The following is a 56,758-nucleotide window of genomic DNA, read 5'->3' on the forward strand; positions in this document are numbered from 1 at the left end:
GCGCGATTGTGCTGGCGCTGGTGCTGGCGTTGTCGCTAGGCATCTGGCTCGCGCGGCCGTTCAAGCGGTTGGAGGGTGCGATCCGGCAGCTGGGCGAAAACCAGCTGGACGAGCCGGTGCTGATCTCCGGCCCGGACGACGTTCGCCGGCTGGGCCAGCAACTGGAATGGCTGAGGCTGCGGCTGCTGGAGCTGGACGCCGACAAGGCGCGTTTCCTGCGCCATGTGTCCCACGAACTCAAGACACCGCTGGCCGCGCTGCGCGAGGGCGTGGCGCTGCTGCAGGACGGCGTGACGGGCGAACTCACCGCAGGCCAGCGCGAGGTCGCGCAAATCCTGCATCACAACACGCTGCAGTTGCAGGGCGAGATCGAGGCCCTGCTGCGATTCAACGCCGCGGCCTTCGAAGCGCGCCAATTGCAGCGCCGCGACACCGACCTGCTGGCCCTGCTGGAGGCACAGGTCGAGGCCCAGCGGCTGCAGTGGCAAGCCAAGGGCCTGACCGTGCGGGTGGAGGGGCCGCCCGTGCGCATGCTCATCGACCCCGACAAAATCACCTCCGCCGTCAGCAATCTGCTGTCCAACGCCATCCGCTTTTCACCGCCCCAGGGCACGGTGCGGCTGGTGCTCTCGCAACCTCCCGGTCATGTGCGTCTGGACGTCTTTGACCAGGGCCCCGGCGTGGACCGGGTGGACCGTGACCGCGTGTTTGAACCCTTTTACCGGGGTGTTCGCCAACCGGACGATGCCGTGCGCGGCACTGGCATCGGTCTGTCTATCGTGCAGGAATATGTGCAGGCCCATGGCGGCAGCGTGCGCTTGGTGGACGAAGGCGCACACTCCTTCTTTCGCATCGAACTTCCCCATGCCGCCTAGCAGTCCCACCCTTCCGTCCCACGCCCTGCGATGGCCGCTGCTCGCACTGGGTGCCGTGCTGGCAGGCTGTGCCACCACCACGCCCCCAGCCGCCCCCGCACAGACGCCACCGGTCGCGATGATCATTGCCGTGCCCGTGGCCCCGACGGTGGAAGTGGGCCCTGCCGAAATGCGGGGCACCGACGCGGACACCAACCACACCCCTGTCGCGCTGCTGCTGGCCCAGGCGGACCGTGTGCTCAAGCTGCCCCCTGCCGAACTCGCCAAGGAAATCGCCCGGCTGGGCGAAGCGGAGGACGCCTCTCCCGACACGCTGCTGCTGCTGGCCACGGCCCTGACGCAAACCCGTCAGGCCGTGGACACCGCCCGCGCGCTGGGCCTGGTGCAGCGTGTGCTGGGCAACACCAGCCCCGCAGCGCAGCCCCTGCACCCCCTGGCCCGGCTGCTGGAGGCCCGGCTGCTGCAACAACGCCGGCTGGAGGACCAGCTCGACCGCCAGGCCCAGCAGCTGCGCGACAGCCAACGCCGCAATGACCAGCTCAGCGAACGCCTGGAGGCTGTGCGCGCCATCGAGCGCAGCCTGAGCACGCGCCCAGCACCGTCACCCTCCGCCCCCGCCGCGCCTGCAGCGAGCAATGGCGCGGCGCCACGGCCCGCCCCCTGACCGACCTACCCGCCATGCCCTCTTCCGCCCCCACCCGCGCCGCCCCACCCGCCCGCATCCTGGTGGTGGACGACGACGCCGACATGCTGCGGCTGCTGTCGCTGCGCCTGAAAGCCGCCGGGCACGACGTGGTGGCGGTGGGCTCGGCCGAAGCGGCACTGGCGCAGCTGGACATTGCGCGCCCGCAGTTGGTGCTCAGCGATGTGCGCCTGCCCGGGCGCGACGGCTTGGCCCTGTTTGACGAAGTGCGTGCCCGCCACCCCTCACTGCCCGTGATCCTGCTGACCGCACACGGCACCATTCCCGACGCCGTCGAGGCCACGTCGCGCGGGGTGTTCACCTACCTGACCAAGCCCTACGACGGCAAGGAGCTGCTCGAAAAGATCGCGCAGGCGCTGGCGCTCAGCGCCCCTGCCGTGGCGCAGCCGCATGCCAACGAGGACTGGCGGGCAGAGATCGTGAGCCGGTCGCACCGCATGACGGACCTGTTGTCCGAGGCGTACATGGTCGCCCAGTCCGACGCCAGCGTGCTGCTGCGCGGCGACAGCGGCTCGGGCAAGGAGCTGCTGGCGCGTGCCATCCACCGCGCGAGCCCGCGTGCTGCCCGTCCGTTTGTGGCCGTCAACTGCGGCGCTATCCCCGAGGCGTTGCTGGAGTCCGAGCTGTTCGGCCACGTCAAAGGCGCCTTCACCGATGCGGTGAGCAACCACAAGGGGCTGTTCCAGGCCGCAGACGGCGGCACCCTGCTGCTGGACGAGATTGGCGACATGCCCCCGGCCCTGCAGGTCAAGCTGCTGCGAGTGCTGCAGGAGCGCGCCGTGCGCCCCGTGGGCGCCAGCCAGGCCACGCCCATCGACGTGCGCATCATCTCGGCCACGCACCGGGACCTGGAAGCCGCCATGGCCAGCGCGCAGTTCCGCGAGGACCTGTACTACCGACTGAACGTGGTGTCGCTGGTGCTGCCCACCCTGGCCGAGCGGCGCGAGGACATTGCGCTGCTGGCCAACCACTTTCTGGACCGGCTGTCCCGCAAATACGACAAGCGCCTGTCTGGCTTTGCGCCAGAGGCGCTCAAGGCACTGACCACCGCCGCCTGGCCGGGCAACGTGCGCCAGCTCTACAACGTGGTCGAGCAGGTGTGTGCCCTGTCCACCACCCCCCTGGTGCCCCTGACGCTGGTGCAGCGCGCACTCCGCACCCCGTCCACCCAGGTGCTCAGCTTTGCGGAGGCCCGCCAGCGTTTCGAGCGCGAGTATCTGGTGGGCCTGCTCAAGATGACCGATGGCAATGTGGCCGATGCGGCGCGGCTGGCGCAACGCAACCGCACCGAGTTCTACCGCCTGCTGCAAAAGCACGCGCTGACGCCTGGACAGTTCAAGCAGGATGCAGGCGATGCGGACGATGTCGCGGATGAGCGACACGAGTAAGTCTTTGATTTACCGGGTGTTTTGATCCAACCACTCGCCCCCTGTCGCCATCCGGCGACAAAAAGCGGGGGCTGATCGGCGCCCACAGGCCATTGCACAACTGCTTACACGCAGAGCCCCCTCCAACCCGTTGATTTCACAGCGTTTTTTGCAGCTGGCACAGGGTTTGCCCTATGCCTGGCATGCACGCAGTTTTTCCCTCCTTTTTTCGCCAGATCGGACGGCACGCAGGGCCCGCAATGGCCCTGGCCACCGCCCTGCTGGCCGGCGGCGCGCAAGCACAAGGCTTTGACTTCGAGAGCGTGACCCGCCTCGCCCGCGAACGCGCCAGCCAACCCTACCAGCCCGTGAGCGACAAGCTCCCGGCCGACCTCGCAAAGCTCAACTACGACCAGGTGCGCGACATCCGCTGGCGCCCTGATCGCGCCTTGTGGCGGGCCGAGAAGCTGCCCTACGAGGCCATGTTCTTCCATCTGGGGCTGTACCAGAAAGAGCCGGTGCTGATCAACGAGGTGACGCCCCAGGGCGTGCGCCACATCCCCTACAGCCGCGCGGACTTCGACTACGGCAAGAACCAGCTGCGGCCCGAGGCCTGGGGGGACCTGGGCTTTGCAGGCTTTCGTCTGCACAACCACCTGAACTCCAGCGCCTACAAGGACGAGCTGGTGGTCTTCCAGGGTGCGAGCTATTTCCGCGCGCTGGGCCAAGGCCAGCAGTACGGCCTGTCGGCGCGCGGGCTGGCCATTGACACCGTGGGCGGCCGGGGCGAGGAATTCCCCCGCTTCACCGAGTTCTGGCTGGTGCGGCCCGACCCGCTGTCCACCCAGGTCACGGTGTATGCGCTGCTCGACTCGCCACGCGCCACGGGCGCCTACCGCTTCGACATTCAGCCCGGCGCGCAGACCACCACCACGGTGCGCAGCCGTATTTTTGTGCGCGCCGCCTCGGGCACCCCACCCATCGCCACGCTGGGTGTTGCGCCGCTGACCAGCATGTTCTTCTTCGGTGAGAACCAGCCGCGCAACGAGGACTTCCGCCCCGAAGTGCATGACTCCGACGGACTCATGGTGGCTACGGGCGAAGGCGAGTGGCTGTGGCGCCCGCTGCAGAACCCCCGGCAAACACTGGTCACCTCGTTCGCCACCAAAAACCCCAAGGGCTTTGGCCTGATGCAGCGCGACCGCCAGTGGACCAGCTACGAGGACGTGGAAGCCCGCTACGAGCGCCGCCCCAGCGCCTGGGTCCGTCCCCTGCACGACTGGGGCGCGGGCCGTGTGGAGCTGGTGCAGCTGAATACGCCCGACGAGACGCACGACAACATCGTGGCGTACTGGGTGCCCGCCCAGATGCCAGCCCCCGGCCAGCCACTGGAATTTGCCTATGAGCTGAGCTGGCAGGGCGACGAACAGCAGCGCCCGCCCAGCGCTTGGGCCACCCAGTCGCGCCGCGGCATGGGCTACACCAAGCTGTCGGCCCAGGCCCTGCGCCAGCAGGTGCAGTACGTGGTCGATTTCGAGGGCCCGGCTCTCAAGGCCCTGCCTGCGGAGGCCTCCCTCAAGGCCATTGTGACCAGCGATGCCAACGGCAAGGTGCTGGAAAACATTGCCTACCGCAACCCCGCCACCGGCGGGTGGCGCATGACCGTTCGCATCCAGCGCCTGCAGGCCGACCGGCCCATCGAGCTGCGCGCTTTTCTCCAACACGACAACCACGCTGTGAGTGAAACATGGACGCACATCAGTCTTCCCGAGTAAGCCCTCATGACCCCCACGGCACCCACGCATCCACCGGCCCTGCCGTGGTCGCGCGGCGCGGTGTGGCTTACCCCCGGCCAACCCTCAGCCGACGCAGCACCCTGCGCGAGCAGCGCCACCCCAATGCGGTGACGGCACCGCCCCTGCACCGTGGCTCCATGGTGCCCTTGCCCTGGCGCGGCTTCTGGAACAGCGTGGGCACTGCCGTGCTGCTGCGCCTCACGGGCCGTACATCCCCACAACCTGCACCGGCCACGGCGGCACAAGCCCCCGCTGAATCCACCGCCGCTTGGCAAGGCGCAGCGCAGCGCCGCCGCTGGACGTTTGCGCTGCTCACCCTGCTGACGACGGCCCTGGCCAGCACCCTGTTTGCCAGCGTGCAGCCCGACTACGAAAACGCGTGGCTGAGCTACGGCCAGATCGCGCTGTTTGCCCTGCTGTCCGCCTGGGTGGTGACCGGCTTTTTGACCGGGCTGATGGGCTTTTGGGTGATGCTGCGCGGCGACCGGCATGCGCTGTCGGCGCGCAGCGTAGCTGGGCACACCCTGGCGCCCGACGCCCGCACCGCCATCATCATGCCGATCTGCAACGAAGACGTGGCCACCGTGTTTGCCGGGCTGCGGGCCACCTGCGAGTCGGTGGCCGCCACCGGCCACGGCACCACGTTCGACGTGTTTGTGCTTTCCGACAGCAACGACCCCGCCATTGCCCGCGCCGAGCGCGCTGCCTGGGAAGAGCTGCGCAACGCCCTGGCGCAGCACAGCCAGCAGCCCCAGGTGCAGGTGTACTACCGCCTGCGCACGCGCCGCACGCACCGCAAGGCAGGCAACGTGGCCGACTTCTGCCGCCGCTGGGGCAAGGACTACCGCTACATGGTGGTGCTGGATGCCGACAGCGTGATGAGCGGCGACTGCATCGTTTCCATGGCCAAGCTGATGGAAGCCCACCCCACGGCCGGAATCATCCAGACCGCCACGCAGGCCATCGGCCATGTCACGCTGCACGCCCGCGCGCAGCAGTTCGCGTCGCGCGTCACCGGCCGCCTGTTCACGCTGGGCATGCAGTACTGGCAGCTGGGCGAATCGCACTACTGGGGCCACAACGCCATCCTCCGCGTGGCGCCGTTCATGCAACACTGTGCGCTCGCTCCCATCCCCGGCAAGGGGGGCCTGGCGGGCGGCATCATGAGCCACGATTTTGTCGAGGCCGCCCTGATGCGCCGCGCGGGCTACCACGTGTGGCTGGTGGCCGACCTGATCGGCAGCTACGAGCAGCAGCCGCCCGACCTGCTGGCCGAACTGCAGCGCGACCGCCGCTGGTGCCAGGGCAACTTGCAGAACGCGCGCTTGGTGGCCGAGCCCGGCATCCACCCCGTGCACCGCTCCATGTTCATCACCGGCGCCATGGCTTATCTGTCTGCGCCGCTGTGGCTGGCCTTCCTCACGCTGGGCACGGCCCTGTGGCTGTCGGGCGCCAAGCTGGTGGCCGACTGGCACATCCTGCCCGCCGAGCTGCTGGCGCTGTGGGCCTGGACCCTGTGCCTGCTGTTCCTACCCCGCATCCTGGGCGTGACGGCGGTGTTCATGCGCCGAGAACAGAAGCAGTACGGTGGCGCTTTCAGTCTGCTCAAGAGCGCTGTGCTGGAGAGCGTCATGGCCATCCTGCAGGCGCCCGTGCGCATGCTGGCGCATTCGCTGTTTGTGCTGATCGCGTTGACCGGACTGAAGCTGGAGTGGAAGTCGCCCCCGCGCGAGGCCCATGCCGTGCCCTGGCGCCACGCGGTGCGCCAACTGGCCCCTATGAGCGCGGTGATCGCCCTGCTTGCGGCGGGCGTGGCGCTGATCGACAGCAGCGCGCTGTTGTGGCTGATGCCCGTGGGCTTGCCGCTGGCGCTGGCCATTCCGCTGGCGGTGTGGACCAGCCAGATCGCGCTGGGCCGTGCGCTGCGCGCCCAGCGGCTGTTGCTGATTCCTGAGGAGTCGTGGTCGCCCCCGGTGCTGCGCCGCGCCTGGCTGCACGCCGGGCGCATGGGACGGCCCATGGCCTTGCAAACCGCCTGAGGTACCAGACCCCACCACCGCCCCCAGCCGGGCAAACCACAAAAAAGCCGACACGTGTCGGCTTTTTATTCACTCATATTTTTATAGCATCCCAGGCATATGGTTGTAGCGCCTAGTGCCAAAAAGGCTTGAAAACCTTTCAGAAAGGCATCTTGGGCATGCCTCCGCCGCCCATGCCCTTCATGCCGCCCATGCGCTTCATCATCTTCATCAGGCCGCCGCCCTTCATCTTCTTCATCATGCCCTGCATCTGCTCAAACTCCTTGAGCAGGCGGTTGACCTCCTGCACATGCACGCCCGCCCCGTTGGCGATGCGCTTCTTGCGCGTGGCCTTGATGAGTTCGGGCTTGCGGCGCTCCAGGGGGGTCATGCTCTGGATGATGCCTTCCTTGCGCTTGATGTCCTTTTCGGCCTTGTCCATGTCCAGCGAACCGGCCTTGGCGGTGAGCTGAGAGGGCAGCTTGTCCATCAGGCTCGAAAGCCCGCCCATCTGCTTCATCTGCTGGATCTGCGAGAGAAAGTCGTTCAGGTCGAACCCGTCACCGCTCTTGACCTTGGCCGCCAGCTTTTGTGCGGCCTCCATGTCCACCCCTGCCGTGACCTGCTCGACCAACGCCACGATGTCGCCCATGCCCAGGATGCGGCCCGCATGGCGCTCGGCGTCGAACACTTCCAGCCCGTCGATCTTCTCCGAGACACCCGCAAACTTGATGGGCGCCCCCGTGATCTGGCGCACGGAGAGCGCCGCACCACCGCGCGAGTCGCCGTCCAGCTTGGTGAGCACAATGCCGGTGAGGGGCAGCGCTTCCTTGAAGGCCTTGGCCGTGTTGATGGCGTCCTGGCCCTGCATGGCATCCACCACGAACAGGGTTTCGACAGGGTTGATCGCAGCGTGCAGGTCCTTGATTTCCTTCATCAAGGCTTCGTCGATGGCCAGGCGGCCGGCCGTATCGACCAACAGCACATCAAAGTAGTGCTTCTTGGCGTAGTCCAGGGCAGCGCGGGCGATGTCCAGCGGCTTCTGGTCGGGCGTGCTGGGGAACCATTCGGCACCGGCCTGCTTGGTCACGGTCTTGAGCTGCTCGATGGCCGCCGGGCGGTACACGTCGCCCGACACAGTCAGCACCTTCTTCTTGCGCTTTTCGATCAGGTGCTTGGCCAGCTTGGCCGTGGTGGTGGTCTTGCCCGCACCTTGCAGGCCGGCCATCAGGATCACGGCGGGCGGCTGGGCAGCCAGGTTGATGTCGGCCACGCCCTCGCCCATGGTGGCGGCCAGCTCGCGGTTGACGATGCTGACCAGCGTCTGCCCGGGCTTGAGCGAGCCCAGCACCTCCTGGCCCAGGGCCTTTTCCTTGACGCGGGCGATGAAGTCGCGCACCACGGGCAAGGCCACGTCGGCTTCGAGCAGCGCCATGCGCACTTCGCGCAGCATGTCCGTGACGTTGGATTCGGTGATGCGGGCCTGGCCACGCATCTCCTTGACGAGGCGCGTGAGTTTGTCAGTAAGGGCGGAGGCCATAGGGGTGTTTCCGGTATTGGCTGCGCGCCGTCAACAAGGGCGTTGCGTGCGCAGCCCCGCCAGGGCGCTGGCGGTGGGCGAAAGGCTAAACTGTGCCCATGATTTTAACGAGTAGCTCCCCCGTCAGTTGGCTGCTGGCCCTGGCCGCTGCCGTGGCCTATGCCGTGCCGGCTGCTGCAGCCTCCCGCCTGGGGGCTGCAGCAGCACGCAGTGCACTGCTGGTCGCGTGGTTGCTGCACGGCGCCGTGCTGGTCTGGGGCCTGTGGGGCGATGCGCCCCGGTTCGGTTTTGCGCCCGCGCTGTCGATGACTGCCTGGCTGGTGCTCACGGTCTATGCCGTGGAACGGCAGTTGTTTCCACAAATGCAGTCACGCTGGGTACTGGCAGGGCTGGGCGCGGCCGCCATCGTGCTGGCGATGCTGTTCCCGGGGCAGCCCCTGCACGTGACCGCATCCGCTTGGCTGCCTTTGCACTTGGCGCTGGGCATTGCTTGTTATGGCCTGTTTGCAGCGGCGGTGGTACACGCCTGGCTCATGACACGCGCCGAGCGCCACATCCGGCAGGCTGAAGACCCGCACAGCGGCATCCCACTGCTGACGCTGGAGCGACTGACCTTCCGGTTCGTGACGGCGGGGTTTGTACTGCTCACCGCCACCTTGCTGGCCGGGTGGCTGTTTGGCGAGACGCTGTATGGCCGGGCCTGGCGGTGGGACCACAAGGCCGTGTTTTCGATGCTCTCGTGGCTGACCTTTGCCACGCTGCTGCTGGGCCGTGCCCGCTTTGGCTGGCGGGGGCGCAATGCGGTGCGTGTGTTGTATGCGGGCTCGGCCCTGTTGCTGCTGGCCTATGTGGGCTCGCGTTTTGTATTGGAAGTTGTTCTGGGCCGCAGCGCATGAAGTACCTGGTCTTGTTGGTCGTCATCGCGGTGGCCGTAGGTATCTGGCGCAGCCGCCGCGCCCCTGATGCGGCGGCGCCCAAAGCGCCCCCTACACCGCCTGCCCTGCCCCAGGACATGCTAGCCTGCGCGCACTGCGGCGTCCACATCCCGCAGGCCGAAGCCCTGATGCTGGGCAGTCAGGCCTATTGCAGCGCCGAGCACCGGCGCATGGGCCCGGCCTGAGCGACGCCTTGCCGTTGTGACCATGCAAGCAGCGCCCGCAGGCCCACTGCCGCCTTCCGCAGACGCCCCCTTCGCACGGCTGTGGCTCGGTTTTCTGACGGGCCGCGTCATGGTGGCCCTGGCGCTCTTGGTGTTGCAGGGCGCCGGACAACTCATCAACCAAGTGGTTGGACCCACCCCGCTGGCGGTGTGCGTGGCCTACCTGGTGGCTACGGTGGTGGTGCGCGTGCTCTCGCGCCGTGGCCCGCCCTCGCCCGGCGCCGGACCGCAGTGGCTGCCCTCCATCGGCGTGGACCTGGCTGCCATCACCGCGCTGCAGTTGCTGCATGCGGGCACCATGAACTACACGCCCCTGTTCGGCCTGCCCATCCTGATCGCAGCGGTCATGGGCACGCTGACCCTGGCCCTGGGCACCACCGCCGCAGTCACCCTGCTGCTGCTGGGCTGGGCCTGGTGGGTGGGCCAGTACAGCACGGGAGATGAAGGGCAGCGCTACCTGCAAAGTGCACTGACCGGCACTGGTTACTTCATCGTGAGCTACCTGGTGCATCAGCTGGCGACCCGCCTGGCGCGCGAGCAAGAGGTGGCACAACAAAGCCAGGTAGCGGCCCGCGTGCAGACCCAGGTCAGTGCACTGGTCATCCAGAACCTGACCGATGGTGTGCTGGTGGTGGACGAAAGCGATGTGGTGCGCATTGCCAACCCGGCTGGAATGCAGCTGCTGGGGGGCATGGCGCTGACCGAGTTGCCGTTTGCCTTGACGTCCACCGCGGCGTGGCACCCGCTGGTGATCCTGGCGCGGCGTACCTTCCGGCACGAGCAGCCCCAGACGGCCGACGTCGATCTGCTGCACGAAGGCCAGAGCCCCACCGGACTGCATGTACGCACCTGGCTCACATCGTCCCGTAACGCAGCGTTGCAAACGCGCTCCGAGCGGCTGTGCGTGATGTTCTTGCACGACCTGCGGGAGATGGAAGCGCGGCTACGCACCGAAAAACTCGCGGCCATGGGCCGCATGTCTGCCGCCGTGGCCCACGAGATCCGCAACCCGCTGGCGGCCATCGTCCAGGCCAATGCCCTGCTGGAAGAAGACCTGCACGACCCGGCACAAAAGCGCCTCGCGCACATGGTGCAGCAGAACGCCGACCGCCTGGCCCGCATCGCCGAAGAGGTGCTGGACATTGCGCGCGTGCAGCACCAGATCAGCCATGCCCCTGCCTCGACCGTGACGCTGGATGAGACGGTCGCGCAGATCTGGAACGACTGGCAGGCTCAGGACCCAGCCCGGCGGCGCGCCGTGGTCTCTCTGGAAACAGGTGTCATCCAGGTGGAGTTTGACCCCGAGCATCTGCGTCGCGTTCTGGTCAACCTGCTGGACAACGCCCTGCGCTACATGGGCCCGGAGCCCGACTCACTGTCGGTGACCACGCGCAACACGCCCACTGGCCAGGTCAGCCTGCAGGTGTGGAGCGACGGAGCGCCCATGGACAAATCCGTGGAGCGGCATCTGTTCGAGCCTTTCTTCTCGTCCGAGAGCCGCTCCAGCGGTCTGGGCCTCTATATTTGTCGGGAGCTGTGCCAGCGACATGGCGCCTCCATCAGCTACCAGCGCCTGAGCCGCCCCACTGCACGCGGCGATGTCGGCGGCAATGCCTTCACTGTGGGCTTCCGCCGCACGACCCGCCCCGCCGACACTGCCACCTTGTTCGACACCATTGTGGTCTGACTGCCACTTCCATGAACGCCCCTGCCGCCTCCATCCTTGTCGTAGACGACGAACCCGATCTGCGCACCCTGTACGAGCTCACCCTGCTGCGCGAGGGATACCGCGTGGAGACCGCATCCAGCGTGCAGGAGGCCCGCGAGCATCTCAAGGCCCACCGTTTTGACGCTGTGATCACCGAAATGCGGCTGCCGGATGGGTTTGGCATGGAGCTGCTGCAGGACCTGCGCGACCAGCAGCGCCGCGAACGCTGCGTGGTCATGACCGCCTACGGCTCGGCAGAAAACGCGGTCGAGGCCCTGCGTGCGGGGGCGTTCGACTACCTCACCAAACCTGTGGACCTCAAGCAGTTCCGCTCGGTCGTGGCCTCGGCCATCCAGGGCACGGGCGGCGTTCCTGCGCCCCGCGCCGCACGCAGCAACGGGTCAAGCCGCTCGGCCAACCCGGCGCTGGGCGCCGAGTCCAGCAGCGCAAGTACCGCCCTGGACCGCCTGGTGGGCGAGTCCGAAGCCATCCGCAACGTCAAGCAGCGCGTGGCCAAGGTGTCCCGCGGCATGGCGCCCGTGCTCATCCATGGCGAGTCGGGCACCGGCAAGGAGCTGGTGGCCCAAGCCCTGCATGCAAGCAGCCAGCGCGCCGACGGCCCCCTGGTCGCCGTGAACTGCGGGGCCATCCCCGAGAACCTGCTGGAAGCCGAATTCTTTGGCGCCCGCAAGGGCTCCTACACCGGTGCGTCGCAAGACCGCGACGGCTATTTTCAGGCCGCGCGGGGGGGCACGCTGTTCCTCGACGAAATCGGCGACCTGCCGCTGGCCATGCAATCCAAGTTGCTGCGCGCCATCCAGGAGCGCAGCGTGCGGCCGCTGGGCTCCACCCAGGAAGAGACCGTGGACGTGCGCATCGTGAGCGCCACCCACCGCGACCTGGCGGCCGATGTGCAGGCGGGCCGGTTCCGCCAGGACTTGTATTACCGGCTCAATGTGATCGAGATCGTGATCCCCCCGCTGCGCGAGCGCCGCGAGGACCTGCCCGCCCTGTGTGCCGCGCTGCTCACCCGCATTGCGGGCGAGTCGGGCATGCCGGTACCTCAGCTCACCGACCGGGCACTGAACGCCATCGCCGCCCACCCCCTGACCGGCAATGTTCGCGAGCTGGAAAACCTCTTGCACCGCGCAGTGGCGCTGAGCGACGGCGACGAGCTGCATGTGGACGAGCCCACAAACGGCGCGGCAGAGACACTCACGACACGCCCTGCCCCGCCAGCACCTGCGCACGAAGGATCGGTCAGCACCGCCCCCACCTCATCGGGGATCTATGCATCGACTTCTGCTGACACGGGCCAGGGCCCACAGCTTCTGGCCAGCGGATGCACGGTGCCGCTGCCCAGCGACTTGCAGGCCTGGCTGGACCAGCAGGAGCGCGAGATCCTGATCCGCGCACTGAAGGAAGCAGGCTTCAACCGCACCGCCACGGCCGCACGCCTGGGCATCAGCCTGCGCCAGATTCGCTACCGCATCGCCCGTCTGAACATCACCGTGCCCAATGACCAGGACCCGCATGACGACTTGGGATGAGGCTACATCCTCGGCCGCCTCGCCCCCATGGGAGGGCGGTTGGCACCGGGCAGCCCGAGAGCTGGTGTCGCCCAACCACGGGCCGCGCCCGGTACCCGCCTCGCAGGTGGATCTGATCGTGGTGCATTCCATCAGCCTGCCTCCAGGCGAATATGGAGGTGGGGCCGTGCAGCAGCTGTTCACCAACACCCTGGACTGGGACGCCCACCCTTATTACCAAGGCATTCGCGGACTGCAGGTGTCCACGCATTTTTTCATCGAGCGCACCGGAGCGCTGTGGCAGTTTGTGGATTGCGACCTGCGCGCCTGGCATGCCGGGCAATCGTTCTACCGGGGTCGGAGCCAGTGCAACGACGACTCCATCGGCATCGAACTGGAGGGCCTGGAGGGTCTGCACTTCGAGCCCGCGCAGTACGAAACGCTGGCCAGGGTCTGCCAGGACGTTGCGCTGCGCTACCCCATCGAGCACATCGCAGGGCATGAGCACATTGCGCCCGGGCGCAAACAAGACCCCGGCCCGGGGTTTGACTGGCCGAGGCTTCAAGGGGTATTGAGCTGGCCTGTACAGCGATTCCCGCAAGGCATACGGACGAGCCTGTCGCAGCTGCCTCGCTGACGCTGCGTTTCACTGTCGCACGGGCGCATCAACGCACATTTTTCTTTGTGCGTTTGCACATCTTTTGTCATCCAAGCGCCACGCGGCCTGGCGCAGGAAATCCGTCGCCAACGTGCGCCGTTGCGCGGGTTTTCACCCCATGCGTCGCATCCACAGGGGCTGGCCGCCGACCTCAGCGGCCGCAGCACCGGGACCGGGAACACGCTGTTTCGGTTTTGGGGGCTTATTCAGGCGGTACACTACCGGTAGTGTCTTGAACCACCAGGACACACCATATATAGTGTGCGCCAGACTGAAGTCCGGCGCAGCACCCACACACTGCGGCGGCACTCCACGCCGCACGCCCACCCCAGACAGCCCACAGAAGAGGACACCCATGCAAGCTGCTTTGAACACGCCTTCCACTGCCCCTGCCGTTGCCACCGATGCCACAGCATCCCAGGCAACGCCTGCGGCCACGGCCTCCAACACGTTTGCGCACTATCAGATCATCCGCCGCAACGGCGCCGTAGTGCCGTTCGAACCGCAAAAGATCGCGGTGGCCATGATGAAGGCCTTCTTGGCAGTCCATGGCACGCAAGGCGCGGCATCGGCCAGCGTGCGCGAAGTAGTGGACACGCTGACCCACAACGTCGTGCGCGCCCTGATGCGCTCGCGTCCTGGCGGTGGTACGTTTCACATTGAAGACGTGCAAGATCAGGTCGAACTGGGTCTGATGCGTGGCGGCCACCACGAAATCGCCCGCGCCTACGTGCTGTACCGCGAGCGCCGCACGCAAGAGCGCGCCCACCACCAGGAACAGCTCGCGCCCGCCACCCCGGTGATGCACGTGATCGACAACGGCCAACGCGTGCAGCTGGACATCCTGCGGCTGCACGCGTTGATCGAATCGGCCTGCGCCAACCTGGGCGCCGACATCCAGGCAGCACCGATCGTCGCTGAGACCATGCGCAACCTGTATGACGGCGTTCCCATGGACGAGGTCTACAAGGCGTCCATTCTGGCCGCCCGCACCCTGATCGAAAAAGATCCCGACTACACCTACGCCACGGCCCGCCTGCTGCTGCACACCATCGTGCGCGAGGTGCTGGGGCGTGACGTGACGCAAAGCGACATGGGCCAGGCCTACAAGGACTATTTCCCTACCTTCATTCAGAAGGGGGTGGACAACGAGCTGCTGGACGAGCGCCTGCTCAAACAATATGACCTGAACCGCCTGGGCGCTGCGCTTAAAGCCGAGCGCGATCTGCAGTTCGACTACCTCGGCCTGCAGACGCTATACGACCGCTATTTCCTGCACGTCAAGAAGACCCGCATCGAACTGCCGCAAGCCTTCTTCATGCGCGTGGCCATGGGCCTGGCACTGAACGAAACCGACCGCGAAGCCCGCGCCATTGAGTTCTATGAAGTGCTCTCGTCGTTCGACTTCATGTCGTCCACCCCCACGCTGTTCAACAGCGGCACGCTGCGCTCGCAGCTGTCCTCATGCTACCTGACCACCGTGCCAGACGATCTGGACGGCATTTACGAGTCGATCAAGGAAAACGCCCTGCTGTCGAAGTTTGCCGGTGGCCTGGGCAATGACTGGACCCGCGTGCGTGCACTAGGCAGCCACATCAAGGGCACCAACGGCGAATCACAAGGCGTGGTGCCGTTCCTGAAGGTGGTGAACGACACCGCCGTAGCGGTGAACCAGGGCGGCAAGCGCAAGGGCGCTGTCTGCACGTACCTGGAAACGTGGCACCTGGACATCGAAGAGTTCCTGGAACTGCGCAAGAACACCGGCGACGACCGCCGCCGCACGCACGACATGAACACGGCCAACTGGATCCCCGACCTGTTCATGCGCCGCGTGATGGAAAAGGGCACCTGGACCCTGTTCTCGCCTTCCAACGTGCCTGACCTGCACGATCTGTTCGGCGCCGACTTCGAAAAGGCCTACGTCGCCTACGAAGAAAAGGCGGCGCGTGGCGAGATCAAGCCCTCCAAGACCGTGCAGGCCACCGACCTGTGGCGCAAGATGCTGACCATGCTGTTCGAGACGGGCCATCCCTGGATCACCTTCAAGGATGCCTGCAACGTGCGCTCGCCCCAGCAGCATGCTGGCGTGGTGCACTCGTCCAACCTGTGCACCGAGATCACTCTCAACACCAGCGACACCGAAACTGCCGTTTGCAACCTGGGCTCCGTCAACCTGCTGCAGCACATCAAGAACGGCCAGATCGACCACGACAAGCTCAAGAAGACCATCACGGTTGCCATGCGCATGCTCGACAACGTGATCGACATCAACTATTACGCCGTCAAGAAGGCACGTGACTCCAACCTGCGCCACCGTCCGGTCGGCCTGGGCGTGATGGCGTTCCAGGACAGCCTGTATGAACTGCGCATCCCCTACGCTTCGCAAGAGGCGGTGGAATTTGCCGACAAGTCGATGGAAGCCATCTGCTACTACGCCTACTGGGCATCGACCGAACTGGCACGCGAACGCGGCCAATATTCGAGCTACAAGGGTTCGCTGTGGGATCGCGGCATCTTGCCTTTCGACACGCTGAACATGCTCTCGCAGGCGCGCGGCGGCTATGTGGAAGTGGATCGCTCTTCCACGCTGGACTGGGATGCCCTGCGCAAGAAGATTGCACAGGATGGCATGCGCAATTCCAACTGCGTCGCCATCGCCCCCACGGCCACCATCTCCAACATCATCGGTGTCGATGCCTCGATCGAGCCCTCGTTCGGCAACTTGTCGGTCAAGTCCAACCTGTCGGGCGAGTTCACGGTCATCAACGGTGGTCTGGTGCGCGACTTGAAGCGCCTGGGCTTGTGGGACGACGTGATGATCATGGACCTCAAGCACTTCAAGGGCTCGCTGCATCCTATTGACCGCGTGCCACAGGACATCAAGGCGCTGTACTCCACGGCGTTTGAAGTCGAACCCCAATGGCTGGTGGAAGCTGCATCGCGCCGCCAAAAGTGGATCGATCAGGCGCAGAGCCTGAACATCTACATGGCCGGCGCATCGGGCAAGAAGCTCGACGACACCTACAAGCTCGCATGGATCCGCGGTCTCAAGACCACTTACTACCTCCGCACGCAAAGCGCCACGCACGTCGAGATGAGCACCGTGAACACGCGCCAGCTCAATGCAGTTTCGTCGGGCAGCGACAGCGGCGCTTCGGCCGCCACGCAAGCCAAGCCAAGCCCGCTGGAAGCCGCTGCCGCTGCGGTCTCTCAACAGGCCGCAGCAGTGCCAGCCACGGACGTGAAGTTCTGCGCCATCGACGATCCTGGCTGCGAGGCCTGCCAGTAAGCACTTTGCCAGCAACGCTTCGGACTAGCCCGGGGCGTTGCTCCGGTGCTGTGAAGCAACAAAACCTTGCTGCACAACGCTTCAGTGCTTTTCTTTTCGCAGCACTGCTTTCATAATCCGAACACTGGAAAATCTATGTTGACCTGGGACGAAGAAGTCAAGCCCTCATCGCAAAATCAACTGGACGGCGGTCTGCCCAACAACCGCCAGGTGGAGCAACCGCCTCTGTCTTTCCAGACACCCGCACTGCAGCCTGTGACCACCACAGCCACAGTAGAGAGCACCTCCACTGCACCGATCGCTGCAGCATCCCATCGCCGCGTCAATGCGGCCGACAAGCGCATCATCAACGGACAGACAGACGTCAACCAGTTGGTGCCTTTCAAGTACAAGTGGGCATGGGAAAAATACCTGGCCACCTGTGCTAACCACTGGATGCCCCAAGAGGTGAACATGACGCGCGACATCGCGTTGTGGAAAGACCCCAACGGCCTGACCGAAGACGAGCGCCGCATCATCAAGCGCAACCTGGGTTTCTTCGTGACCGCCGACTCGCTGGCCGCCAACAACATTGTGCTGGGCACCTACCGCCACATCACGGCACCTGAATGCCGCCAGTTCCTGCTGCGCCAGGCCTTCGAGGAAGCGATCCACACCCACGCGTATCAGTACATCGTCGAATCGCTGGGTCTGGATGAGAGCGAGATCTTCAACGCCTACAACGAAGTCCAGTCGATCCGCGACAAGGACGAGTTCCTGATCCCCTTCATCGAAGCGATCATGGATCCGTCTTTCAAAACAGGTACGCCAGAAACCGACCAGACCCTGCTCAAGTCGCTGATTGTTTTCGCGTGCCTGATGGAAGGCCTGTTCTTCTACGTGGGCTTCACCCAGATCCTGGCCCTGGGTCGCCAGAACAAGATGACGGGTGCCGCCGAGCAGTACCAGTACATCCTGCGCGATGAGTCGATGCACTGCAATTTCGGCATCGACCTGATCAACCAGCTTAAGCTGGAGAACCCGCACCTGTGGACTGCGGAGTTCAAGGCCGAGATCAAGGCTCTGTTCCTCAAGGCCGTGGAGCTGGAATACCGCTACGCCGAAGACACCATGCCGCGTGGCGTGTTGGGCATGAATGCCTCCATGTTCAAGGGCTACCTGCGCTACATCGCCAACCGCCGCGCCACGCAGATCGGGCTGGAGACACTGTTCCCCAACGAAGAAAACCCGTTCCCGTGGATGAGCGAGATGATTGACCTCAAGAAGGAACGCAACTTCTTCGAGACCCGGGTTATTGAATACCAGTCCGGTGGTGCGCTGTCCTGGGACTAGCGCCTTTTTTGCAGGCCACACCACCATGGATTTTTACACCACGCCCAGCACCGACAGCGCCTCAGAGCGCTGCCCTGCGGGGCGTTCCCGTGTTCATGGAGATGGAGTTTTCATCCATCTCCATGGATCGCTTTCTGTCCACTGCAGACAGGAAGTGCTCTTTGCAAATTGACCCAAGGAGAACATGATGGCAACTGCGAAAAAACCGGCCGCTAAGAAGGCTGCTCCCGCGAAAAAGGCTACAACGGCCAAACCCGTAGCCGCAAAGAAGGCTGCACCTGCCAAGAAGGCAGCAGCACCGGCAAAGAAAGCCGCTCCYGCCAAGAAGGCCGTAGCCGCGAAGAAGGCTGCACCTGCCAAGAAGGCAGCAGCACCGGCAAAGAAAGCCGCTCCTGCCAAGAAGGCCGTAGCCGCGAAGAAGGCTGCACCCGCCAAGAAGGCAGCAGCACCGGCAAAGAAAGCCGCTCCTGCCAAGAAGGCCGTAGCCGCGAAGAAGGCTGCACCCGCCAAGGCTGCCCCCGCAAAGAAAGCTGCACCGGCCAAGAAGGCCCCCAAGGCGCCTGCCCCTGCGGCGGCTGCCCCTGCTGCACAGACCACCCTGAACCCTCAGGCGGCCTGGCCCTTCCCTACGGGCAACAAGCCCTGATCCCGGCGCGCCATGCGCTCAACCCGGTGCTATCGCACCGGGTTTTTTTCGCCTGCATCTTGTATGGGCACTCCCGGAAGTTGCCCGATGAGCAAGTTGCGCTGTATCGCCCGACGTAACGCAACGCGGGCAACATTGGCTGAGTGGCTTATGCCAGCGGATCGAAATCCAGCGTGTAGTTCTGTGGGCCACGCTGCGCGATCTTGAGAGCGCCCACCCGGTTGCCTAATTCGGCACAACGTACGAGTGGCCAGCCCTTTTCCAGACCAAACAGCAGCGCGCCGCGCCAGGCATCGCCACAGCCCGTAGGGTCCACCACGGCGGCAGGTTTCACGGGAGGGACATGGGTCTTGTCACCATCCACCCAGACCTCGCAACCCTCGGCGCCCAGCGTCACCACCAGGCCCCGCACCTTGCGGGAAATATCGGCCAGCGACCAGCCAGTGCGGTCGCAGAGCATTTTTCCCTCATAGTCATTGACGGTGACCCAGGTGGCCTGATCAATGAACTGCGCCAGTTCCTGCCCATTGAACATGGGTAAGCCCTGACCCGGATCGAACACAAACGGGATGCCCGCTGCAACGAACTGGGCAGCATGTTCCAGCATGGCGTCGCGCCCGTCCGGCGCGACGATCCCCACGCCGACGCTGCTGTCTGCACCAATGCGGTTGGCATGGGCCTGCATCATGGCGCCAGGGTGGAAGGCCGTGATCTGGTTGTTGTCACGGTCCGTCATGATCATCGCCTGCGCGGTGTAGGTGTCCTGCACCTGCCCGACATGGCGAGCGCTGATCCCCAGCGACTCCAGCCGCTGCAAATAGTCGGCACCGTCACTGCCCAGCATGGCCATGGGCAGCGGCTCGCCGCCCAGCAGTTTGAGGCTGTAGGCAATATTGCCTGCACACCCCCCGAAGTCGCGGCGCAGCGACGGGACCAGGAAAGACACATTCAGGATGTGGAGCTGGTCCGGCAGGATCTGCTCGGCAAACCGCCCCTCGAAAGTCATGATGGTGTCGAACGCAAGGGAACCACAAATGAGGGCAGCCATAGATAGTGAAGCTCGGTAGATTGTTGGAAGAAATCAGGGATAGAACGCCAGCAACCGGTAGCCCGCCACGCGCGCGCCGCCCGTGGTCACAAGCACCGATACGGAGGTGCCCCACTCGCCCTTCGCGGGCAGCTCCGCCGGAGCTGCCATGTCGGTGGGCAGCAGAACCCGCCGCAACACAGGCTGGTCCTGCGCATCAGTCAGAGTCAGCTCCACCGCAGGCATCGCCAGCGGAATGGTGGCCATGCTCTTCATAGTCAGCGCCAGCTGGTAACTGTCGCCCCGGGCTTTGTTGAAGGAGGAACTGTCGATGACCACATCGGCAATCTGGCGCACCGGTGCGAGTTCGCAATGCAAGGGCTCGCACAGCATCACCAGCCAGGGCCGGGTGCGCATGTCCAGGGCTGCGATGCCATCGCGCTCCTGCACCACAATCTGCAGGGCCAGGCCCAGCAGCGAGACAACAAACACGAGCCCCAACACCGTCCGAACCGCCGGCTTGCGCCAGAAGGCTTTGCGGCGCGCAGCCACCACAAAACTGACCTCGGGGTCCGACTGTGGGGCGTCAGTCTCGTCATCGTCATCAACGGAATGTCCAAGCCTTGCCTGCAGGACGTCCGCGTGCGAATCGTCCTTCACCAGCTTCATGGCCGAGGGCTCGGCCTCATCCGCCTTGGGCACAAAGTCCACGGAAGGCAGCGCGGGCGCGGGAGAGGCTGGTTCAGCCGCAGCCGCAGGTGCAGGCTCAGCCCCCTGCGCATCGCCCGGGGTTGCTGTGTCCAGGCTGAAGGAAGGAGCGAGAGAAACCGGCGCTGCTTGCGGCGGCGCAAGTTCTGCCGAGAGGCCGGCAGCGCCCTTGGTATCCGCATTCAAGGATGCGTCCAGAATTGCATCGGAATCGCGAAGTTCTGCAAAGGGCAATTCGTAGCCCGCCGGGTTCACGAGCGCAGGAGCGGGCGGGAACGATCCAGGGACCACATCGCTTGCTCCTGGCGTGACGTCGTGCACCACGGCATCGGATTCCGGCAGGACGGTAGAGTACAAGGGCATTGGCGCCGACACGGTCGGCGGGGGGGCTCCATCGCGGGGTGCGGCGCCCGATGTCTCTGCCGGCTCTGGACGATTCAAAGGCGCGGTGGTGGACAGCGGTGCCGCAGCATCGTGGCCAGGCACCACCCGCTGGGCACTGTGCGCCCGCCACGCAAATGGAGCGACAACTTCCTCCACGGAAGCGTCGGCATGGGCACCGGCGGTAAGAAAAGCAGGAACCGCAGGGCGTGGGATATCGAGCACCGGGGTGGCAGGGGCCTCGCTGGGCATGCCGTAGGGCGGGAGGTGAGGGGCAACGCCCGCAACAGCCTCCATCAAAGGAGATGGAACGCCGTCCACTGCGCGGGGATTTTCTGCCTTTGCAACCCCTCCCGCAGTGGGCGCAACGACAGCGGGTGACTTACCTCCACCCCAAGCCCCCAATGCATCCGGCTGCCGCGCTACGGGCGCTGTAGGCGCCCGTAGGTCCGTCAGCGACACCTCGGGCAATAGCGCGGTCGGCGCCACGGGCAGCAAATGGGCCGATGCGTCGAACACCTCCTTGCATTGGCCACACCGCACCCACCCTTCCGAGATGCGCAATTGGTCTGCCACGACCTTGAAGGTGGTGGCGCAAGACGGGCAGCGAGTGATCTGGCTCATCAGCGATGGATTGTAGGGGCCATGCCGCCACCGACAGTGCGGCGCGCGCGGGCTCAGCGACGCGCAGTCATCAGGATCCAGCCGTCTTCGGCGTCCGCCACCTCCAGGGGGAGCCAGGGTGCATAGGCCTCCTTGAGCTCGTCCGCCTGGCGCTCCAGAATGCCCGCCAGAACTAGATTCCCCCCCGCAGTCACATAGCTGCACAACAACGGTGCCAACACGCGCAATGGAGTTGCCAGAATATTGGCCAACACGGTCTGGTACTCGCCCATCGCCTTGTCAGGAAGGCCTGCCTGTAGCAGGACCTCGTTTGCCTGGGCATTCTGTACCGTGGACTCCACCGCAGACGGGTCGATATCCACGGCATCAATGTCCGTGGCACCGAACTTGGCGGCGCCGATCGCCAGAATGCCGGACCCACACCCATAGTCCAGCACCCGCCCCAGCGGGTTGCCCTGCCCAGGCTGCGTAGCGCCGTGGCGCGCAATCCATCGCAGGCACATGCGCGTAGTGGGGTGCGTGCCCGTGCCAAACGCCAGGCCGGGGTCCAGCCGGATGCTGCGCACTGCCTGGGCCGGCAGCTCATGCCAGGTGGGCACGATCCAGAAATCGGGGGTGATGTCCACGGGCGCAAACTGCGACTGCGTCAGCCGCACCCAGTCCTGCTCGGGCACCTGGGCCACACCCAGTACCTGGCAGCCGACAAAGAAGTCCTGCACCACCAGCAACTGTTGCGCCTCGCGGGCCGCCACCTCGGACGGAAACAAAGCGACCACGCGGCTGCGTTGCCAGCCATCCTTCGGCGGCGGCATGCCGGGCTCGCCAAACAGCGCCTGTTCGGCGTCGGTCTGGGCGTCGGCGTCTTCCACTGACACGGAGAGCGCATCCAGCGCATCCAGCGCATCGCTGACCGCTTCAATCCGGTCCTCGGGACACATCAGACTCAGCTCAAACATAGGCGTTTCTCAGAAAAAGTGAAATGCTGGCACCCGTTGCCAGGAGCCAGCATGCGAACGACCTGCGGTGTGCAGCCTCAGCGCTTGTGCTGCGACAGCCACTCTTCCAGGTAGTGAATGTTGGTGCCACCCGCCATGAACTTGGCGTCCACCATCAGCTCGCGGTGCAGCGGCACATTGGTGTTGATACCTTCGATCACGGTTTCGGACAGCGCCGTGCGCATGCGGGCCAGGGCCTGCTCGCGCGTGTCGCCGTGCACGATGATCTTGCCGATCATCGAGTCGTAGTTCGGCGGCACAAAGTAGTTGGTGTAGGCATGCGAGTCCACGCGCACGCCAGGGCCTCCCGGTGGATGCCACGTGGTGATGCGCCCCGGCGACGGGATGAACTTGTACGGGTCTTCCGCGTTCACCCGGCACTCGATGGCGTGGCCACGGATCTCGATCTGGCGCTGGGTGAACGGCAGCTTTTCGCCCGCCGCCACCATGATCTGCGTCTTCACGATGTCCACGCCCGTGATCCACTCGGTCACGGGGTGCTCCACCTGCACGCGAGTGTTCATCTCGATGAAGTAGAACTCGCCGTTCTCGTACAGGAACTCGAACGTGCCCGCACCACGGTAGCCGATCTTCTTGCAGGCAGCCACGCAGCGTTCGCCGATCTTCTCGATCAGCTTGCGCGGAATGCCCGGTGCCGGCGCCTCTTCGATCACCTTCTGGTGGCGGCGCTGCATGGAGCAGTCCCGCTCGCCCAGGTACACCGCGTTGCGGTGCTTGTCGGCCAGGATCTGGATCTCGATGTGGCGGGGGTTCTGGAGGAACTTCTCCATGTACACCGCTGGATTGCCAAACGCTGCACCCGCCTCGGCCTTGGTCATCTGCACGGCATTGACCAGGGCAGCCTCGGTGTGCACCACGCGCATACCCCGGCCACCGCCGCCGCCTGCGGCCTTGATGATCACGGGGTAGCCCACCGCCTTGGCGATACGGCGGATCTGCACCGGGTCGTCGGGCAACTCGCCCTCGGAGCCTGGCACGCAGGGCACCCCCGCGCGGATCATCGCCTGTTTGGCCGAGACCTTGTCGCCCATGATGCGGATCGACTCAGGCGTGGGGCCGATGAACTGGAAACCGCTCTTTTCCACGCGCTCGGCAAAGTCCGCGTTCTCGGACAGGAAACCATAACCGGGGTGGATGGCCTCGGCGTCGGTGACCTCAGCCGCCGAGATGATGGCTGGCATGTTGAGGTAGGAAAGCGGCGAAGGTGCGGGGCCAATGCAGACAGCCTCTTCGGCCAACTTGACGTACTTGGCGTCGCGGTCGGCCTCGGAATAGACCATCACGGCCTTGATCCCGAGTTCACTGCAGGCGCGCTGAATGCGAAGGGCAATCTCCCCTCGGTTTGCGACCAGGATTTTCTTGAACATGCGCGCCTTATTCGATGACGAACAAAGGTTGTCCGTATTCCACCGCCTGGCCGTTCTCGCCCAGGATGCGGGTGACCGTGCCCGACTTGTCGGCCTCGATCTCGTTCAAGATCTTCATCGCCTCGATGATGCAGATGGTCTCGCCTTCCTTCACCTGGCTGCCCACTTCGACGAACGCCTTGGCACCGGGGCTGGACGAGCGGTAGAACGTGCCCACCATGGGCGACTTGACGATGTGGCCTGCGGGGGCTGCTGCGGCGGGAGGGGCTGGCAATTCCGCCACGGGTGCGGCTGCTGGCGCAGCAACAGGGGCGGCCACGGGGGCCGGCACATACTGCTGAACCACGGCACCACCGCTCTTGACGATGCGGACTTTGCCCTCGGCTTCCGTAATTTCGAGTTCAGAGACGTTCGACTCGGACACGAGATCGATGAGGGTTTTGAGTTTTCGCAGATCCATGGAAGCTCCAACGGCTATAAAACTGAATAGGGCGCGAATTTACTCCAATTTCACCCTATCGCAGTCTTCCACGCGCATTTTTCATGAACTTCGACATGGAAAAGTGCTATCTCACCAAGAGAAGATGCGCCGAGAAGCTCTATGCCGCACAAGTTTATGGGCCGCATCCTCAGCGCAGACCTGCCCAGAGTTGCAAGTCCTGGGCTGTCACTTGTCCCATTTTACGATGCAGCACTTTCCCCTCCCCGCCCAGGACCACCGTGAACGGGAGGCCTCCCGTCAGGTTGCCCAGCGACCGCCCCAGATCCGTACCACCCAAACCGGCCAGCCCCACCGGAAAATCGAGCGGAATGCGGGTCAGAAACTTGCGCACCGCCGAAGGCTGATCAATCGCCAAACCCAGCACTTGCCAGCCTTTGGCAGATTGTTCGCGATAGAAGGCGTTGAGCATGGGCAGCTCTTCCACGCAGGGTGGGCACCACGTGGCCCAGAAATTGAGCAGCAGCGGCTTGCCCGCCAGGGACTTCATGGTCACAGTGCTCCCGGCAGGCGTTTCAAACTCCAGCCCCCAGAGCGCCTGCTCAGCCCCCGGCTCTACCGCATGGGGCTGAAACTTCCACCATGCAACACCCGCCCCACCCAATGCCGCGGCCCCGGCCACCCCGGCATACAACAAGCGCCTGCGCGCCGCAGAAGGTGCTGCGGCAGCAGAAGTCACAGGGACGAGAGATTCGGCGGACTGGATCATGGGGTCGTGGTTTCCTGGAGCAAACGGCGCACGGCCGTGATATCACCGCGCGGCGTGCGGCCTTTGGCGTCGGGTTTGAGCGCGCCCCGCAGGTCGTCAAGGTCGTAAATCAACAGATGCACACCGATCATTTCGTTGAGTTCTGGCGATTTACTGCCAAGGCTCAAGGCCTCCACCGATTCGCCATGAAAGCCTGTGACCGTGCGCGGTTCGTAGTCCACATGATGATCGATCAAGGCGATCTCTGCCGATTTGGGGTCATCGCAAAACAACTGCAGGTAAATATCCGACAGGCGCGTGGCCGTGCCGTGCCACACCGCTCCCGCCAGATGGGGCCGGAAGGCCGCCATGCACTCCATCCACACCAGGGCCAACTGGCGCAGTGCCCGCAGTTCGCGCGGCTGGGTGTCGGCGCAAAAGAGCTGGATGTACTCCCGCACAGCCTCTTCCACCAAGTCGTTGTCCGGCAGGGGGGTACGGGCCGGCAGGCCCATTTGCCGCAGCGCCCGGCGCTTGGCAGGGCCCCACTCCAGCCCCTCCTCCACCACCAGGCGGGCCGTCGTTTGGGCGATTTCTTCGCTCAGAGGTGTGTGCATGGCAGAGCTGGAAAACTAAGGAACCTGCATTGTGGCGCGAAGCCGTGACGCAGCGGTCGATGACCCCAGGCAGCGCCGGCAACCCAGACAACCAGCGAGCAGGGAAACTATTATTTTGAGAGCACCTCAGGCAGACAGAATAGGCACCAGCCGTCCTTTTTGCCTTGAAGAGGACACCTACCCCCCGGCCTTAGAATCTGCGCCCATGCATATACACATACTGGGCATCTGCGGCACGTTCATGGGAGGCCTGGCGGCCTTGGCGCGCGAAGCGGGCCACAAGGTGACGGGCTGCGACGCCGGGGTCTACCCACCCATGAGCGACCAGCTCCGGGCGCTGGGCATCGACCTGATCGAAGGTTTCGGGGCCGATCAGCTCGCGCTCCAGCCCGACATGTTCGTGGTGGGCAACGTCGTCAGCCGTGCACGGCTGGCCGACGGTTCCCCCAAGTTTCCGCTGATGGAAGCCATTCTGGACGCCGGGCTGCCCTACACCAGCGGCCCCCAATGGCTGGCCGAGCATGTGCTGCAAGGCCGCCACGTGCTGGCCGTGGCCGGCACCCACGGCAAGACCACCACCACCTCGATGCTGGCGTGGATTCTGGAATCCGCCGGGCAGCAACCGGGCTTTCTGATCGGCGGGGTGCCGCTGAACTTTGGCGTGTCCGCACGCCTGGGCGCTGCACAGCGCCCCGCGCCCGCCGCCACGCCCCTCGGGGCTGCGCCGCTGTTCGTGATCGAGGCCGACGAATACGACACTGCCTTCTTCGACAAGCGCAGCAAGTTCGTGCACTACCGGCCCCGCACCGCCGTGCTGAACAACCTGGAATTCGACCACGCAGACATCTTTGACGACCTGGCTGCCATTGAGCGCCAGTTTCACCATCTGGTACGCACCGTGCCGCCCTCGGGACGCGTGGTAGTCAATGGCCTGGAAGAAAGCCTGGCCCGAGTGCTGCACACCGGCTGCTGGAGCGAGGTGACCAGCTTTGGCGCCGCCGTCAGCGACTTTCACGCCGTGGGCGACCCGCAGGCGTTTGACGTGGTGCACCAGGGACGTACCGTGGCGCGCGTGGAATGGTCGCTGACCGGCGTGCACAACCAGCTCAATGCGCTGGCAGCCATGGCCGCGGCCCACCATGTGGGCGTTGCGCCCGCACAGGCGGCTGCCGCCCTGAGCAGTTTTCAGAACGTCAAGCGGCGCATGGAGCTGCGCGGCACCGTGGGCGGCGTGGCCGTGTACGACGATTTTGCCCACCACCCCACCGCATTGCGCACCACCTTGGACGGTCTGCGCCGCACTTTAGGCGCTGGCGCACGCATCCTGGCGGTGTTCGAGCCCCGCAGCAACACCATGAAGCTGGGCGCGATGAAAAGCCAGCTGCCTTGGGCGCTGGAGCCCGCCGACCTGGCGTTCTGCCACACAGCGGGGCTGGACTGGGATGCTGCGCAGGCGCTGGCACCGCTGGGCGTCGGCCCTGGCCAGCGCGCCCAGACGGCTCCGGACATCGATACGCTGGTGGCCCAGGTCACCCAGGCCGCGCGCCCGGGCGACCACGTGGTTTGCATGAGCAATGGGGGCTTTGGCGGCATCCATGCCAAGCTTCTGCAGGCGCTACAAAAATAATAGCTTCTAGCGCATATTCCCCTAGCGCTAGCGGCCGATTTTTGTCAAATAGCGCTCAGAACGTGACGGCCATGCCCGGCACGTCCACGCGCACGATGGGCTTGGCCAGCGCGGCACTGGCGGCACGCGCAAAGTCGCGGGACCACGCAGGGTCCTGCATCAATGCCCCGGCCGCATGGGCCACGGTCAGCACCTTGTCGGCCAGCAGCACCTTGCCGCTGGCGCGCAGGGGCTCACAGTCCAGCGCGACGAACTGGTCGTCGAGCCAGCGCCGACCGGCCTCGTGGGCCATGGGCTCGGCGCCCTCCAGGTCAAAACGGTATTCCTGATTTGCGGCCAGTTTGACCGACACTTCGCTGTGCATGATGGATCGCCTTTCTGCGTTTTTGGGGTAACTTGAGCCCCCTGCTGCACGTGTTGTGCAGCGAGAGGCCCAAGTTTAGACCCTGCCCTGAACCCAGCGGTCAACGGGCGCGGCGCGCTTTCACGGCGTCCGACAGCTCAGCCAGCGCCTGCAGCGAGGTGTCCCAACCCAGGCAGGCGTCGGTGATGCTCTTGCCGTATTCGAGTGCCGAAGGGTCGTCCTTGCCGGGTGTGAACTTTTGAGCACCTGCCGTCAGGTGGCTCTCAATCATCAGGCCGAAGACGCTGCGCGAACCACCTGCCAATTGCGCCGCCACGTCGCGGGCGACATCCAGCTGCTTTTCATGCTGCTTGCTGCTGTTGGCGTGGCTGCAGTCCACCATCAGAGTGGCTGGCAGCTTGGCAGCTTCGAGGTCCTTGCAGGCGGCAGCCACACTGGCAGCGTCGTAGTTGGGCGTCTTGCCGCCGCGCAAAATCACGTGGCAGTCCTTGTTGCCCTTGGTGTTCACGATGGCGACCTGGCCGTTCTTGTGCACCGACAGGAAGTGGTGGCCCCGGCTGGCCGACTGAATGGCATCGGTGGCGATGCGGATGTTGCCGTCCGTGCCGTTCTTGAAGCCGATGGGCGCCGAGATACCAGAGGCCAGCTCGCGGTGTACCTGGCTTTCGGTCGTGCGGGCACCAATCGCGCCCCAGCTGATCAGGTCACCGATGTACTGGGGCGAAATCACGTCCAGGAACTCGCTGCCGGCGGGCATGCCCAAGCGGTTGATCTCGATGAGCAATTGGCGCGCGATGCGCAGGCCTTCGTCGATGCGGTAGCTCTCGTCCAGGTAGGGGTCGTTGATCAGCCCCTTCCAGCCCACGGTGGTGCGTGGCTTTTCGAAGTACACGCGCATCACGATTTCCAGCGTGTCGGCGTACTGGGTGCGCACGGCCATGAGGCGGCGGGCGTACTCGACGGCGGCGGCAGGGTCGTGAATAGAGCAAGGGCCAATCACCACCAGCAGGCGGTCGTCCTTGCCGGCCATGATGTTGTGGATGTTCTTGCGGGTCTGGGTGATCAGCGTCTCGACCGGCGTGCCGCCAATCGGGAAGAAGCGGATCAGGTGTTCGGGAGGAGGCAACACGGTGATGTCCTTGATACGTTCGTCGTCGGTCTGGCTGGTTTTCTCGACGCTGCGGTACCAGGCATCGCTGGTGGGGTTGGTAGTGGCCGTCATGCTTGCTTCCTCGTGGAGTCGGTTGGAGTGGATGGAAAAACGGGAGGGCTGAAAAACAAAAAACCGCCGGGCTTTGCAGCTTCGGCGGTTGGTATGGGGAGGTTGTGTGTGCTTGCGCGTTTTCCTCTCATCCGCCGGGGACCGAGATAAAAAACCAAAAATAAAACGCGCTGCGAACTTGCATGGCAACCAATGTAGCACAGGAGCGCCGCAGTTCGGCACCCTGCGCATGTTGCAAACGCACGACAGACCGCCACTCAACAGACATCAAGCCCGGGCGATTCATCGGCGCCCGCCCCGAAACCACGCACGCAGGCGCTGCAATGCCGAGGGCTTGCGGCGCGGTTGCGCATCCTGCAGGTCGCTCGCGGGGTCGCTCTGGTGTTCGTACATGTCGATGAGCAGCAAGGCCTCACCCAGCGTGCGCCAAGCCAGCAGTTCGAATTGGTCAAAGCTGGCGCGCTCCTGAGTGCTACGGCGCTCCAGCATCTGCTGCCAGCCGGCAATGGCGTTGCGCAGCTCCCGGAGGGCGCGCTGGTAGGCGCCAAACTCGTACAGCGCGTGCCATGCGGAGCCCAGGCCGGTCAAAAAGAGCTGGTGCTCACGTGCACTGTGCGACAAGGCCACCACGCGGCGGGTGATCTCGGTGGTGTCGGTGCTGGTGCGGCGGGTGCGCACCGCCTCGTCGATCTGCATGGACAACACACCCAGGCTGTCGCGCAGTTGGCGCGAATCCTCGTCCGCAACGCCCTCGCGCAAAAAACGGCTGATGTCTCCAAACGATTGGAGCGTCAGCAATTGACTGGGGCGCGTGGCAGGCATGGTGTCACCCATTGTGCGCTGGCCAACACGCAGTACAAGCCCCAAAAAGCGGGTGAAACCGCGAAGTCACGCGCCACACCCGCTCCGCCGCCAAAGCTGACAACGCAACCCTCAGGCCGTGCCGCCCACGGTCAGGCCTTCGATACGCAGCGTGGGTTGACCCACGCCCACGGGCACGCTCTGGCCTTCCTTGCCACAGGTGCCCACGCCGCTGTCCAGTCGCATGTCGTTACCAATCATGGTCACCTTCTTGAGCGACTCGGGGCCGCTGCCGATGATGGTGGCACCTTTGACGGGGTACTGGATCTTGCCGTTCTCCACCCAATACGCCTCGCTGGCCGAGAACACAAACTTGCCCGACGTGATGTCCACCTGTCCGCCCCCGAAGTTGCTGGCGTACAGGCCCTTCTTGATGCTGGAGATGATCTCTTGCGGGTCTTTGTCGCCGCCCAGCATGTAGGTGTTGGTCATGCGCGGCATGGGGATATGGGCGTAGCTCTCACGACGACCGTTGCCGGTGGGTGCCACGCCCATCAGTCGCGCATTCAGTGAATCCTGGATATAGCCCTTCAAGATGCCGTCCTCGATCAGCACATTGCGCTGGCTGGCGTGGCCTTCGTCGTCCACATTGAGCGAGCCGCGGCGGTCGGCGATGGTGCCATCGTCCAGCACCGTGACGCCCTTGGCCGCCACACGCTGGCCGATGCGGCCGCTGAACGCGCTGGAGCCCTTGCGATTGAAGTCGCCTTCCAGCCCGTGGCCGATGGCCTCGTGCAGCAGGATGCCCGGCCAGCCCGAGCCCAACACCACCGTCATCTCGCCCGCCGGGGCGGGACGCGATTCCAGATTGACCAGGGCCGCGTTCACGGCCTCATCGACATACTTGCCCATCTGCTCGTCGTCGAAATAGGCCAGGCCAAAACGGCCACCGCCACCAGCGGAGCCCATCTCACGGCGACCGTTCTGCTCGGCAATCACTGTGACCGACAGCCGCACGAGCGGTCGCACATCGGCCGCCAGGGTGCCGTCGGCGCGCGCCACCAGCACCACGTCGTATTCGCTGGCAAGCCCCGCCATCACCTGCGCCACGCGCGGGTCCTTGGCGCGGGCGCGCTGTTCCAGCCGCTCCAGCAGCGCTACCTTGGCGGTGCTGTCCAGCGAGGCAATCGGGTCCACACCGGGGTAAAGGCTGCGGCCAGCCGCTACCTTTTTAGGAGCAACCCGCACTTTTTCTGCCTGCGCTACAGACGAAATAGACCGCACGGTGCGCGCTGCATCCAGCAGCGAAGCCTCGGAGATGTCGTCCGAATAGGCGAATGCCGTCTTCTCGCCGCTGACGGCACGCACCCCCACCCCCTGGTCGATGCTGAAGGAGCCGGTCTTGACGATGCCCTCTTCCAGGCTCCAGCCTTCGCTGCGGGTGTACTGGAAGTACAGGTCCGCATCGTCCACCTGGTGGGTGCGGATCTCGGCCAGGGCACGGGCGAGGTGGCCCTCATCCAGGCCGAAGGGGGTCAGCAGCAGTTCACGGGCAACATCGATGCGCTGGCTGGTGGCAGCGCGCTGGGGCGCGGCAGTGGTAGAGCGGGAAGTCATCGGGGCATTTTAGGCGCGCGATCGTCCCTGGATGGCCCTGGGCCTGCATGCCCCCACGCAGCCCCTGTGCGCTGCGGGCCAGCTCGCGGCGTCAAGCAGCCGTCTGGTCGTCCAGCCCGGCCTGCGCGGCATGGACCTGCACCGACTCGATGCCCTCATCCCGCGCCCTGGCACCCGAATACATCTGGCTTTGCCCGATCACCTGGCCATTGCCCGCCTTGAGGGTGAAATACGGCGCCCCGTTCTTGGCACTGAGCCGGCCAAAACGGCCGTCGTTCGGAGCGTTCTTGCGCACCGCCTCGATGCCACCCAGCGCGCTGGCGTGAGATTCGTACATCTCGCTGGTCAGGATGACCTGACCGTTGGCGGCCAGCAGGTTGAAGACAAACTTGTCGTTCTTCGACTTCTTGAGCTCGAACTTCGCCGCCATGGGGAAACCCTCCGGATGCTGAGTGGCCAAAACACGGTTGGCCAGCCGGTTTGTACCCCGAGGGCGTGTTGCGGGCAACCGCGCCCACAAGGCCCTACAGCGCGGCGGGGAGAGGGTCCTTGGTTTCCTGCTTCTGGGATCGCGCCACCGACATCAGGATGCCCAGCGCCAGCCCCAGGGTGACCATGGCGGTGCCTCCATAGCTGACGAAGGGCAAGGGGACACCCACCACCGGCAGGATGCCACTGACCATGCCCATGTTCACAAAGGCATAGGTGAAGAAGATCATCGACACCGCGCCCCCCATGAGGCGGCCAAACAAGGTACTGGCGCCCGCCGCAATGGCCAGCCCCCGCCAGACCAGCAGCAGAAAACACACCAGCAGGAACAGGTTGCCCGCCAGACCAAACTCCTCGGAATAGGCGGCAAAGATGAAGTCGGTCGTGCGCTCGGGAATGAACTCCAGATGGGTTTGGGTGCCCGCCATGAAGCCCTTGCCCCACAGGCCGCCCGAGCCAATGGCGATCATGCCCTGGATGATGTGGAAACCCTTGCCCAGCGGGTCGCGGGTGGGGTCCAGCAAGGTGCAGATGCGCTGCTGCTGGTAGTCGTGCAGCACCACCCAGCGCACGCCATCCGCGCACAGCTGGTCGCCCAGCAGCACCAGGGTAGCGATGCCCACACCGCCGATCAGCACCGGCGGCAGGATCAGCTTCCAGGACAGGCCCGCAAAGAAGATCACCGAGAGCCCCGCCGCCAGCACCAGCAGCGACGTGCCCAGGTCAGGCTGCTTCATGACCAACCCGACCGGAATGGCCAGCAGCAGGCCCGCCGCGGCAAAGTCCAGCGGGCGCAGCGTGCCCTCGCGCTTCTGGAACCACCAGGCCAGCATCAGCGGCATGGCAATCTTGAGGATTTCACTGGGCTGGATGACGATGCCCACGTTGATCCAGCGCGTGGCGCCTTTTTTGGTGATGCCAAACAGCGCCACCGCCACCAGCAGGGCCACCCCGGTCAGGTACAGCGGCACGGCGCAGGCCATGATTTTCTGGGGCGGCACCTGGGCCACCATGAACAGGATGGCCCCCGCGATCAGCATGTTGCGCCCATGGTCCACAAACCGCGTGCCGTGGTCATAGCCAGACGAATACATGGCCAGCAACCCCGCACAGGCCAGCAGCAACACCAGCAACAGGAGCGGAAGGTCAAAACCCCGAAACAGGGGCACCAGACGCTGAACGAGCGTGGGCTTTTCAAAAACAACGGCCATCCCCCGATTATCGGGTGGATGCCACCGCGTCACCCCGCCTGCCGGAAGGCCATCACCGCCTGGTTGCGCAGGGTACGCAGCAGGCCCAGGGCCTTGTCATCCACCACAATGCCGCCCGCCGTCGCCTGGTCGGCGTAGATGAGGGCAAAGGGCTGCCCCTTGATCTGCAGCGGCAGCAGCAGAAACGACGGCGCATTGATGCCCTTGCGGTACCAATCGGGCAGCCGCGCCTGCATGCGGGGCTCGGTGGCGTCGTTGATCAGCGTGTCGGCGCCGCGCAGGCACACGGCGGCAAACAGGTCACCTTGCGCCTTGAGGGGCACCTTGAGAGACCGCACGGCCACCTCGCTGCCCTCACCCAGGCCAAAGCGGCCGGTCAACATGTCGGTGCGGGCCTCGCGCAGGCAAAACACCATGCGCCGAAAACCCAGGGCACGGAACATGGTCTCCAGGATCATTCGCAGCACATCGTTGAGCTGAAAACTCTCCACCATCGCGTTGGTGATGTCCTGGATGCCCGCAGCCAGCACTTCATTGACCTGCGCCACAGACACTGCCCCACCCGCCTGGGATTCGAGCACAGCGGGCAGGGGCTGTGTTTCCGTCACCCGCAACTCGTGGGCGCCCAGGGCGTCATCGGGTGCGGCCTGCGCCGCGGCAGCCGATGGCAGCTTGAGCAGGCGGGCCGCCGGGGTGTCGGGCGCCACACGCAGGTCCAGCGCCTCGGCCAGTGCCACCAGTTTGTGGCGCGCTCGCAGCGTGGCGTCGGCAATGGCCTCGGCTGACAGCGCCAGCGTGCGTGCGTAGCGCGTGCCAACCTGGCTCAACTGCCCCTCCAGTTGGGCGGGTTCGCAAAACAGCAGGGTAGTGGCCACCTCGTTGGCAGCCAGGGCGGCCCAACGCAGTCGCTCCACGCCCTGTTCAGGCGAGCGCTGCGTGGGCGAGCCCAGCGGCTTGCGCATGCAGCGCTGCAAACTCTCAGGCAGGCCCCAGACGCGTGCCACGCCCACCCCCAGGTCCTCAAACCCCAGGCCCAGCACCTGCACGGAAGCAGCCTCTTCCCTGCCCTCCATGCGCCCCGAGGCCACCAGGCTGCGCACCTGCCGGGCTTCCTCCGGAAAGTAGAACTCGCACAGCATGCGCCCCAGGTTCTGGAACATCGCGCCGATGAAGGCCTCTTCGGCCGCCTGGCTGGTGCTGCACAGCTCGGCGGCCACCGAGCCGGCCATCATGGCGCGCAGGAATTCCTCGCGCATCTGGCTGGCGTGGGCCTTGTCCTGCATGTGGTCCAGCAGCACCAAGCTCAGCGCCATGTTGCGCACCGCATTGAAGCCCACCAGGCTCACCGCACGCGAGACGGTACTGATGGTGCCCCGGCTGGCGTGGGCGTAATGCACGCTGTTGACAAGGCGCAGCAGCTTGTTGGTGAGCGCCACGTCCTTCAGGATTTCGTGGGTCAGGTCGCTGATGCTGTCATCTTCCGAATTGGCCACGCGCTGGATGCGCGCCACCGAGTCCGACAGCGCCGGGAAGTCGCTCTTGTGCCGCATGCGCCGGAGCAAAAAATCGAGCGTGGCATTGCTGGAGGCTGTGGGTGCACTGGCCGGTGCCGCCCAGGCACGCAGCGCATCCCGAAAGTCTGCCGCCGTGGCGTAGCGCTGCGCAGGTTCACGCGCCATGGCGCGCTGCAGGATGGCACGCAGGCCGTCGTCCACCCCGGGCCCCAGGTCAGCGGGCAACACCAGGGTGTCATTGGCAATGCGGTACAGCGCCTGCCAGGTGTCCTTCTGGTGGATGAGAGGGCGCCCCGTGAGCATCTCGACGAGCACCAGTGCGGCGGAATACACGTCCATGGCGGGGGTGGGCGCGGCGCCGGCCGCTGCCTCAGGCGCCATGTAGGCAGGCGTGCCGCTGGCCAGTTGGGCGTCCGGGCCGGCATGCACAGGGGCGGCCAGGCCAAAGTCCATCACCCGGGCGTGGCGATGGGCGTCAATCATGATGTTCGACGGCTTGAGATCCCGGTGCACGATGCCCGACTGGTGGGCGGCATGCAGGCCATCGAGCACATCCACCATGAGGGCCACGGCGTCGTGCGGTGTGCAACGCCCTTGCTGGGCCAGGTGCTCGGCCAGTGTGAGGCCCGGCACGTACTCAAAAACGATGTAGGGTTGCGCGCCCTGCACGTCGGCCTCGAACACCGGCACGATGTAGGGATGGGCCAGGCGCCCCACATGGCGCGCCTCGCGCAGCCACTGTTCCAGCACCGACGGGTCCTGGTCCTGCATGGGGCGCATGAGCTTGATGGCCACCTCGCGCTGCAGGCGCGGATCCAGCGCCAGCCACACGGTGGCCTGTGCCCCCCTGCCCAGTTGCTTCTTCAGCTCAAACCGGCCCAGCGAGGCAGGCGGCTTGTCGCCTGATCCGAGCGCCCATCGTCTGGCAGTGGAAAGCGGGGCAAAATCGGTCATGGTGCGGGGTAGCAAAACAGGCGCCGCACGGTGTGGCGCCCCGGTACCCACATCTTATGCCTGCGCCAGCCCGGTAAAAGCAGTGATTCCCCTGCCCCGATCACTTTCTGCCCATGACCACCACCCACCTGCTGTACCTGCACGGCTTTCGTTCATCCCCCTCCTCCGCCAAGGCCCGCCAGACGGCCGCCCATCTGGCAGCGCACCACCCCTCCGTCACCGTCTGGTGCCCCCAGTTGCCACCATCGCCCCGGGCCGCCATGGCGCAGGTGGCACAGGGCATTGCCGATTGGCCCCGCAACTCCATGGCCGTGATCGGTTCGTCGCTCGGCGGCTTCTACGCCAGCTGGGTGGCCCAGCACGCGGGCTGCCCTAGCGTGATGCTCAACCCCGCCGTGGACCCGGCGCGCGACCTGGCCCGCTACATCGGCGAGCAGACCACCTGGCACAACCCGAACGAGCGGTTTTACTTTTTACCGGAGTACATCGCGGAGCTGCAGGCCCTGGACATGCGGGGCCGCCCGCCCGCTGCGCCGGAACTCGCCATCATCGCCAAGGGCGACGAAGTGCTGGACTGGCGCGAGATGGTGGGGCGCTACCCCCAAGCGCAGCAGGTGGTGCTGGAGGGGGGTGACCATGCGCTGGGCAACTATGGGGAATACCTGCCTTTGGTCAGCCAGTTCTTGCGGCTGGCCTGAGCGTGCTGCGGCCGTGCGCAGCACATCCGGTCAGGGCTTCAGGTGTGACGAAAGCCGCCGCCCCTGCTCCCGCCAGCGCGCATAGTCCGCCGGGTACGCAGCGCGGTAACGCTTGAGGTGAAACGCCGCCTCGTCATCCAGCCCCAGCATCGTGGCGCTCTCGATCAGCGGCTCGATCACCCGGGGCTCGGGCGAGAAATGCAGCAGCTTATTGGCCACCGCAAAGACCTGGCCCGCGTTGCTGGGAGAAAGCTCTATCGTGGTCAGCAGCGCAAAATCGACCTGGTCGGTGAAGAACGGCGTGTCGCCTACCTTGCGCACCGTGTCATTGCGCAGGGATGGCGGGCGTTCGGCGAGTGGTTTGTAGAGCTGACCAACGCGGTAAAAGTCCCAGCCTGCGCAGGCTCCCAGTGCCAGCGCCGCCACGATGACGGCCACCATCACCCGGCGCGCGCCCAGAGATGTGGCCCAGCTGGGCAACTGCCAGCGCCACAGCAACGCGATGGCCAGCACCGTGACCAGCTGGAACGGCCCGTACCACAACGGAAACTCCAGCAGGCTGTGCAGGCCCACCAACGCCAGGATGCCCCAGGCCAGTTGCCGCGCAGGATCGGCCTCGTGCCAGGGTTGCTCGCGCAGCACCCACACCACCACTGCACCACACAGGGCCAGCGCCACCGGCACGCCCAGCTCCACCGCCAGGTGCAGGGGCAGGTTGTGCGCGTTGTCCAGCAACACACAAAACCGCTCGCCCGGAAACAGCGTGATGTAGTGCGCGTAGTCCAGCTCGCCCCAGCCCCAGCCCGCCCAGGGCTTTTGCGCAATCAAATGCAGTACGTTGGCCCACAACACACGGCGGCTGGTGCAGCCTGGCTCTTCGTCCAGGATGCGCACAAACAACCCATCCGAGGCAAACCCGGTCCAATCCAGCAGTAGGCGGGGCAGCCACCACGCCGCCACACCGTACAGCACCAGGCCAACCACGCCCAACCCCAGCACCAGGCGCCCCCATGACGCGCGCCAGCACAGCATCAGACCCAGCATCAACAGCCACTGCGCCGCCCCGGTGCGCGACGCCGTGGCCGCACCCGACATCGCGAGCAATGCCAGCCCCCAGGCCATCAGCAGACCGATCAGCCAGCCCGGCCACTCCATCCGCCCACGCGGCGGCGCAGCGTGGTACGGGCGTTCCAGATGCCCCCGCACCTGCACCAGGCCCCACAGCAAAGCCCATACGCCCAGACTCAGCAGTGTCGCCTGCTGATTGCGCTGGCGCAGGTTGCCAACGGCCTGCCCCAGGGTAGAGGGCTGCACCCCCGGCAGTCCGGGGTCGCCCTGAAAATACTGCAGCAGCCCAATGACCGCCGCCACCAGTGCCGCCACCAGAAGGCCGGCCGCCAGCAGCCTGCTCGACACCAGGGCTGGCGCAACCCCGGTCTCCCTCTCCTGGTCCTGCGCCTGCGAGCCGCCGGAGCGCGCCAAGGCCAGCAGCACCAGCACTGCGCCGCAGACCCAGGACGCCAGTAAGGGCCAGAAATTGTTGATGGGCGCCTGCGCGAAACAGAACAGGAAAGGCAGCGCCAAAGCCAGCAGTGTCAGCGGCGTGGCCATGGTGGCAAAGGGCATGGGATGGCAGGTAGGGGCAAAAATGACGCGCCGTGGATCATATGCGCCGCTACCAGGGTAGCCTGATGGCGCCCATGGGACAATCGCCGCCATGCACGCATTGTTTGAAGAAGCCGGCAAATTCCTCGCCGGCCGTATCCTGTCCGAAGCCGATACCTCCGCCCAGGTCGAGCTGGACTCTGGCAAACGGGTCAAGGTCAAGGCCGCCCACATCCTCCTGAAGTTCGAAAAACCCGCCCCGGCAGAACTCGTTGCCCAGGCCCAGGCCGTGGCCGAGACCATCGAGCTGGATCTGGCCTGGGAATTCGCGCCCGAAGACGAGTTCGGCTTTGCCGACCTGGCGCGCGACTATTTCTCCGACAACGCCACCCTGGCCCAGCAGGCCGGTGCGCTGTTCCGCCTGTACGACGCGCCGCACTACTTCCGCCGCGCGGGCAAGGGCCGGTTCAAGAAGGCCTCGGCCGAGATCCTTCAGCAGGCGCTGGCCGCCATCGAGAAGAAGAAGGCACTCCTCGCGCAGATCGACGAGTGGGCCGCGCAACTGGGCCGGGGCGAATGCCCGCAGCCCATCCGCGACCAGCTTTACAAGATTCTGTTCAAGCCCGACAAGAACGCGCCCGAGTACAAGGCCGTGGTCGACGCCAGCCGCGCCACGCACACCGCGCCGCTCGATCTGCTGCAAAAGGCGGGCGCCATCGATTCCAGCTACCAGTTCCACTGGAAGCGGTTCTTGTTCGAGAACTTTCCCAAGGGCACGGGCTTTCCGGCCGTCACGGCGCCCGTCATTGCCGACGAGCTGCCGCTGTCCACCGCGCAGGCGTACTCCATCGACGACTCGCAGACCACTGAAATCGACGACGCGTTGTCCGTCCAGGGCCTGGGCACCGGCACCGTGGTGCTGGGCATCCACATCGCGGCGCCGGGCCTGGCCATCCAGCCGGGCAGCGCCATCGACCAGCTCGGCCGCGCGCGCCTGTCCACGGTCTACATGCCGGGCTACAAGATCACCATGCTGCCCGACGACGTGGTGCAGACCTACACGCTGGACGAAGGCCGCGCCAACCCCGCCGTGTCGCTCTACGTCACCATCGACGAAGCCACGCTGGAGTTCAAGGGCTCTGAGACCAAGCTGGAGCGCGTGCACGTGGCCGCCAACCTGCGCCACGACCAGCTCGACAGCGTGGTGACCGAAGAATGGCTGGCCGATCCGTCGTTTGAACACCAAAACGACCCCAAGCGCTTGTCCGAATTGCGCCCACAGCTATCATTTTTGCACCGCCTGGCCAAAGACCTCAAGGCCCGCCGCGAAGTCGTGCGTGGCAAGCCCGAGAACTTCAACCGGCCGGACTACAACTTCCGCCTGGTGGGCAACAACGGCGCCGAGCCCACGGGCAGCGAGCAGGTGCAGATCAGCGTGCGCCAGCGCGGTGCACCGCTCGACCTGATCGTGGCCGAGGCCATGATCGTGGCCAACAGCACCTGGGGCAGCTGGATGGCGGAGCTGGGCGTGCCGGGCATCTACCGCAGCCAGGCCAGCATGGCGCCGGGCGTAAAGGTGCGCATGGGCACCAAGGCGCTGCCGCACGCGGGCATCGGCGTGAAGGCCTATTCGTGGGCCACGTCGCCCCTGCGCCGCTACACCGATCTGGTCAACCAGTGGCAGATCATTGCCTGCGCGCGCCACGGCAAGACGGCCGCGCTGGCCGCGCCCTTCAAGCCCAAGGACGCCGACCTGTTCTCCATCATCAGCAGTTTTGACGCGGCCTACAGCGCCTACAACGGCTACCAGGCGGGCATGGAACGCTTCTGGACGCTCAAGTATGTAGAGCAGAACGGCATCACCGAGCTGAACGCCACCGTTTTCAAGGAAGGGCCGGGCGGCAGCTTCCTGGTGCGGGCGGACGACATTCCGCTGGTCTTCCCGGTGCTGGGCGCGCAGAACCTGCCGCGCGGCGCACGCCTGAAGGTCAAGCTGGGTGAGGTGGACGAGATCACCCTCGATATCCACGGCACCGTGATCGAGCGCCTGGACGACCCGGCCGACACCAGCGATGACGGCCCGGTGGACGATGCCGAGGACGACGACACCGTGGCCGGGCCGATTGCGATTGCAGTGGACGTGAACGAGGCACCCGCCGACGCCGCTGCAGCAGCCACGGCGCCCTGATATCCCCCGAACCCCTTGAATCCCCCTTGATAATTGCCGGCGATGAAACTCCCCGCCTTCCTCCGCACCTTCAGCACGCTGCAGCTGGCGCTGGGCGTGTCGATTGCCGTGCACGCCGCACTGATCTCGGTGCGCTTCATCGACCCTGAGGGCTTCAACCGCGTGTTCCAGGACACGCCGCTCGAAGTCATCCTGGTCAACGCCAAGTCCAATGAGCGCCCCGACAAGGCCCAGGCGATTGCCCAGGCCAACCTGGCAGGCGGCGGTGACGCAGAGAAAGGCCGGGCTACCAGCCCGCTGCCCTATACCGCGCTGACAACGGTCGGGGACGACTTCGAAGAAGCCCAGCGCAAGATGGATGCGATGCAGGAGCAGCAGACCCAGTTGCTGGCGCAGCTGCGCAAGCAACTGGCGACCATGCCCGCGCCCGACCCGCGCCAGGCCGCCCAGAGCGCCGACCAGGCCAGCGAGCAGGAAAAGCGCCGCCAGCTCGTCAAGCTGCTGGCCGAGATCGAAAAGCGCATCAACGAAGAGAACTCGCGCCCCAAGAAGCGCTACATCAGCCCCGCTACGCGCGAAGAGGCCTACGCCGTGTACTACGACGCGCTGCGCCGCAAGGTGGAAGACAAGGGCACCGAGAACTTCCCCGAGCAAGGCGGCAAGAAGCTATATGGCGAGCTGACGATGATCGTCACCGTCAACCACGACGGCCGTGTATTGGGCACCGAGATCGCGCAAGGCTCGGGCAACGCCACGCTGGACCGCCGCGCAGAAGCCATTGCCCGCGCCGCAGGCCCGTTCGGGCCCTTCAATGCCGAGATGCGCAAAAAGGCCGACCAGATCGCGATGGTGGCACGCTTCAAGTTCACCCGCGACCAGACCCTAGAAACCAGCGTCCGGTAGTTCCCGGCGCGGCCCCGCACAGGGCCACCCCCACAAGCCTTTGCCATGAGCCAATCCCCCGATCTGTACTGCGTGATGGGCAACCCTGTCGCCCACAGTCGCTCGCCCGCCATCCACGCCCGTTTTGCCGAACTGACGGGCGAAGCGATTGCCTACGAGCGCCGTCTGGTGTCCATGGATGGTTTTGCCCAGGGCGTGCGCGCATTCGCTGCAGAGGGCGGTCGTGGCTGCAACGTCACCGTGCCCTTCAAGACCGAAGCGCCTGCCCTGGCCACCGAGTGCAGCGAGCGCGTGCAGCTCGCCGGCGCAGCCAACACCCTCACCTTCCGCGCCGACGGCAGCCTGTATGCCGACAACACCGACGGCCTGGGCCTGGTGGCAGACATCACGCGCAACGCGGGCGTGTCGCTGGCCGGGCGCGATGTGCTGCTGGTGGGCGCGGGGGGCGCCGCCGCGGGCGTGCTGGGCCCGCTGTTGCTGGCGGGGGCCCGTCACATCACCGTGGCCAACCGCACCCTGGCCAAGGCGCAGGCGCTGGTGCAGTCGCACAGCGCCCTGGCAACGCTACAAAAAGCAGAGCTGTCAGCGCAAGACCCACTAGCGCTATCGACCAATTTCGACGTCATCATCAACGCCACGGCCAGCAGCCTCTCTGGCGGCGGCATCCCGGTGCCCGCCAGTGTGCTGCGCCCCGGCGCCCTGGCCTACGACATGATGTACGGCCCTGCGGCGCAAGGCTTCCTCGACTGGGCGCGCCAGCACGGCGCCGTGCCCCGCGACGGCCTGGGCATGCTGGTGGAACAGGCTGCTGAAGCCTTCTTGCTGTGGCGCGGTGTGCGCCCGCCTTCGGCCCAGGTGCTGCGCGAAATGCAGCCATCCACCGCCGCCTGAACCCCGGGGACGCCACGATGAAAGCCGTGTTGCGCTGGCTGGGACTGCTGGTGATTGCCTTCGTGGCGCTGCAGCTGTTCTTTGTGCTGCGCATCGCCGCCATGGCGGCCGTCAACCCCGAGTCCACCACCTTCCAGCGCTCCGAAGCCTGGACGCTGCTGGCCGGCAAAGGCCATGTGCCCTGGCGCCAGCAGTGGGTGCCGTATGCCAGCCTCTCCGACCACCTCAAACGCGCCGTGATCGCATCGGAAGACGATGGTTTTGTGAACCACGATGGCGTGGACTGGACAGCCATCGAAAAGGCCTGGGAGCGCAACGCCAAGGCCGAAGCCCAGGCCAGCAAGGCGCAGGCCCGCGCCCCCGACCGCCCCGTGCGCACAGCAAAGATCCGCGGCGGCTCCACCATCACCCAGCAACTGGCCAAGAACCTGCTGCTGTCGGGCGAACGCACGCTGCTGCGCAAGGGGCAGGAATTTGTGCTCACGCTGGCGCTGGAGCAGTTGCTCTCCAAGCAGCGCATCCTGGAGATCTACCTCAACAACGTGGAATGGGGCGAAGGCGTGTTCGGCGCCGAGGCCGCTGCACAGCACTACTTCCGCAAGAGCGCCAGCCGCCTGAGCACCGCCGAGGCCGCACGCCTGGCGGTGATGCTGCCTGCGCCCAAGCGGTTCGAGAAAACGCCGGGGTCGGCCTACCTGGCGGGGCGCACGCGCACGATCCTGGCACGGATGGGCGGCGCGGAGCTGCCCTGAACATCGTCCACACGTAAGCAGCGCGCCTTATCGCCCCTGCGGCGCCTCGCGCCGTTGCAGCCACAGCGCAGACGCCCCCTCCGGCCGCAGCGTCACTTGAAACCTGGGCGCTCCCACGACGCGCCCCTCCAGCAGCCGCACCGTGTAGCGCTGCAGCAGCATGGCCGCCAACAGCGTCATCTCGAGCATCGCAAAGTGCTGGCCAATACACACACGCGGCCCCAGGCCGAACGGAATCCACGCGCCCCGGGGAATAGGTGGCGCGCCGTCCAGAAACCGCTCGGGCGCAAAACGGTCCGGCTCGACAAACCAGCGCGCATCGCGGTGCAGCACCCAGGGAGTGATGCGCAGCATGGCGCCTTGGGGCACCGGCACGCCGCCCAGCGTGATGGGCGCAGTGGTGCGGCGGCTCATCAGCGCGGCGATCGGGGGATAGAGGCGCAGCGCTTCTTTCAGCGTGGCACCCAGCCAGGGCAGCTGGGCCAGATGCTCGGGGCCAGGGGTGCCGCCCTGCAGCACGGCATCGACCTCGGACTGGGCGCGCTGCGCGGCCTCGGGGTGCTGGGCCATGAGCAGGGTCCACCACAGCAGCGTGGTGGCGCTGGTTTCGTGTCCGGCCTGGAAGCTGACGATGCACTGGTCGAACACCTCTTGCGCCGACAAGGCCTCGCCGGTTTGCTCGTCGCGCAGGGCCAGCAGCATGTGCAGCAGGTCTGAACGCTCCTGTGCACCGGGTGCGGCCACCTCGGCCTGGCGGGCATGGATGTGGCGCCAGACCAGCCCCTTCAGCGACCGGATCGCGCGCCGCTTGGCCGCCTTGCCCGGCAGGGGCAGCCAGTCGGGCAGGGTAAAGGGCATGAACATTTCGCGAAAGGCGGTTTCCGACAGCGTCTGCGTGGCCCAGGCGGCTTCGCGCGCATCGTCCTGTGCCGAGGTGCTGAACAGCGTGCGCAGGATCACGTCCATGGCCACGTCCGTCCACAGCGCATCCACGGCCACCTGGGCACCGGACTGGCCCGGAGGCACGGCAGCGTCGAGCGCGCTGCGGGCGGCATCGGTCATCAGCTGCGCATAGCCTGCCACCCGCTTGGGCGTGAAGGCGGGCATCAGCATGCGGCGCTGGCGCTGCCAGGTGGCGCCCTCAGTCACCAGCACGCTCTGGCCAAACACTTCCTCGAACACCTCCATGCCACGCTCCCAGCGGATGAGCTGGTCGGCATGGGTGACCAGCGCCTCGCGCACCAGGTCGGGGTGCATCAGGTCCCACGCATCCTCGTACCCTAAGCGCATGCGGGTCAGGTCGCCGTGCTCGCGCTGCAGTTGGGTCACAAAACCCAGGTAGTCGGCCCGCATGGCGCGCAGCAGCGGCAGGCCCCACCAGCGGCTGCGCGGGCCGCTCGGTAGTACGGGCGAGGGTGGAACGGCGGGGGCGGAAGCTGGGGCAATGGCGGCAGGCGCCTCAGGGGCAGTGGTCGAGTTCATGCCCCGCATGCTGCAGTGCAACAGCCGGGCCGTATTGAACGATTGCGACAGCCCCCGTCGCCTACACTCGCGCCCCATGGCAAGCTTGGCCCCCCTCTCCCCTCGGCACCCTGCCGGGCTGATCCCCTCGGGCGAGCTGTGGCTGCCGCGCGCCAGCCTCACTGCCTGCGTGCGGGCCGCCATGGCGCGCAGCACGGTGGGCCACACGCTCAGCGATGCACAGCGCATCAACCGCTTTCCGGCCTCGCCGCTGTGCAGCCTGAGCTGGTGGTTTGAAGGCCGCAGCGAGGCCTTGGTGGCCGAGCGCCCCGACACCATGCCCACGCAGCACAGCCCGCGCGAGGCCTACCCCGGTCGCTGGGTGCTGGCCGGCCCGCAGACCCGCCCCACCTCCAGCTACTGCGCAGGCCCCACACACGCCATGATGGTGATGTTCATGCCCGACGCGCTGCTCCAGCTCACCGGCGTGGACCCCGGCACCCTGACCGACCGCATGGTGGACGCACAGTCGCTGTTACCGCCCGACTGGCTGGCGCTGTGCGAGACGGTGCAGAACCTGCCGGACAACGCTACGCGTATGCAGCACCTGGAAGACTTTCTGGAGCCCCGCTGGCAGGCCTGCCGCCCCGCCCAGCCCCTGCCCACACAGCGCTACGGTGACTGGGCTGCACACCTGGCGCAGCGCGCCGCCCTGTCCGCCCCCGGCCGCAGCCTGCGCCAGCTGGAGCGGCGCATCAAGCGCTGGGCCGGGCTGCCCCTGCGTGAGCTGCGTGGCTTTGGCAAGGCCGAGCAGGCGTTCTTTGACACCATCGCCGTCGACGCCGCGCAGGGCTCGGTCCAATGGGCCGATGTCGCGGCGGGCGCGGGGTTCTCGGACCAGTCGCACCTGTGCCGCGTCACGCGCCGCATCACCGGGTACGCGCCGCAAGCGCTGTACAACGGCATCTATGGCGACGAGGCGTTCTGGGCGTATCGCATCTGGGTGTAGCGCCGCCCCGGCCCTTGCCGGGCATGCGGGCCCAGCGCCCGTATCATCCCCGCCATGCTTGCCAAGTTGATGAGTCTCCTCCTGCTGGGAATCGTGCGGTTTCTCACCGGCTCCCAGGCCCGCTGGTACGGCTGCCCGCCCAAGGCCGAGCAGCGCATCTATTTCGCCAACCACCAGAGCCATGCCGACATGGTGCTGATCTGGGCCGCGCTGCCCGAGGAGCTGCGCAGCATCACGCGGCCCATCGCCGCCAAGGACTACTGGACCAAGACGCCGTTCCGGCAGTGGATCACCACGGCCGTGTTCAACGCCGTGTATGTGGACCGACAGGCCACGCCGGCGCGGCCCGCAGCGCCCGTGGCCGCCGATCCCACCGTAGCTCAGGCCCCAGCAGCCGATACAGACACTGCGGCCGCCGGTGGCCCCGACCCCTCACCCGAAGTCCCGCCGCGCGCGCCCACGCCTGAGGAGCTGCGCGCTGCCCTGCCCGAATCCGACCCGCTGGCCCCGCTGGTGCGCGCACTGGAGAGTGGCGACTCCATCGTGATCTTTCCAGAGGGCACGCGCGGCCATGGCGACGAGCCCCAGGCATTCAAATCCGGCCTGTTCAAGCTGGCCCAGATGTTTCCGCAGGTGGTGCTGGTGCCCGCCTGGATCAACAACGTGCAGCGCGTGATGCCCAAGGGCGAAGTGGTGCCAGTGCCCATCCTGTGCTCGGTGACCTTTGGCACGCCCATCCAGCTCGAAGCGGGTGAAGAGCGCCGGCCCTTCCTGGACCGCGCACGCCGCGCCGTGATTGCGCTGCGGGAAGTCTGACCATGACCCGTCCGAAGCCCCTGCCCTTGCCTAACGCCGCTCTCGCGGGAGCGCGCTGACATGAACCAATTTCTGCGCAACCTCACCGCCACCCAGCAGATCGGGGCCTTGTTCCTGGTCGTGTTCGGCATCCTGTCCATCGTCACCGTGTGGGCCTTTGTGCGCAACCTGCGCGAGCACGCCAGCGACGACCCCGAAGCCGAAGCCCAGGCCCTGGAGGCCAAGCGGTTCTGGGGGCTGCTGAAGACCTCCTGGGTCATGGCCACCGTGTTCTGGGTGGGCTGGGTGCTGGGCGAGACGGTGGCCACCGTGCTGTTTGCCATCGTGGGCTTTTTTGCGCTGCGCGAGTTCATCACTTTGTCACCCACGCGCCGGGGCGACCACCGCAGCCTGGTGCTGGCGTTCTTTGTGGTGCTGCCCCTGCAGTTCTGGCTGGTGGGCAGCAAGCACTTCGACCTGTTCACGGTGTTCATCCCCGTGTATGTGTTCCTGGCGCTGCCGGTGGTCAGTGCCCTGGCCAATGACCCCCAGCGGTTTCTTGAGCGCAATGCCAAGCTGCAGTGGGGCATCATGGTCTGCGTGTACGGCATGAGCCACGTGCCTGCGTTGCTGCTGCTGGACTTTCCAGGCTACCGCGACAAGGGCGCGTTTCTGGTGTTCTTCCTGGTGTTTGTGGTGCAGACGTGCATGCTGGTGCAGCACCTGCTGGGACGGCGCTTTCCGCACAAGCCGGTGGCACCGCAGGTGAGCCAGAGCTTTCAGTGGACGAGCTGGCTGGCCGGCGTGGCCGCCGGCGGCCTCGCGGGCGGGCTGCTCACCTTCATCACCCCCTTCAAGCCCGGCCAGGCGCTCGGCATGGCCCTGCTGGCCTGCGTGGCGGGTAGCCTGGGGCACCTGGTGATGAAGGCGTTGAAGCGCGACCGCGGCATCACCAGCTGGGGCATGCAGGGCATGTCCGTCACGGGTGCGGGTGGCCTGCTCGACCGCGTGGATGCCCTGTGTTTTGCAGCGCCCGTGTTCTTCCATTCGGCACGCTGGTACTTCGGTTTGTAGAAGAATCGGCCGATAGCGCTAGTCCCCATTGCCCCAATAGCTATAAAAACGAGAGCAAATGCGCATCCTTGGTATTGACCCCGGCCTGCAGACTACCGGCTTCGGCGTGGTGGACATGGACGGCCACCAACTCAGCTACGTGGCCAGCGGCACCATCCGCACCACCACCCTCGCGCTGGGCGATCTGCCCGGACGCCTCAAAATTCTGTTCGACGGCATCACCGAGGTCGCAGCCCGCTACCAACCCGATGTGGCCTCGGTCGAAATCGTGTTCGTCAACGTCAACCCCCAGTCCACCCTGCTGCTGGGCCAGGCACGCGGCGCCGCCATCACCGCCCTGGTAGCCAGCAACCTGCCCGTGGCCGAATACACCGCGCTGCAGATGAAAAAAGCCGTCGTCGGCCACGGCCGCGCCGCCAAAAGCCAGGTGCAGGAAATGGTGCGGCGGCTACTACAGCTGCCAGGCCTGCCGGGCACGGATGCGGCCGACGGCCTGGGCATGGCCATCACCCATGCGCATGCCGGGGCGGCCATGGGCCGCTTGGGCGAAGCTGCTACCCTGAACCGCCGTCAGCATGCCATGTACAAGGATGGGCGCAGCTATTGAGCACCCCTCTGCGCGCGCCCCAACAACCCACCTCAGCCCGGCCATGAGCGCCTCCGCCCCTCCTCCCACCCCAGCCGTGCTCTCCACGCCGGATGATCGGCCGGCATTCCTGTTCGTGAAAATCCCGGCCACCCGGCACACCGTGGACCCGCTGCACCAACGCGAAGACCGGATTGACCAGGCTCTGCGCGCCCGGGGAGTCGGCATGGTGATCGGCTGGGGCGACTCGCTGGGCGCAGCGCGCACGGACGGCAAGCGCATCGCGGAATTCATCCGCATCGACATCACCGCCCCGGTACTGGACCATGCGCGGGTAGCGCTGCACGCCTTGCTGCCCGAACTGGACGCACCCATGGGTACGCAGATTCACTACACGCTGGATGGACAACACCGCATGGATGTAGCCACCGAACTCGGGTGGCAATTGGCTGTGCCCCCGCCCGCCACGGAGCCGCCCGGCGGACGATAGGCGGTAGGCCACGGGCCGGGCCGCTAGAACGTGGTTACGCTCTGAGGGCGGCGTCTCCAGCATCTGCAGGGCTTACCGCCCCAATCCGCGCTTGAGCTCCTTGAGCAGCAACAGCACCTGGTTGGACGCGTGGCGGCAGCTGCCGTTGAGCAGCTGCGCCGCCTTGGGCTGGTCGCCCGACTGGAAGGCCGTCACCACATCGGCCGCCTGCTGGTGAAAGTATTTATGCCGAGCCACCAGCATGTCGAACGCGGGGTAGTGCCCCAGGCGCACCCGGCCTGTGCCGTAGAGCCAGCGGCCCAGGTCACAGCGGTCGTCCTGGCAGATGCGCTCGGGCCGCATGACTTCGTCGGAGCGGCCGTTGACCATGTCCTGCAGCTGCAGGCGCCAGCGCTCGTGGCTCGCGATGGCAGCGTCGATGTCGATCTCGGTCATGAGCGTGGCCGCGTATTCAGCGTCCAGCACCAATTCACTGCCGTTGTCTTCCATAGCCCAGGTGGTCTCGGGGCTGGTGGGGTCCTGCTCCCGGATCTTGAACAAGCGGCTGAAAAAACCCATGCGTCATCCCTTTTGCACGACTGGTCCGCGCAGCGCAGGATGGCAGCCAGCGCGGAAATGTCTTGAAACATTTTGTGGTGACTCCACCGTTTTGGCTACCAAAAAATGACCGCTGGGTAAAAACGGGCGCGGGCAACCCTGCTGTCACTGCCAGCTCTGCGCCCACCCCCTGCGCAAAAGCTGCGGGCACCGGACAATCTGCGCATGACTTCCATTCCCAGCCGCCCCGCCCTGTCCATGCTTGACCTGGTTGCCGTCCGCGAAGGCGGCACCGTGGCCGACGCGCTGCAGATTGCACTGCGCACCGCCCAGCATGCCGAAAAATTGGGCTTTGCCCGCTACTGGCTGGCCGAGCACCACAACATGGCGGGCATTGCCAGCTCCGCCACCGCCGTGCTGGTGGGCCACATTGCCGGCGGCACCTCGCGCATCCGCGTAGGGTCGGGCGGCGTGATGCTGCCCAACCACGCCCCGCTGGTGGTGGCCGAGGCCTTTGGCACGCTGGCCGAGCTGTACCCCGGCCGCATCGACCTGGGGCTGGGCCGTGCGCCGGGCACCGACCCCACCACCATGCGAGCGCTGCGCCGCAATCGGGTGGAGACCGAAGAAGACTTTCCGCGCGACGTGGCCGAGCTGCAGCGCCTGCTGGCCCCTGCCGAACCCGGCCAGCGCCTGATTGCCATGCCCGGCGCGGGCACCAATGTGCCGATCTGGTTGCTGGGCTCCAGCCTGTTTTCGGCCCAGCTGGCAGCCGAGCGCGGTCTGCCGTATGCCTTTGCCTCGCACTTTGCGCCGCGCCTGCTGCACCAGGCCATCGACCTGTACCGCAATCTGTACCGTCCCTCGGCCGCCTGGCCCAAGCCCTATGTGGCGATTGGCGTGCCGTTGATCGCAGCCCCGACGGACGAAGAGGCCGACTACCTGGCCAGCAGCACCTACCAGCGCGTGCTGGGCATCTTGACGGGCGACCGCCGCCGCCTGCTCCCGCCCATCGAAGGCTACGCTGCGCGCCTGCAACCGCAGGAGCGTGCAGCGATTGGCGACTTTCTGGCCGCAGCCGTGATTGGCGGGCCGGACACGGTGCGTGCGGGGCTGGCACGCTTGAGCGAAGCCACCGGCGCCGACGAGCTGATGCTGGTGAGCGACGTGTACGACCCTGCGCTGCGCTTGCGCTCGCTGGACATCGCTGCCCGGGCGCACGCCACGCTCGGCCAAGCCGCCACCCCGGCCTGAGCGCCTGTTCGCGCTTCAGCGCGCGAGGTAACCGCCATCCACCGGGTAATACGCCCCGGTCACGAACGACGCCTTGCTGGACGCCAGCCAGGTCACCAGCTCGGCCACCTCCTCGGGCTGCCCCAGGCGGCCGATGGGGTGGGCGCTGACCAGCATGGCGTTGATGCCGGCGTCCTGCTCCAGCCCGCTGATCATGGGCGTGTGGATGAAGGCGGGCCCCACGGCGTTGATGCGGACACCCTGGGCGCTGTATTCCAACGCCGCAGCCTTGGTGAGGCCCAACACACCGTGTTTCGCGGCGGAGTAGGCAGGCGACGTGGCGAACCCGACGGCGCCGAGGATCGATGCCATGTTGATGATGGAGCCGCCACCGTTCTTCAGCATCGCGGCGATCTGGTACTTCATGCCGTAGAACACGCCCGACAGGTTGATGTTGATGACCTGCGCCCAGCCGTCCAGCGGGTAGTCGGCCGTCGGCGCCTGCGGGCCGCCGATGCCCGCGTTGTTGCAGGCCACGTCCAGGCGGCCGTAGTGGGCGACGGTGCGCTGCACCAGCGCCTCGCAGTCCCCGGGCTTGCCCACATCAGCCGCCACAAAGATCGCATCGCCCCCGGCCGCGCGCACCAGCGCGGCGGTTTCCTCGCCTGCCTGCACATTCACGTCGGACACCACCACCTTGGCACCTTCGCGCGCCCACACCAGCGCAATGGCGCGCCCGATGCCCGACGACGCGCCCGTTACCAATGCCACCTTGTTCTTCAGCATGAAAGACCCCTTGTTCGTTCAAAACGCCTGCAACCCGATGCCACAGATCACTTTTTATTCTGCGCGCGCAGTGCGTCAGCACCTTGACCTGCGTCATGCCCCAGGCAAGGGTGCAGGCGGGCAGCGCTTGGCCTTGGGTAGCGGCTACCATCAGGGGCTGCGGGGCCCGCGGCGGATGTCTGTCCGTTGTTGGACCGCCTGATTTCCAAGCTGACGCCCCACCACCCACGCCCGCATCTGCATGCCTGCTTTTTCCTTTGAAGCCCTGGACGCCCAAGGCCAGACCCGCAAAGGCCTCCTGGAGGCCGACACCGCCAAGGCCGCACGCAGCCTGCTGCGGGCCCAGGCGCTGGTGCCACTGGCAGTGGAGATGGTGCAAACGGGTCAGTCGCTGGACGGCCGGTCTGCCAGCCTGGGCCAGCGCCTGTTCACCCGGCCGGTATTCAGTGCGACCGGGCTGGCCATCTGGACCCGGCAGATCGCCGGGCTGGTGTCGTCGGGCCTGCCGCTGGAGCGCGCGCTCACCGCGTTGTCCGAAGAAGCCGACGACGAACGCCAGCGCCACCTGGTCGCCGCGCTGCGCGCCGAGGTCAACGCGGGCGCCACCTTTGCCCGCGCGCTGTCGCAGCACCCGCGCGAGTTCTCTGACATCTACTGCGCCGTGATCGGTGCGGGCGAGCACAGCGGCAACCTGGGCCTGGTGCTGGAGCGCCTGGCCGACGACCTGGAAGAGCGCCAGGCGCTCAAGGCCAAGCTGGTGGGCGCCGCGCTGTACCCGGCCATCGTGACCCTGGTGGCCATCGTGATCGTGCTGTTCCTGGTGGGCTATGTGGTGCCGCAGGTGGCCAGCGTGTTTGCAGGCACCAAGCGTGCGCTGCCGTTCCTGACGGTGGCTATGCTGGGCCTGAGCGCCTTTGTGCGCAGCTATGGTTGGGTGATGCTGATCGCTTTCATTTTGATGGCACTTGGAACAAGATGGGCGCTCACTATCGACCATATTCGCGAGAAATTCGATGCCGCCTGGCTCAATCTGCCCCTGGTGGGCAAGCTGGCGCGCGGTTACAACGCAGCACGGTTTGCCGGCACGCTGGCCATGCTGGCGGGCGCCGGGGTGCCGATCCTGAAGGCCTTGCAGGCCGCAGCCGAAACGCTGAACAACCGCGCGCTGCGTGCCGACGCACTCGACGCGCTGGTGCTGGTGCGCGAAGGTGCTCCACTGGCGTCAGCCCTCGCGCAGAAAAAACGCTTTCCGGGCTTGCTGTCGATGTTTGCGCGCCTGGGCGAGCAGACCGGGCAACTGCCGGTGATGCTGCAGCGTGCGGCCCGCCAGCTCTCGGCCGAGGTGCAGCGCCGCGCCATGGCGCTGGCCACCATCCTGGAACCCCTGCTCATCGTGAGCATGGGCCTGATCGTGATGCTGATCGTGCTGGCCGTGCTGCTGCCGATCATCCAGCTCAACCAGTTTGTGAAGTGACCTTATGGCTGTAACGCTCGACGACAAGCTGGTGGTGGCCATCTCCTCGCGCGCGCTGTTCAATTTTGAGGAAGAGAACCGCGTCTTCGAGCACGACAACGACCGCGCCTACGTGGACTTGCAGCGCCAGCGGCTCGACGTGCCCGCAGCGCCGGGCGTGGCGTTTTCGCTGGTGCGCAAGCTGCTCGCGTTCAACACCTCCGAGCACCAGCGCGTGGAGGTGGTGCTGCTGTCGCGCAATGACCCGGTGAGCGGCATGCGCGTGTTCCGCTCCTGCCATGCCCATGGGCTGCCGACCATCCAGCGCGGTGTATTCACCCAGGGGCGCGACCCGTTTCGCTACCTGCGCCCGCTGGGCGCGCACCTGTTCCTGTCCGCCAACGAAGCCGATGTGCGCGAGGCCCTGCACCTGGGCTACCCCGCAGCGCGGGTGGTGACGGAGTCGGTGCAGGCCGGCGACGCCAACCCCAACGAAGTGCGAATTGCCTTTGACGGCGACGCGGTGCTGTTCTCCGATGAAGCCGAGCGCGTGTACCAGGCGGAAGGGCTGGCCGCCTTCCAGCAGCATGAGACCGACAAGGCCGAGCAGCCCCTGCCCGACGGCCCGTTCAAACCCCTGCTGGCCGCCTTGCATCGCCTGCAGTCGGCGGGCGAAGCCGGTGGCACCGGCATGCGCATCCGCACCGCGCTCGTCACCGCCCGCAGTGCCCCCGCGCACGAGCGCGCCATCCGCACGCTGATGGACTGGAACATTGCGGTGGACGAGGCCATGTTTCTGGGCGGCCTGCCCAAAGGCGAGTTTCTGCGCGAGTTCGAGCCCGATTTCTTCTTTGACGACCAGACCGGCCACGTCACCTCGGCAGCGCGCCATGTGCCTGCGGGCCATGTGAACAGCGGCATCTCCAATCCGGCACGGGTCGCGGGGCCTGACCGCTGAAGTCCCGGCTACGGGGTGGGTTGCAGTGGCAGCCGCTGCTATGCGGCGCCCATGCCCTGCGAAAAGTTCTGCAAAGTCTTGCAACGCGTGGTGAAACCCTGCAAAGCCCCAGTTGCAAACCGCCGCCATCGCCCCTCATGTGCCACCATGGACGCTGAGACTTCGAAGGAGAACCCCTTGCGTATTCGCACTCACAGGGCATCCATGGGACTGCAACGATCCGTCCTGGCGACGGTGGCCCTGTTGGCAGCCTGTGCAGCACTGGCACAAACACCCTCGCCTTCACCCGTGCCCGCTTCTGCCGCTCAGGCGGAGACCCATGCCGCCACAGAGCCGGCGGCGGTGAGCCCGGGCGAACTAAAGGCCCAGCGTGAATTCAAGATGCTGGACTTCAACGACGACGGCAAGCTCAGCCGCTCCGAAGTGAAACTGTTTCCGCGCCTGGCGGCGGCCTTCGACGAGGCCGATACTGACGGCGATGGCTTTGTGTCGTATGCAGAAGTGCGCGCCTTCGCCGCCAAGTACCGCGCCGAGCGCGATCGCCAGCGTGCTGCAGCGCAAGCGGCGGCCACACCCGCAGCTCCCACGGCACCGCCCCCAGCGCCAGAGGCCCGCCCTTGAGAAACGGCATTGGCAGGTTAGCAGGCTGTCAGGCCTGAAAGTCAGAAAAATGAGCCGAATCGGCTTGAAGCGCCAGTGGAATATGCGCCAACAGCTATTTATTTAATAGCAAGACTGCCGTATGAATCTGGGAGATGCCGCCAGTCTCCATACACCGCGCACGCCCCCGCAAACGACAGGCGGCGCCTTTGCTCCGCAATCCACCGCTGCGCAATGCCATCAAGACCCGCACCGGGCCTGCCACTGCGCGAAATAAAGCCTCTTCACGGCCGGCAGCCCGGCTGCGCCTGCTGCTCAGGCACCGCCGGTGCGCTTGACCTTGGGGTCGGTGTAGGTCAGCGGCTCGTTCTTGACCTGCTGGGCCAGGCGCTCCTGCAGGGTCATCTTGTTGACGTCCTGCGCCACCTCCACCGCGCTGCCGCTGGCGCGCCACATCGACTGGATGAACTCCAGCAGCTGCTTGTAGATAGGCTCTTTGGGAGGCTCCGGCGGCTCCTCGACGGTGTCTTTCTTTTTGACCGCCGTCCAGTCCCGGTTGGGCGCCTCGGGCGCCGAGGGTTTGTCCGGCTCGCGCACGATCGCCCCCTCGCCCATCCTGTCCATGGACTCGACAGGATTGGGAGCGTTGATGGGACGCACCGGAGGCGCACCCGAGGCACCAGTGGAATACAAATCAGCGCCCGGAGGACGCCAGGACGGCGATCGATCGACAGGTGGCATTTGCATGACATTGGCCCGTAGTTGAACAAAAGGTAAGAGGGTCTTTTGGCCTCTTCGTACATTCATTACGGCAAAAAGAAGGGTGAATTTAGGTCTTTTTCACCGATTGAACGAAATTTAGGGTTTTCCCTAGAAAAACCCACCCTCCTGAAGCCACCCAGCGCCTCACAGGCCACATGAAGGTGCCCAATAGCCATCCGAAATAGGTTTGAAAGGGGTGCTGGGCGCGTGCAGGACCGCAACAGCGCCACGCCATCGGGAGACAGCGCGATCTACAGATCGTCACCCGTTGGGTGTGAACGGGCAGGAAGGTGCACGGCGTGGGCCGTGCACAAGGGAGGTGCGAGAGGGGCGCGCCAGTCCCCCTTTCCCCTCCAGGCCGCAAGACGGGGCCCGGGCCACCGAGCGAGCGGAACCGGTCAGACCCCGCCGCTACCCATCAAAGAAAGCGCTCGAGCAAGCGGCGCGAATGCTTGTCCAGCACCGTGGTGTCTTTGACCCGGAACTGCAAGCCGTCCCCCCCGGCAATCAGCAACCGGGTGCGTCCGCCCAGGCGGCGGATGTCCTCTTCGGCCTTGAGCACGAGGCGCGCCGGGCCTCGGTCAGTCTCAACATCCCAGGTGCTGGGCGTTGAAAAACTCGAAACGGCAAGGATTTTCTGGATAGTGGGCACAAACTCGCGCACTTCCAGCTCTTCTTCAATGAGCTGCCGGGCGGGGCCCGTCACAGCCTCCAGCCGGGGAACCCACAGCAGTTCATGGCCGTCAGCGCCCACCAGGGAGAGCCCCTCGCCCGGTGCGGCAATGGGAAAGGCCCGCACGGGGGTCACGCCCTCATGGGCTGTGCCGTCGGCCAGGGTCAGGACCAGGCGGCCGTGCGGGTTGCGCACCAGTTGAAAAGCAGCAGTGGACGACGACGGGGTCAGGGAAGCATTCATGGCAGGGTCGCTCACAGCGTCTCAGGGGTTGCCGGCGGGGTGGGCCGGGTGCAGCAGGCTGCTGTCGATGATGACGCCCGCCGCCTGCGCGTCTTCTTCAGCGCGGCGGGCCTGGGCTTCGTACAGCCGCCAGTAGGCGCCCTGCTTTTCCATCAGCTCGTCGTGCGGGCCCACTTCCACCACCTCGCCCCGGTCCATCACCACCAGGCGGTCGGCCTTGCGCAGGGTGGACAGGCGGTGGGCAATCGCAATGGTGGTGCGGCCTTGCACCAGGTTGTCGAGCGCCTTCTGGATTTCCTTTTCGGTCTCGGTATCCACGGCCGAGGTGGCTTCGTCCAGGATCAGGATGCGCGGGTCGATCAGCAGCGCGCGGGCGATGCTGATGCGCTGACGCTCGCCGCCCGACAGGCCCTGGCCGCGCTCGCCCACCAGCGAGTCGTAGCCGTGCGGCAGGCGCAGGATGAACTCGTGCGCGTGCGCGGCGCGGGCGGCGGCCACGATTTCTTCGCGCGTGGCCTCGGGCTTGCCGTAGGCGATGTTCTCAGCAATGGTGCCAAAGAACAGGAAGGGCTCTTGCAGCACCAGACCGATGTGGCGGCGGTAGTCGGCCACCGCAAAGCGGCGGATGTCGATGCCATCGACCTGGATGGAGCCATCGCTCACGTCATAAAAGCGGCTGATCAGGTTGACCAGCGTGCTCTTGCCCGAGCCGCTGTGGCCCACCAGGCCGATCATCTCGCCGGGGCGGATGTCCAGATCCAGCCCCTTGATGACCGCGCGGCTCCCATAGCGGAAGCCCACGCCCTGCATGCTGATGGCGCCCAACACCTTGTCCACCTTCACCGGCTGCGCGGGGTCCGGCACGTTGCTCACATGGTCGAGGATGTCAAAAATCCGCTTGGCGCCCGCAGCCGCCTTCTGGGTGACCGAGACGATGCGGCTCATGGAGTCGAGCCGGCTGTAGAAGCGCCCGATGTAGGCAATGAAGGCCGTAAGCACACCCACCGTGATCTGGTTGCGCGACACCAGCCAGATGCCGAAGGCCCAGACCACCAGCAGGCCAATTTCGGTCAGCAGCGACACCGTGGGCGTGAACAGGCTCCAGGTCTTGTTGAGCTTGTCGTTCACTTCCAGGTTGTGCTGGTTGGCGTCACGGAAACGCTGGGCTTCGCGCTTCTCTTGCGCAAAGGCCTTCACCACGCGGATGCCGGGGATGGTGTCGGCCAGCACGTTGGTCACCTCGGACCACACCCGGTCGATCTTTTCAAAGCCGGTGCGCAAGCGGTCACGCACGGTGTGGATCATCCAGCCAATGAAGGGCAGCGGCACCAGCGTGACCAATGCCAGCCACGGATTGATGGAGAACAGGATGGCCGCCGTCATGCAGATCATGAGCACGTCGGTCACGAAATCCAGCGCATGCAACGACAGGAACACGTTGATGCGGTCGGTCTCCGACCCGATGCGTGCCATCAGGTCGCCGGTGCGCTTGCCGCCAAAGTAGTCCAGCGACAGGCGCAGCAGATGCTCGTACGTGGTGGTGCGCAGGTCGGCGCCAATGCGCTCGGACACCAGCGCCAATATGTAAGTGCGCGCCCACGACAGGCCCCAGGCAGCCAAGGCGGAAGCCAGCAGACCACTCAAGTACAGCAACACCAGGCCAGGCTCGATCTGCTTGCCGTTCTGGAACGGAATCAGGATGTCGTCCATCAGCG

Annotated in this window: 50 protein-coding genes and 1 pseudogene (2 of these 51 cut by a window edge); 28 read left to right on the forward strand and 23 right to left on the reverse strand. The window is 65.8% G+C overall.

The genetic code is table 11. The features are described 5' to 3' along the window. The 5 genes from ASD94_RS01020 to mdoH all read left to right on the forward strand — a co-directional run. Positions 1-875, forward strand: the 3' portion of a protein-coding gene (locus tag ASD94_RS01020) for an ATP-binding protein (RefSeq protein ID WP_056637333.1). The gene continues 589 nt to the left of window position 1, outside the view; the window shows 875 of its 1,464 coding nt (coding positions 590-1,464); the start codon falls outside the window, past its left edge; its stop codon occupies positions 873-875. Beyond that, positions 865-1,539, forward strand: coding sequence for a hypothetical protein (locus ASD94_RS01025; protein WP_082576698.1), 675 nt, complete (start codon positions 865-867; stop codon positions 1,537-1,539). Before ASD94_RS01020 ends, ASD94_RS01025 begins: the two co-directional genes overlap by 11 nt. Positions 1,540-1,553: 14 nt before the next feature. Further along, positions 1,554-2,966, forward strand: a complete 1,413-nt coding sequence (locus ASD94_RS01030) for a sigma 54-interacting transcriptional regulator (protein ID WP_056637334.1) — start codon at positions 1,554-1,556, stop codon at positions 2,964-2,966. 239 nt (positions 2,967-3,205) lie between these two features. Beyond that, positions 3,206-4,720, forward strand: coding sequence for a glucan biosynthesis protein G (locus ASD94_RS01035; RefSeq protein WP_056637337.1), 1,515 nt, complete (start codon positions 3,206-3,208; stop codon positions 4,718-4,720). Beyond that, positions 4,693-6,780 (forward strand): glucans biosynthesis glucosyltransferase MdoH, encoded by a 2,088-nt coding sequence (mdoH, locus tag ASD94_RS01040; RefSeq protein ID WP_056637339.1) that lies wholly within the window; start codon positions 4,693-4,695, stop codon positions 6,778-6,780. Before ASD94_RS01035 ends, mdoH begins: the two co-directional genes overlap by 28 nt. 139 nt (positions 6,781-6,919) lie before the next feature. On the opposite strand, the gene ffh is transcribed toward mdoH, so the two are convergent. Beyond that, positions 6,920-8,299 carry a signal recognition particle protein gene (ffh, locus tag ASD94_RS01045; protein WP_056637341.1) on the reverse strand — a complete coding sequence of 460 codons (1,380 nt, stop codon included), beginning with the start codon at positions 8,297-8,299 and terminating at the stop codon, positions 6,920-6,922. Positions 8,300-8,397: 98 nt separating this feature from the next. Here ffh and ASD94_RS01050 point away from each other — a divergent pair, with 98 nt between their 5' ends. The 8 genes from ASD94_RS01050 (at position 8,398) to ASD94_RS01085 (ending at position 18,620) form a co-directional block, all read left to right on the forward strand. Then, positions 8,398-9,195, forward strand: coding sequence for an inner membrane protein YpjD (locus tag ASD94_RS01050; protein WP_056637342.1), 798 nt, complete (start codon positions 8,398-8,400; stop codon positions 9,193-9,195). Beyond that, positions 9,192-9,419 carry a PP0621 family protein gene (locus tag ASD94_RS01055; RefSeq protein WP_056637344.1) on the forward strand — a complete coding sequence of 76 codons (228 nt, stop codon included), beginning with the start codon at positions 9,192-9,194 and terminating at the stop codon, positions 9,417-9,419. Before ASD94_RS01050 ends, ASD94_RS01055 begins: the two co-directional genes overlap by 4 nt. 22 nt (positions 9,420-9,441) lie before the next feature. Further along, a complete protein-coding gene (locus ASD94_RS01060; RefSeq protein WP_056637347.1) occupies positions 9,442-11,145 on the forward strand; it encodes a nitrogen regulation protein NR(II) in 1,704 nt (567 codons plus the stop codon). 11 nt (positions 11,146-11,156) lie between these two features. Continuing rightward, entirely contained in the window at positions 11,157-12,716 is a 1,560-nt protein-coding gene (locus ASD94_RS01065) for a sigma-54 dependent transcriptional regulator (protein WP_056637351.1), read from the forward strand. Further along, entirely contained in the window at positions 12,700-13,332 is a 633-nt protein-coding gene (gene ampD / locus ASD94_RS01070) for a 1,6-anhydro-N-acetylmuramyl-L-alanine amidase AmpD (protein WP_056637352.1), read from the forward strand. The genes ASD94_RS01065 and ampD overlap by 17 nt, the downstream gene beginning before the upstream one ends. Positions 13,333-13,708: 376 nt before the next feature. Then, positions 13,709-16,642, forward strand: coding sequence for a ribonucleoside-diphosphate reductase subunit alpha (locus ASD94_RS01075; protein WP_056637353.1), 2,934 nt, complete (start codon positions 13,709-13,711; stop codon positions 16,640-16,642). A gap of 135 nt (positions 16,643-16,777) precedes the next feature. Beyond that, positions 16,778-17,974 carry a ribonucleotide-diphosphate reductase subunit beta gene (locus ASD94_RS01080; RefSeq protein WP_056637356.1) on the forward strand — a complete coding sequence of 399 codons (1,197 nt, stop codon included), beginning with the start codon at positions 16,778-16,780 and terminating at the stop codon, positions 17,972-17,974. A gap of 187 nt (positions 17,975-18,161) precedes the next feature. Continuing rightward, the gene (locus tag ASD94_RS01085; protein WP_056637360.1) at positions 18,162-18,620 is read left to right on the forward strand and encodes a hypothetical protein; all 459 of its coding nucleotides are present in this window, start codon (positions 18,162-18,164) and stop codon (positions 18,618-18,620) included. Between the two features lie 148 nt (positions 18,621-18,768). On the opposite strand, the gene ASD94_RS01090 is transcribed toward ASD94_RS01085, so the two are convergent. The 8 genes and pseudogenes from ASD94_RS01090 to ASD94_RS01120 all read right to left on the reverse strand — a co-directional run bounded on the left by ASD94_RS01090 (position 18,769) and on the right by ASD94_RS01120 (position 25,547). Beyond that, entirely contained in the window at positions 18,769-19,668 is a 900-nt protein-coding gene (locus ASD94_RS01090) for a carbohydrate kinase family protein (protein ID WP_056637361.1), read from the reverse strand. A 33-nt stretch (positions 19,669-19,701) separates the two neighbouring features. After that, a complete protein-coding gene (locus tag ASD94_RS23935; RefSeq protein WP_233247292.1) occupies positions 19,702-20,712 on the reverse strand; it encodes a DUF3426 domain-containing protein in 1,011 nt (336 codons plus the stop codon). 582 nt (positions 20,713-21,294) lie between these two features. Then, positions 21,295-21,360, reverse strand: a pseudogene (locus ASD94_RS24230) (zinc-ribbon domain-containing protein); the annotation flags it as partial. A 53-nt stretch (positions 21,361-21,413) separates the two neighbouring features. Beyond that, positions 21,414-22,316 (reverse strand): 50S ribosomal protein L11 methyltransferase, encoded by a 903-nt coding sequence (prmA, locus tag ASD94_RS01100; RefSeq protein ID WP_056637363.1) that lies wholly within the window; start codon positions 22,314-22,316, stop codon positions 21,414-21,416. A 77-nt stretch (positions 22,317-22,393) separates the two neighbouring features. Then, a complete protein-coding gene (gene accC / locus ASD94_RS01105; RefSeq protein ID WP_056637364.1) occupies positions 22,394-23,743 on the reverse strand; it encodes an acetyl-CoA carboxylase biotin carboxylase subunit in 1,350 nt (449 codons plus the stop codon). A 7-nt stretch (positions 23,744-23,750) separates the two neighbouring features. After that, the gene (gene accB, locus ASD94_RS01110; RefSeq protein WP_056637365.1) at positions 23,751-24,203 is read right to left on the reverse strand and encodes an acetyl-CoA carboxylase biotin carboxyl carrier protein; all 453 of its coding nucleotides are present in this window, start codon (positions 24,201-24,203) and stop codon (positions 23,751-23,753) included. A gap of 169 nt (positions 24,204-24,372) precedes the next feature. Then, positions 24,373-24,951 (reverse strand): TlpA disulfide reductase family protein, encoded by a 579-nt coding sequence (locus ASD94_RS01115; protein ID WP_056637366.1) that lies wholly within the window; start codon positions 24,949-24,951, stop codon positions 24,373-24,375. Beyond that, positions 24,948-25,547 (reverse strand): hypothetical protein, encoded by a 600-nt coding sequence (locus tag ASD94_RS01120; protein WP_056637369.1) that lies wholly within the window; start codon positions 25,545-25,547, stop codon positions 24,948-24,950. The genes ASD94_RS01115 and ASD94_RS01120 overlap by 4 nt, the downstream gene beginning before the upstream one ends. A gap of 205 nt (positions 25,548-25,752) precedes the next feature. Here ASD94_RS01120 and mpl point away from each other — a divergent pair, with 205 nt between their 5' ends. After that, entirely contained in the window at positions 25,753-27,174 is a 1,422-nt protein-coding gene (gene mpl / locus ASD94_RS01125; protein WP_056637372.1) for a UDP-N-acetylmuramate:L-alanyl-gamma-D-glutamyl-meso-diaminopimelate ligase, read from the forward strand. A gap of 55 nt (positions 27,175-27,229) precedes the next feature. Here the strand turns inward: mpl and ASD94_RS01130 are convergent, their stop codons facing one another. The 7 genes from ASD94_RS01130 to ASD94_RS01160 all read right to left on the reverse strand — a co-directional run bounded on the left by ASD94_RS01130 (position 27,230) and on the right by ASD94_RS01160 (position 35,346). Continuing rightward, positions 27,230-27,538: a hypothetical protein gene (locus tag ASD94_RS01130; RefSeq protein ID WP_056637375.1), complete on the reverse strand. Its 309-nt coding sequence runs from the start codon at positions 27,536-27,538 to the stop codon at positions 27,230-27,232. Between the two features lie 100 nt (positions 27,539-27,638). Then, positions 27,639-28,760: a 3-deoxy-7-phosphoheptulonate synthase gene (locus ASD94_RS01135; RefSeq protein ID WP_056637379.1), complete on the reverse strand. Its 1,122-nt coding sequence runs from the start codon at positions 28,758-28,760 to the stop codon at positions 27,639-27,641. Between the two features lie 282 nt (positions 28,761-29,042). Continuing rightward, positions 29,043-29,582: a hypothetical protein gene (locus ASD94_RS01140; protein WP_056637659.1), complete on the reverse strand. Its 540-nt coding sequence runs from the start codon at positions 29,580-29,582 to the stop codon at positions 29,043-29,045. A gap of 111 nt (positions 29,583-29,693) precedes the next feature. After that, on the reverse strand, positions 29,694-31,178 hold the full coding sequence (gene tldD, locus ASD94_RS01145; RefSeq protein ID WP_056637384.1) for a metalloprotease TldD: 1,485 nt from the start codon (positions 31,176-31,178) through the stop codon (positions 29,694-29,696). 91 nt (positions 31,179-31,269) lie between these two features. Next, a complete protein-coding gene (locus ASD94_RS01150) occupies positions 31,270-31,608 on the reverse strand; it encodes a YegP family protein (protein ID WP_056637386.1) in 339 nt (112 codons plus the stop codon). 94 nt (positions 31,609-31,702) lie between these two features. Next, positions 31,703-32,878 (reverse strand): rod shape-determining protein RodA, encoded by a 1,176-nt coding sequence (rodA, locus tag ASD94_RS01155; protein WP_056637389.1) that lies wholly within the window; start codon positions 32,876-32,878, stop codon positions 31,703-31,705. Positions 32,879-32,907: 29 nt separating this feature from the next. Further along, complete coding sequence (locus ASD94_RS01160) at positions 32,908-35,346, reverse strand: serine/threonine protein kinase (RefSeq protein WP_056637393.1); 2,439 nt, start codon at positions 35,344-35,346, stop codon at positions 32,908-32,910. A 113-nt stretch (positions 35,347-35,459) separates the two neighbouring features. Here ASD94_RS01160 and ASD94_RS01165 point away from each other — a divergent pair, with 113 nt between their 5' ends. Further along, positions 35,460-36,044 carry a YqiA/YcfP family alpha/beta fold hydrolase gene (locus ASD94_RS01165; protein WP_056637395.1) on the forward strand — a complete coding sequence of 195 codons (585 nt, stop codon included), beginning with the start codon at positions 35,460-35,462 and terminating at the stop codon, positions 36,042-36,044. Between the two features lie 30 nt (positions 36,045-36,074). On the opposite strand, the gene ASD94_RS01170 is transcribed toward ASD94_RS01165, so the two are convergent. Then, a complete protein-coding gene (locus tag ASD94_RS01170; protein ID WP_056637396.1) occupies positions 36,075-37,670 on the reverse strand; it encodes a Wzy polymerase domain-containing protein in 1,596 nt (531 codons plus the stop codon). A 91-nt stretch (positions 37,671-37,761) separates the two neighbouring features. Here ASD94_RS01170 and ASD94_RS01175 point away from each other — a divergent pair, with 91 nt between their 5' ends. From ASD94_RS01175 to mtgA, 4 genes are read left to right on the forward strand one after another with little or no spacing between them, the layout of a single operon-like run. Next, positions 37,762-39,837, forward strand: a complete 2,076-nt coding sequence (locus ASD94_RS01175) for a ribonuclease catalytic domain-containing protein (protein ID WP_056637397.1) — start codon at positions 37,762-37,764, stop codon at positions 39,835-39,837. 42 nt (positions 39,838-39,879) lie between these two features. Continuing rightward, positions 39,880-40,740, forward strand: a complete 861-nt coding sequence (locus ASD94_RS01180) for a TonB family protein (RefSeq protein WP_056637400.1) — start codon at positions 39,880-39,882, stop codon at positions 40,738-40,740. 45 nt (positions 40,741-40,785) lie between these two features. Then, positions 40,786-41,631, forward strand: a complete 846-nt coding sequence (gene aroE / locus ASD94_RS01185) for a shikimate dehydrogenase (protein WP_056637403.1) — start codon at positions 40,786-40,788, stop codon at positions 41,629-41,631. 17 nt (positions 41,632-41,648) lie between these two features. Beyond that, the gene (mtgA, locus tag ASD94_RS01190) at positions 41,649-42,383 is read left to right on the forward strand and encodes a monofunctional biosynthetic peptidoglycan transglycosylase (RefSeq protein WP_056637406.1); all 735 of its coding nucleotides are present in this window, start codon (positions 41,649-41,651) and stop codon (positions 42,381-42,383) included. A 27-nt stretch (positions 42,384-42,410) separates the two neighbouring features. Here mtgA and ASD94_RS01195 read toward each other — a convergent pair whose 3' ends face one another. Beyond that, positions 42,411-43,865 carry a cytochrome P450 gene (locus tag ASD94_RS01195; protein ID WP_235510521.1) on the reverse strand — a complete coding sequence of 485 codons (1,455 nt, stop codon included), beginning with the start codon at positions 43,863-43,865 and terminating at the stop codon, positions 42,411-42,413. A gap of 76 nt (positions 43,866-43,941) precedes the next feature. Between ASD94_RS01195 and ASD94_RS01200 the strand changes: the two genes are divergently transcribed. From ASD94_RS01200 to ASD94_RS01220, 5 genes are read left to right on the forward strand one after another with little or no spacing between them, the layout of a single operon-like run. Continuing rightward, a complete protein-coding gene (locus ASD94_RS01200) occupies positions 43,942-44,853 on the forward strand; it encodes a helix-turn-helix domain-containing protein (RefSeq protein WP_235510530.1) in 912 nt (303 codons plus the stop codon). Between the two features lie 54 nt (positions 44,854-44,907). Beyond that, entirely contained in the window at positions 44,908-45,669 is a 762-nt protein-coding gene (locus ASD94_RS01205; RefSeq protein WP_056637416.1) for a lysophospholipid acyltransferase family protein, read from the forward strand. Positions 45,670-45,729: 60 nt separating this feature from the next. Then, on the forward strand, positions 45,730-46,722 hold the full coding sequence (locus ASD94_RS01210) for a phosphatidate cytidylyltransferase (RefSeq protein WP_056637421.1): 993 nt from the start codon (positions 45,730-45,732) through the stop codon (positions 46,720-46,722). A gap of 58 nt (positions 46,723-46,780) precedes the next feature. Beyond that, complete coding sequence (gene ruvC / locus ASD94_RS01215; RefSeq protein WP_056637423.1) at positions 46,781-47,329, forward strand: crossover junction endodeoxyribonuclease RuvC; 549 nt, start codon at positions 46,781-46,783, stop codon at positions 47,327-47,329. Positions 47,330-47,372: 43 nt separating this feature from the next. After that, positions 47,373-47,798, forward strand: coding sequence for a hypothetical protein (locus ASD94_RS01220; protein WP_156391306.1), 426 nt, complete (start codon positions 47,373-47,375; stop codon positions 47,796-47,798). 72 nt (positions 47,799-47,870) lie between these two features. Here the strand turns inward: ASD94_RS01220 and ASD94_RS01225 are convergent, their stop codons facing one another. After that, on the reverse strand, positions 47,871-48,356 hold the full coding sequence (locus tag ASD94_RS01225) for a CZB domain-containing protein (protein WP_015015652.1): 486 nt from the start codon (positions 48,354-48,356) through the stop codon (positions 47,871-47,873). 204 nt (positions 48,357-48,560) lie between these two features. Here ASD94_RS01225 and ASD94_RS01230 point away from each other — a divergent pair, with 204 nt between their 5' ends. Then, positions 48,561-49,589, forward strand: coding sequence for an LLM class flavin-dependent oxidoreductase (locus ASD94_RS01230; RefSeq protein ID WP_056637429.1), 1,029 nt, complete (start codon positions 48,561-48,563; stop codon positions 49,587-49,589). 15 nt (positions 49,590-49,604) lie between these two features. Here the strand turns inward: ASD94_RS01230 and ASD94_RS01235 are convergent, their stop codons facing one another. Further along, positions 49,605-50,354 carry an SDR family NAD(P)-dependent oxidoreductase gene (locus ASD94_RS01235; protein WP_056637430.1) on the reverse strand — a complete coding sequence of 250 codons (750 nt, stop codon included), beginning with the start codon at positions 50,352-50,354 and terminating at the stop codon, positions 49,605-49,607. A gap of 241 nt (positions 50,355-50,595) precedes the next feature. On the opposite strand from ASD94_RS01235, the gene gspF reads away from it, so the two are divergent. From gspF to ASD94_RS01250, 3 genes are all read left to right on the forward strand, one after another. After that, complete coding sequence (gene gspF / locus ASD94_RS01240; RefSeq protein WP_056637432.1) at positions 50,596-51,828, forward strand: type II secretion system inner membrane protein GspF; 1,233 nt, start codon at positions 50,596-50,598, stop codon at positions 51,826-51,828. A gap of 4 nt (positions 51,829-51,832) precedes the next feature. Continuing rightward, positions 51,833-52,765 (forward strand): 5'-nucleotidase, encoded by a 933-nt coding sequence (locus ASD94_RS01245; protein ID WP_056637435.1) that lies wholly within the window; start codon positions 51,833-51,835, stop codon positions 52,763-52,765. A gap of 204 nt (positions 52,766-52,969) precedes the next feature. Further along, positions 52,970-53,386 (forward strand): EF-hand domain-containing protein, encoded by a 417-nt coding sequence (locus tag ASD94_RS01250; protein ID WP_056637436.1) that lies wholly within the window; start codon positions 52,970-52,972, stop codon positions 53,384-53,386. Positions 53,387-53,680: 294 nt separating this feature from the next. Here the strand turns inward: ASD94_RS01250 and ASD94_RS01255 are convergent, their stop codons facing one another. From ASD94_RS01255 to ASD94_RS01265, 3 genes are all read right to left on the reverse strand, one after another. After that, a complete protein-coding gene (locus tag ASD94_RS01255) occupies positions 53,681-54,112 on the reverse strand; it encodes a hypothetical protein (protein ID WP_056637437.1) in 432 nt (143 codons plus the stop codon). 433 nt (positions 54,113-54,545) lie between these two features. Beyond that, positions 54,546-55,043 (reverse strand): DUF1854 domain-containing protein, encoded by a 498-nt coding sequence (locus ASD94_RS01260; protein ID WP_056637665.1) that lies wholly within the window; start codon positions 55,041-55,043, stop codon positions 54,546-54,548. A gap of 21 nt (positions 55,044-55,064) precedes the next feature. Beyond that, a protein-coding gene (locus ASD94_RS01265) for an ABC transporter ATP-binding protein (RefSeq protein WP_056637439.1) crosses the window boundary here: on the reverse strand, positions 55,065-56,758 show its 3' portion. 613 nt of this gene lie beyond the right edge of the window; only the last 1,694 of its 2,307 coding nucleotides appear in the window; the start codon falls outside the window, past its right edge; its stop codon occupies positions 55,065-55,067.

Source organism: Acidovorax sp. Root70, from assembly GCF_001428225.1.
GTDB lineage: Bacteria > Pseudomonadota > Gammaproteobacteria > Burkholderiales > Burkholderiaceae_C > Acidovorax.

Coding starts and splice junctions, on each gene's coding strand:
- ASD94_RS01135 (WP_056637379.1), bottom strand. CDS start 28,760: ATGACGGCCACTACCAACCCCACCAGCGATGCCTGGTACCGCAGCGTC.
- mtgA (WP_056637406.1), top strand. CDS start 41,649: ATGAAAGCCGTGTTGCGCTGGCTGGGACTGCTGGTGATTGCCTTCGTG.
- ASD94_RS01150 (WP_056637386.1), bottom strand. CDS start 31,608: ATGGCGGCGAAGTTCGAGCTCAAGAAGTCGAAGAACGACAAGTTTGTC.
- ASD94_RS01130 (WP_056637375.1), bottom strand. CDS start 27,538: ATGCACAGCGAAGTGTCGGTCAAACTGGCCGCAAATCAGGAATACCGT.
- ASD94_RS01260 (WP_056637665.1), bottom strand. CDS start 55,043: ATGAATGCTTCCCTGACCCCGTCGTCGTCCACTGCTGCTTTTCAACTG.
- mdoH (WP_056637339.1), top strand. CDS start 4,693: ATGGACGCACATCAGTCTTCCCGAGTAAGCCCTCATGACCCCCACGGC.
- rodA (WP_056637389.1), bottom strand. CDS start 32,878: ATGGCCGTTGTTTTTGAAAAGCCCACGCTCGTTCAGCGTCTGGTGCCC.
- ASD94_RS01050 (WP_056637342.1), top strand. CDS start 8,398: ATGATTTTAACGAGTAGCTCCCCCGTCAGTTGGCTGCTGGCCCTGGCC.
- prmA (WP_056637363.1), bottom strand. CDS start 22,316: ATGTTTGAGCTGAGTCTGATGTGTCCCGAGGACCGGATTGAAGCGGTC.
- ASD94_RS01255 (WP_056637437.1), bottom strand. CDS start 54,112: ATGCAAATGCCACCTGTCGATCGATCGCCGTCCTGGCGTCCTCCGGGC.
- aroE (WP_056637403.1), top strand. CDS start 40,786: ATGAGCCAATCCCCCGATCTGTACTGCGTGATGGGCAACCCTGTCGCC.
- tldD (WP_056637384.1), bottom strand. CDS start 31,178: ATGACTTCCCGCTCTACCACTGCCGCGCCCCAGCGCGCTGCCACCAGC.
- ASD94_RS01115 (WP_056637366.1), bottom strand. CDS start 24,951: ATGATCCAGTCCGCCGAATCTCTCGTCCCTGTGACTTCTGCTGCCGCA.
- ASD94_RS01235 (WP_056637430.1), bottom strand. CDS start 50,354: ATGCTGAAGAACAAGGTGGCATTGGTAACGGGCGCGTCGTCGGGCATC.
- accC (WP_056637364.1), bottom strand. CDS start 23,743: ATGTTCAAGAAAATCCTGGTCGCAAACCGAGGGGAGATTGCCCTTCGC.
- ASD94_RS01200 (WP_235510530.1), top strand. CDS start 43,942: ATGGCAAGCTTGGCCCCCCTCTCCCCTCGGCACCCTGCCGGGCTGATC.
- ASD94_RS01165 (WP_056637395.1), top strand. CDS start 35,460: ATGACCACCACCCACCTGCTGTACCTGCACGGCTTTCGTTCATCCCCC.
- ffh (WP_056637341.1), bottom strand. CDS start 8,299: ATGGCCTCCGCCCTTACTGACAAACTCACGCGCCTCGTCAAGGAGATG.
- ASD94_RS01250 (WP_056637436.1), top strand. CDS start 52,970: ATGGGACTGCAACGATCCGTCCTGGCGACGGTGGCCCTGTTGGCAGCC.
- ASD94_RS01220 (WP_156391306.1), top strand. CDS start 47,373: ATGAGCGCCTCCGCCCCTCCTCCCACCCCAGCCGTGCTCTCCACGCCG.
- accB (WP_056637365.1), bottom strand. CDS start 24,203: ATGGATCTGCGAAAACTCAAAACCCTCATCGATCTCGTGTCCGAGTCG.
- ASD94_RS01210 (WP_056637421.1), top strand. CDS start 45,730: ATGAACCAATTTCTGCGCAACCTCACCGCCACCCAGCAGATCGGGGCC.
- ASD94_RS01060 (WP_056637347.1), top strand. CDS start 9,442: ATGCAAGCAGCGCCCGCAGGCCCACTGCCGCCTTCCGCAGACGCCCCC.
- ASD94_RS01080 (WP_056637356.1), top strand. CDS start 16,778: ATGTTGACCTGGGACGAAGAAGTCAAGCCCTCATCGCAAAATCAACTG.
- ASD94_RS01230 (WP_056637429.1), top strand. CDS start 48,561: ATGACTTCCATTCCCAGCCGCCCCGCCCTGTCCATGCTTGACCTGGTT.
- ASD94_RS01025 (WP_082576698.1), top strand. CDS start 865: ATGCCGCCTAGCAGTCCCACCCTTCCGTCCCACGCCCTGCGATGGCCG.
- ASD94_RS01175 (WP_056637397.1), top strand. CDS start 37,762: ATGCACGCATTGTTTGAAGAAGCCGGCAAATTCCTCGCCGGCCGTATC.
- ASD94_RS01035 (WP_056637337.1), top strand. CDS start 3,206: ATGGCCCTGGCCACCGCCCTGCTGGCCGGCGGCGCGCAAGCACAAGGC.
- ASD94_RS01140 (WP_056637659.1), bottom strand. CDS start 29,582: ATGCCTGCCACGCGCCCCAGTCAATTGCTGACGCTCCAATCGTTTGGA.
- ruvC (WP_056637423.1), top strand. CDS start 46,781: ATGCGCATCCTTGGTATTGACCCCGGCCTGCAGACTACCGGCTTCGGC.
- ASD94_RS01065 (WP_056637351.1), top strand. CDS start 11,157: ATGAACGCCCCTGCCGCCTCCATCCTTGTCGTAGACGACGAACCCGAT.
- ampD (WP_056637352.1), top strand. CDS start 12,700: ATGACGACTTGGGATGAGGCTACATCCTCGGCCGCCTCGCCCCCATGG.
- gspF (WP_056637432.1), top strand. CDS start 50,596: ATGCCTGCTTTTTCCTTTGAAGCCCTGGACGCCCAAGGCCAGACCCGC.
- mpl (WP_056637372.1), top strand. CDS start 25,753: ATGCATATACACATACTGGGCATCTGCGGCACGTTCATGGGAGGCCTG.
- ASD94_RS01205 (WP_056637416.1), top strand. CDS start 44,908: ATGCTTGCCAAGTTGATGAGTCTCCTCCTGCTGGGAATCGTGCGGTTT.
- ASD94_RS01195 (WP_235510521.1), bottom strand. CDS start 43,865: ATGAACTCGACCACTGCCCCTGAGGCGCCTGCCGCCATTGCCCCAGCT.
- ASD94_RS01225 (WP_015015652.1), bottom strand. CDS start 48,356: ATGGGTTTTTTCAGCCGCTTGTTCAAGATCCGGGAGCAGGACCCCACC.
- ASD94_RS01090 (WP_056637361.1), bottom strand. CDS start 19,668: ATGGCTGCCCTCATTTGTGGTTCCCTTGCGTTCGACACCATCATGACT.
- ASD94_RS01245 (WP_056637435.1), top strand. CDS start 51,833: ATGGCTGTAACGCTCGACGACAAGCTGGTGGTGGCCATCTCCTCGCGC.
- ASD94_RS01160 (WP_056637393.1), bottom strand. CDS start 35,346: ATGACCGATTTTGCCCCGCTTTCCACTGCCAGACGATGGGCGCTCGGA.
- ASD94_RS01075 (WP_056637353.1), top strand. CDS start 13,709: ATGCAAGCTGCTTTGAACACGCCTTCCACTGCCCCTGCCGTTGCCACC.
- ASD94_RS01180 (WP_056637400.1), top strand. CDS start 39,880: ATGAAACTCCCCGCCTTCCTCCGCACCTTCAGCACGCTGCAGCTGGCG.
- ASD94_RS01030 (WP_056637334.1), top strand. CDS start 1,554: ATGCCCTCTTCCGCCCCCACCCGCGCCGCCCCACCCGCCCGCATCCTG.
- ASD94_RS01055 (WP_056637344.1), top strand. CDS start 9,192: ATGAAGTACCTGGTCTTGTTGGTCGTCATCGCGGTGGCCGTAGGTATC.
- ASD94_RS01170 (WP_056637396.1), bottom strand. CDS start 37,670: ATGCCCTTTGCCACCATGGCCACGCCGCTGACACTGCTGGCTTTGGCG.
- ASD94_RS01120 (WP_056637369.1), bottom strand. CDS start 25,547: ATGCACACACCTCTGAGCGAAGAAATCGCCCAAACGACGGCCCGCCTG.